Consider the following 56,235-nt stretch of genomic DNA (forward strand, 5'->3'; position numbering starts at 1 on the left):
CGTCCCGGCGCACCCCGCGGCGGTCAGGGCGGCCGTCCCGGTGCTCCGTTCCAGCAGCGTCCGGGCGGCCCTGGTCGTCCCGGCGGCGCAGGCGGCCCCGGTGGTCCCGGCGCACGTCCCGGTGGCGGCGGCTTCGCCGGTCGTCCCGGTGGTGGCGGTCGCGGCCGTGGTCCCGGCGGTGGTACCGCCGGTGCCTTCGGCAAGGGCGGCGGCAAGAGCAAGCAGCGCAAGTCGCGGCGGGCGAAGCGGCAAGAGTTCGAGATGCGGAGTGCTCCTGTCGTCGGTGGCGTCAACGTCACCCGCGGCAACGGAGAGGTCATCCGCATGCGTCGCGGCGCGTCCATCGCGGACTTCGCCGACAAGATCGAGACGCTGACCGGCTACACGGTCCAGCCCGGCACGCTCGTGACGATCCTCTTCAACCTCGGCGAGATGGCCACGGCCACCGAGTCGCTGGACGAGGCGACGTTCGAGGTGCTCGGCGAGGAGCTCGGCTACAAGATCCAGATGGTCTCGCCCGAGGATGAAGACAAGGAGCTCCTCGAGGGCTTCGGTCTCGACCTCGAGGCCGAGCTGGAGGCGGAGAGCGAGGACGACCTCGAGATCCGTCCCCCGGTCGTCACCGTCATGGGTCACGTCGACCACGGTAAGACCCGACTGCTCGACGCTATCCGTCAGACCAACGTCATCGAGGGCGAAGCCGGCGGCATCACCCAGCACATCGGTGCATACCAGGTGTGGACCGAGCACGAGGGCATCGAGCGCGCGATCACCTTCATCGACACCCCGGGTCACGAGGCGTTCACCGCCATGCGTGCCCGTGGTGCGCAGGTCACCGACCTCGCGATCCTCGTGGTCGCCGCCGACGACGGCATCATGCCGCAGACGGTGGAGGCGCTGAACCACGCCCAGGCGGCGAACGTGCCGATCGTGGTCGCGGTGAACAAGGTCGACAAGCCCGAGGCCAACCCGGCCAAGGTGCGCCAGCAGCTCACCGAGTACGGCCTCGTCGCCGAGGAGTACGGCGGCGACGTCATGTTCGTCGACGTCTCGGCTCGCGCGGGCACCGGCATCCAGGAGCTGCTGGACGCCGTGCTGCTCACGGCCGACGCCGGTCTCGACCTGACCGCCAATCCGAACAAGGCCGCTCGCGGTGTCGCCATCGAGGCGAAGCTCGACAAGGGCCGTGGATCGGTTGCCACCGTGCTCATCCAGTCCGGAACGCTCCGCGTCGGTGACGCGATCGTCGCCGGTACCGCGTACGGACGTGTGCGGGCGATGGCCGACGAGAACGGCGAGCAGGTCCTCGAGGCCTACCCGTCGCGTCCGGTGCAGGTGCAGGGTCTGAACTCCGTGCCCCGCGCAGGCGATGTCTTCATCGTCACGGAGGAGGACCGCACGGCCCGCCAGATCGCCGAGAAGCGTGAGGCCGTCGAGCGCAACGCCCAGCTGGCCAAGGCCCGCAAGCGCATCTCGCTCGAGGACTTCACCCGCGCTCTCGAAGAGGGCAAGGTCGAGTCCCTCAACCTCATCATCAAGGGCGACGTGTCCGGTGCCGTCGAGGCGCTCGAGGAGTCGCTCCTCAAGATCGAGGTCGACGACTCCGTGCAGCTGCGGATCATCCACCGCGGCGTCGGCGCCATCACCGAGTCGGATGTGAACCTCGCGACGATCGACAACGCGATCATCGTGGGCTTCAACGTCCGCCCCGACACGAAGGCCCGCGAGCGTGCTCAGCGCGAGGGCGTGGACATCCGCTTCTACTCCGTGATCTACAACGCGATCGATGAGATCGAGAGCTCGCTCAAGGGCATGCTCAAGCCGGAGTACGAAGAGGTCCAGTCGGGCGTCGCCGAGATCCGCGAGGTGTTCCGCTCCTCGAAGTTCGGCAACATCGCCGGTGTCATCGTGCGATCGGGAACGATCACGCGCAACGCCAAGGCTCGCGTCATCCGCGACGGCGTGGTCATCGCCGATGGTCTCGCCATCGAGTCGCTGCGCCGCTTCAAGGACGACGTCACCGAGGTGCGTACGGATTACGAGGCCGGTATCGGCCTCGGCAAGTACAACGACATCCAGATCGGCGACGAGATCGAGACGACCGAGATGGTCGAGAAGCCTCGCGGCTGATCGGGTTCGATATCGTCGGGCGAGGGTGCGTCACGCATCCTCGCCCGACGACTTCCCAGGAGGAGAAGGAACACAATGGCTGGTGAACGACAGGCCCGACTCGCGGATCGCATCCGCGTCATCCTCGCCGAGCGTCTGGAGAAGGGGCTGCGCGACCCACGTCTCGGCTTCGTCACGATCACGGACGTGCGTGTGAGCGGCGACCTGCAGCATGCCTCGGTCTTCTACACGGTGCTGGGCACCGAGGAGGAGCGCGTCGCGAGCGGCGCCGCACTGACCTCGGCGACCGGGATGCTGCGCAGCGAGGTCGGACGACAGCTCAGCACACGCCTCGTCCCGACCCTCGAGTTCATCCCTGACGCTCTCCCGGAGAACGCGGACCACATCTCCGCCCTGCTTCGTGAGGCTCAGGAGCGAGACGCCGAGGTGGCGAAACTCGCCTCGTCGGCATCGCATGCGGGCGACGCTGACCCCTACCTGCGTGAGGACGACGACACGCGTTCGTGATGTACCGGCATCTCGCTTAAGAGCGAGAATCCGGTTGCTACCGTCGCCTTGACGAGTACATGCTCGTCTCGACCGGGGGACGGAAGCGGTGCACGGTGCGCGCGAGAAGTCGGAGGCAGAGGCCTCGGGTATCGTCGCGTTGCTCGGGCAACTCCTCGCCATCGAGATCTCGTGCGCGCCCCACGTGGTCGCGGCGCTCTACCGTCGACTCGATGGCGACGGCTCGGCAGTCCTTCAGGTGGCAGCCGTCCTCGATCCGACGCAACGCCGAGGTCTCAGACCCCTGCCGTCGCCGCTGCCCCTGGTTCCGGCGATCGAGGACGTCTCCGCCGGTCTCGCCCCCACCCCGGCTGTGAGGCGCACCCTCCTGGAGGAGGCGCTCTGTGCGACCTCACCCTGTTCGCCGTCTCACTGCGACTACGGGGAGCTGCATGGTCCGATCGGGGAGCGGATGGCGGCGTGGATCGTGGGCACCAGCACCGTCGATGAGATCGTCGCCGCCCATCGTCGGCTCGGCCGATGGTCGGCTGCTCGCGGCGATGCCACGGCCGCGGCCTGGCATCGCGCGTGCGGCGCCGATGCGCGCAACGGCGACGCGGCAGCCGAACTGCTTCGTGCGGCCGCGCGTTCCCGTCACGGCGAGGAATCGGAACGCTCTCTGCAGTTCGCCGCCGTGGCTGCGAAACACTCCACGGGCCAGCTCCGCGAGCAGGCGGTGCTGACGGCTGGCGTGTCGGCACTGGGGGCCGGGTATGCGGCCGAGGCCGCCGCCTGGCTGTCCGAGCTCGTCCGGAACGGATCCGAGGACGCCGCGCTTCTCGGTGTCGCGGCCCTGCTCGCCGCCGAGACTCATCTGCGCGGCGCCGTGCCCGCCGTCGAACCGGGCGCCCTTCGTCCGAAGTCGGGCGATCCAGGGGACTGGTACGCCTTCGCCAGAGCGGCCGCGTTCGGGGCAGGCCTGTGCGCAGAGCGGGGCGATCGTGCGGGTGCGCGCGCGTGGCTTCATGATCTGCGTCTCGCGAGCTCGAAGGTCGGTGCCGACCGCGAGCTGCGTGATCCGGTGGTCTCCCTCACCTGGCTGTTGCTCGGCGAGGGCGAGCCGGACGACGCCGCCGGATCGGGCCCTCTGACCGGGGCCGTGTATGGGGCCCTGCGCGCCGCCGCGCGGGGCGACGTCGAGGTCGGCCTCCGCATTCTCGCGGCCGGGGACTACCAGGGGGCCGAGCAGAGGGACCCGTGGATCGCGGGTTTCGAGCGGAGCCCGCTCGTCGAGGCCTATCGGACCGTCGCGGAGGCGCTGCTGCTGACCTGGCGGGGAGACGTCCATGCGGCGAGGGAGCGCCTCATCGCGGTAGCTCTCGAGTTACCGATCGCGGTGCCCTTCGCGGGCCTCGGCGTCGTCCTCGCCCGTCGACTCGATCTCGCCGTGCTCGGCAGGCTCAGCCCCTTCGCCCTGTCGGTGACGGCGGCGCTGCCCTCGCCCGCGAGGGTGGATCAGCTCGTCGATCGCGCTCTTCAGGCGCATCTCGCGGGGCGGGCCGACGAGGCTGCGACGTTTCTGCGGCTCTGGGTCGATCGCGGTTCCCCCGAGGGCATGCTGGCCGTCCCCGGTCTCGACGAAGTCCTTCCGATCGGCGTCGACGTCGACGGTGTTCGGCGGCGTGGCCTCGAACCGCCGGACATGGCGCTCGCTCGGCTGCTTCGCGTCCGTGCGTCGACGACTCCGCAGGACGTCTGGGCCCCCGAGATCGAGCACCTGGAGGAGGCGGCGCGCGGCATCCGATCTCCGTTCGAGCGCGCGCGAGTGTCGGCGGCGTTCGGACTGCGTGCGGTCATCCACCACGACGCGCGGGGCGGAAGGCGTCATCTCAGCGCCGCGCTGGCGCTGTTCGAGGAGGCCGGTGCGCTCGCGTGGGCGGGGCAGGTGGCGGAGCGCCTTCGGATCCTCGATCAGGAGGCGGAGCGCGGCGATGAGCTGGGGGATGCCGTCGCGGCAATTCGGCGGCGGTGGGAGCCCATCCTCACGCGTCGCGAGCTGGAGCTGGCGATGGCGGTGGTCGCCGGCGCGTCGAACAGGGAGATCGCGTCGACGTTCACGGTGTCGGTGCGGACGGTCGAGGTGCATCTCGGACGGATCTTCTCGAAGCTCGGCGTGCGCACACGCGTGGAGCTCATGCTGCTCGCCCTGCGCAGCGCCCGTCACGGCTGACCGTCAGTGGGGGAGGGACAGCATCTCGCCGTCTGCCTCGGCGAGACCGTCGGCGATGAGGGAGTCGATCGCGCGGTCGCGTTGCTGCGCATCCGGCCAGTCGATGAGAAGCGCTGCGAGCGGTACGCCGTGCGGTGCGGCGTCGCGCAGCGCGCGCAGGATCCTGCCCCGTGCCTGCCGGTCGGACCCCTCGAAGGCCGCCTGACGGCGCCTCGTGTCGCCGGTGTCGGGGCGTCCGGCGGCGACCCACGCGCAGGAACCCAGCAGGGGGCACCGCTCGCATCGCGGGTTCCGGGCGACGCACACGGTCGCGCCGAGTTCCATGGCTGCGGCGTTGAACACGGCGGCATCCTCGTTCGAATCGGGCAGCAGTGCCGCCATCGCCTCCAGATCGCGCCGGGACGGGGACCCGGGTTGCGCCTGCCCCAGCACCGCCCGGGCGATCACGCGACGGGTGTTGGTGTCGACGACGGGATGGCGGTCGCCGTAGGAGAAGACCGCGACGGCGCGAGCCGTGTAGTCGCCGATGCCGGACAGGCCGAGCAGGGCCTCGACGTCACGGGGGACCACCCCGTCGTGTCGCTCCGTGATCTCGATCGCGGCTCGGTGCAGCCACAGCGCGCGGCGAGGATAACCGAGGTTCGACCACTGCTGCAGCACCTCCGCCGGGGTCGCCGCAGCGAGCGCGCGCGGGGTCGGCCACTTCGTCAGCCAGGCATCCAGGTGGGGGATCACCCTGGTCACGGGCGTCTGCTGGAGCATGAACTCGCTCACGAGCGTCCCCCAGGCGCCGAAATCGTCATGGAAGGCCGCGCGTCGCCAGGGGAGGTCGCGCGCCGACTCTCGATACCATTCGATCAACGGCTGCGCCTCCATGGGGGTGGAGCGCGGAGTCGAGGACACCTCGACAGCCTATGCGACCACGCGCTCCGAGCCGTCCTACGAGGTGTGCGGCTGACGACAGCGCACGTCGTAGGCTGGGGGGATGGTCTCGCCCGGCATCCTTCTCGTCGACAAGCCCTCCGGGCTGACCAGCCACGACGTGGTCGCGCGCGTCCGCCGCGCTTTCGGCACCCGCAAGGTGGGCCACGCCGGGACGCTCGACCCGATGGCGACCGGTCTGCTCGTGATCGGCGTCGAAGGGGCGACCCGGCTGCTCACGTACATCGTCGGGGCCGACAAGACGTATGAGGCGACGATCCGGCTGGGCTCGACGACGACGACGGACGACGCGGAGGGCGAGGTGCTCACGGAGGCGGATGCCGCCACCGTGAGTGCGCTGACGGATCCGCAGCTCGCAGACGGCATCGCCGCTCTGACGGGAACCATCTCGCAGGTGCCGAGCTCGGTGTCGGCCATCAAGGTCGACGGACGGCGTGCGTACGACCGCGTTCGCGCGGGAGAGGACGTGGTGCTGGCAGCCCGCGAGGTGACCGTGTCGCGGTTCGACGAGATCCGCCGTCGCACCGGCGACGGGTTCCTCGACCTGGACGTGGTCGTCGACTGCTCGTCCGGCACCTACATCCGCTCGCTCGCCCGCGACCTCGGCGCGGCGCTGGGCGTCGGCGGCCACCTCACGGCGCTGCGACGAACCAGGGTCGGGGACTTCGACGTGAAGGATGCCGTGGGCATCGACGATCTCGTCGACGCGGTTCCGCTGACCCCGGCTGCCGCGGCCGCACGAGTCCTGACACCGCTCGCCGTCTCGGCGGACGAAGCCCGCGACCTCCGTCACGGCAAGCGCCTCGCCGGGCAGGCGTCGCGCCTGGCCGCCCCCATCGCCGCCGCCATCGATGCGGAGGGCGAACTCGTCGGCATCGTGGGCGCGCGCGGGGCGGACCTCAAGAGCGAGATGAACATGCCCGAGGGGGCGCGATGATCCTGTGGTTGACCCTCGTCCAGGTCGTGGTGGCCGCCGCGGCCGGCGTCTTCTGCGTGGCGCTCGGTCTGGCCGGTCGCCGGCCGAGCGACTACTCGGTCGGCAGCCTCGCCCTGGTCGAGCTGCTGCTCGTCGTGCAGGTGGTCGTCGCGATCGTCGCGCCGTTCGTCGGCAACCCTCCGACCGGCGACCTGCTCGAGTACTGGGTGTACCTGGTCTCCGCGGTGCTGCTCCCGATCGGGGCGGTGCTGTGGGCGCTGATGGAGCGCAGTCGGTGGAGCACCGTGATCCTCGGCGTGGCCGGCCTCGCCGTCGCGATCATGGTGTGGCGCATGTACGCGATCTGGACCATCCAGGTGGCCTGAGCGGCGCCACGCGAGCATCCGGGGCGGCACGTCCGCGCCTAGAATGGAGGGAGCTATGAGCACCCCCTCCCCCTCCACCCGCTTGACCGGCATCGGCCGTGTCCTCGTGATCGTCTACGCCGTCATGGCGCTGGCCGCGACCGGCCGCAGCTTCGTGCAGATCGTCCGGCAGTTCGACGATGCACCGCTGGCCTATGCCCTCTCGGCTCTCGCGGCGGTGGTCTACGTGCTCGCGACCCTGGCGCTGATCTTCGCCCGCCGCCCCGGGTGGTACACGGTCGCGTGGGTGGCCATCGTATTCGAGCTGACCGGAGTGCTGGTCGTCGGTGCGCTGAGCATCTTCCTGCCCGAGCTGTTCCCGCACGACACGGTCTGGTCGATGTTCGGACGCGGGTACGTGTTCATCCCTCTGGTCCTCCCGGTCTTCGGCATCTGGTGGCTCCGCACGCACCGACCCGCAGCCGTCGCGACGGAGCCCGCCTCCACCGGAGCGGTCGCGTGATCGTCTTCCGCGACCCCCGGGACGTGCCGCAGCGGTTCGGCCCCTCGGCCGTCGCGATCGGCAAGTTCGACGGCGTGCACGCGGGGCACCGCGCGGTGATCCGCCGTCTGAAAGAGGCGGCCGCCGCATCCGGCGTGGATGCCGTCGCCGTGACCTTCGATCGCAACCCTCTGGCCGTCCTGCGGCCCGACCGCTGCCCCGAGAACGTCGTCACGGTGGAGCGCAAGCTCGAACTGCTCGCCGAGCTCGACCTCGACGCGACCCTCGTCCTGACCTTCGACGAGGACCTCGCGGCGCTCACGGCGGAGGACTTCGTCGCCGACATCCTCGTCGGAGCGCTCCACGTCTCGACCGTGCTGGTCGGCGAGGACTTCCGCTTCGGACGTGGGGGAGCGGGCACCCCCGCCCTGCTGCGCGAGCTCGCACCGCAGTACGGCTTCACGGTCGAGGTCGTCGACGACGTCTACCTCGACGGCTCGGAGCGCCGGGTGTCGTCGACCTGGATCCGCGAACTGCTGATCGCCGGCGACGTCACGACCGCGGCTCGCGTGCTCGATCGCAACGTCGACGTCCGAGGCGAAGTGGTGCACGGTCTCAAGCGGGGCCGTGAACTCGGTTATCCGACCGCCAACCTGTCGGCGACCGTCGACTCGTTCGTGCCCGCGGACGGCGTCTACGCCGGCTGGCTCGTCGATCACGACACGGGTATCCGCCACCGCGCCGCGATCTCGGTCGGCACCAACCCCACGTTCGACGACGTGCTGAGGCGCCAGGTCGAGGCGCACGTGATCGGCGAGACCGGCCTCGACCTCTACGGCCACGACGTCACCGTGGAGTTCGTCGAGCGACTGCGAGGGATGGTCGCCTTCGAAGGCATCGAGAAGCTCAAGGAGCAGATGGCCGGTGACGTCGTCGAGGCCGAGCGGGTGCTGGGTCAGACCCTGAACTGAACCATCGGCGGTCACCGAGCGGCCGGTTCCGCGTGGCGCGCACTGCGCCGCGACCGTGCGATGGCATAGACTGGTCGCGGTCGTCACCGATCCTCGCGCGTCATTCGCGCATCGGTCTCGACCGGAAACACTGTTCGTACGGTCCTGGCTCACGCCACACGCGGACATCGAGAACGGCTGTCGCATCACGAGGATGCAGCGGCCTTCACGCTCAGGAGGAGCATGCCGACCACGGCAACCGCCGCCCCGCGGCGCAAGAAGACATCCCGACGCGACGATGAGGCACCCCTCATCCCGATCCTCGCGCGCAAGGTGCGCGAGATCGAGGCGAAGTCGCAGCGAGGCAAGCTCGGTCCGACGAACCGCGTGAAGTTCCAGGTCATCGCGTTCCTGGTGCGCGAAGAGCGCGCGCGCGTCAAGGCCGACGGCGAGATCACCGACGCCGCGCGCGCGGAGCTTCTCAAACGTCTCGACGGCGTGGCGACGATCCTCGCGAAGACGGCGGCGCGGGACACCTCTCTCATCCAGCTGCTCGAGGCGGACCAGGCGACCTCACCCGTCGCCAAGCGCATGCGCCGCGACTGGCTGCTCGAATCGGGCGCCGAGCTGGCACCCGAGGAGCTGATCATCGCGGACATCGCGCCGATCCAGGTCCCCGTCGTCCCGGCCGCCATCGCCGAACGCCAGGTGACGCCGCCGTCGGTCGAGGCACGCCAGCTCGCCAACCCCTTCCTCGCTCCCGACCTCACGCCTCGTGCGACCACGACCCCGCGCCGTCGGCTCGACGGCTGGGAGCTGATGGGCCCGCTGTACAAGGCGTTCGAGACGGGCGCCGGCGGATCCGCCGCCAGCATGGAGCTCCCGCCCGCGCCCGAATTCGACCATTTCTCGCCCAAGGGCCTCGAGGTGATGGTGCACCAGTCGCGCTTCCTCGAAGCGGTGCGCGCCGGACACCGCAGCTTCCTGCTCGCCGACGAGCCCGGCCTCGGCAAGACCGCGCAGTCGGTGCTCGCGGCATCCGTCGCCGGCGCCTACCCGCTGCTCGTCGTCGTGCCGAACGTGGTGAAGATGAACTGGGCTCGCGAGGTCGAGAGGTGGACGCCGCAGCGTCGAGCCACGGTGATCCAGGGCGATGGCGACGACATCGATGCCTTCGCCGACGTGTTCATCGTCAACTACGAGATCCTCGACCGGCACATGTCGTGGCTCGCCTCGATCGGCCTGCGCGGCATGGTGGTCGACGAGGCGCACTTCATCAAGAACCTCTCCTCGCAGCGGTCGCAGAACGTGCTGTCGCTCGCATCGCGAGTACGGGAGCGGACCCCCGGCGGCAAGCCGCTGCTCCTCGCGCTGACCGGCACCCCGCTCATCAACGACGTCGAGGACTTCGACGCCATCTGGCGGTTCCTCGGCTGGACCACGGGCGAGAAGCCGGGTCCCGAGCTGATGGAGAAGCTGGACGCGACCGGCCTGACGCCGGCCGACAAGTCGTTCTACCCGGAGGCGCGCGATGCCGTGATCTCGATGGGCATCGTCCGGCGAAAGAAGAAGGACGTCGCCGCCGACCTGCCGGACAAGCTCATCGCCGATCTGCCGGTGCAGCTCGACGACGAGTTCGGGCGCAGCATCCGCCAGGCCGAGCGCGAACTGGGGGAGCGGCTCGCCGCCCGCTATCGGCGCATCATCGAGGCGCGCGGCGACCGCGGTCTCGCACCCGGCGAGATCGACGACGACATCGTGCGTCTCGTCGCGCAGAACGAGCTGGAGGAGTCGAAAGCCGCCGGTACGGGCGGTGACAACGTCTTCACCATGGTGCGGCGCATCGGTCAGGCCAAGGCGCAGCTCGCCGCCGACTACGCCGCTCAGCTGCAGCGGTCGGTCGGCAAGGTCGTCTTCTTCGCCAAGCACATCGACGTCATGGACCAGGCCGAGGCGCACTTCGCCGCAGCCGGGATCCGCTCGGTGTCGATCCGCGGCGACCAGACCACGACCACGCGTCAGCAGGCGATCGATGACTTCAACGGCGACCCCGAGGTGGGTATCGCCGTCTGCTCGCTCACGGCCGCCGGTGTCGGTCTGAACCTGCAGGCGGCCTCGAACGTCGTGCTCGCCGAGCTGTCGTGGACGGCCGCCGAGCAGACGCAGGCCATCGACCGTGTGCACCGCATCGGTCAGGGCGAGCCGGTCACGGCATGGCGCATCATCGCCGCGCACACCGTCGACACGAAGATCGCCGAGCTCATCGACCAGAAGCAGGGGCTCGCGGCTCGCGCGCTCGACGGCGAGGCGACCGACGAGGCCGCAGCGGAGCCCGTGCAGCTCGGGGCCCTCATGCACCTGCTGCGTCAGGCGCTCGGCGGAGCCTGACGGCGGGTCGGAATCGGCGTCAAGAATCACGATTCTTGACGCCGATTTCCCGTCTCCGGAGGGTGATCGGCGAACATCTCGCGAATCGTCTCGATCCGACGGCAAGATCTCCGGTTTTCGGCGGTCGGAATGGCGCGCGGTCGCCCGGTGCCGCTAGTGTCGATCGCAGGCAGCGTCGCCTTTTCCCCTTTCCCGAACCCGTCTGAGGCAAGCATGAAGATCGGCATCCTGACGAGCGGCGGCGACTGCCCCGGACTCAACGCGGTCATCCGCGGCATCGTGCTCAAGGGCACCACCACCTACGACCTCGAGTTCGTCGGCATCCGCGACGGCTGGCGCGGCGTGGTCGACGGGGACTTCTTCCCGCTCACCCGTCACGAGGTGAAGGGTCTCTCGAAGGTCGGCGGCACGATCCTCGGCACCAGCCGGACGAACCCGTACGAGGGCGAGCGCGGCGGTGCCGAGAACATCGCCAAGACGCTCTACGGCCACAAGATCGACGGCATCATCGCGATCGGCGGCGAGGGGACCCTCGCTGCGGCCGACCGTCTCGCGAAGGACGGCATCAACGTCATCGGCGTGCCGAAGACGATCGACAACGACCTGCGAGCCACCGACTACTCGTTCGGCTTCGACACCGCCGTCAACATCGCCACGGATGCGATGGACCGCCTCCGCACGACCGGCGACTCGCATCAGCGCTGCATGGTCGCCGAGGTCATGGGGCGGCACGTCGGGTGGATCGCCCTGCACGCGGGCATGGCGGCGGGCGCGCACGCGATCCTCATCCCCGAGGTGCCGCAGACCCTCGAGGAGATCACCGCCCTCGTCACGAGCGCACACGACCGCGGACGCGCTCCGCTCGTCGTCGTCTCCGAGGGGTTCAAGCTGCAGGGCATGGACGAGGCCTACAGCGACAAAGGCCTCGACGCCTTCAACCGTCCTCGCCTCGGAGGCATCGGCGACCAGCTGGCGCCGGAGATCGAGCGGATCACCGGCATCGAGACCCGTGCGACGATCCTCGGTCACATCCAGCGCGGCGGTTCGCCGTCGGCCTTCGACCGCGTGCTCGCGACGCGCCTCGGCCTGCACGCCGCCGACGCGATCGTCGACGGAGCCTGGGGTCAGATGGTCGCCATGCAGGGCACCGACATCGTCCGCGTGCCTTTCGCCGAAGCGCTCGGCGAGCTCAACACGGTTCCGCGCAGCCGCTACGACGAGGCCGCAGCGCTCTTCGGCTGAGCCGTCGTTCCGAGATCAGGAGAAACGCCTGAGATCAGGACGATGCTGATGAGGCACTCCCGGTCTGGGGCGACCCTCCTGATCTCGGCGCCGGATCCGTGTCAGGCGAGACCGACCGTGTCGAGGATCCACGCGAGCTCGAAGGCGCGCTCTTTCCAGGAGTTGTAGCGTCCGCTCACACCGCCGTGCCCGGCGACCATCTCGCACTTGAGTAGCACATCGCGGGCGCCGGCTGCGCGCAGCGCGGCGACCCACTTGGCGGGCTCGACATACGCCACGCGGGAGTCGTTGAGAGACGTGACGGCCAGGATGCGGGGGTAGACCGAACCGTCGCCGATGTTCTCGTACGGCGTGTACGACTTCATATACGCGTAGACGTCGGCGTCGTGCAGCGGGTCGCCCCACTCGTCCCACTCGATGACGGTGAGGGGGAGCGACGGGTCGAGGATGGTCGTGAGCGCATCGACGAACGGCACGGCCGCGAGCACCCCCGCGAACAGCTCGGGAGCGAGGTTGGCGATCGCGCCCATGAGGAGACCGCCCGCACTGCCGCCCTCCGCGACGAGGAGCTCCGGGGCGGTGACGCCGTCGGCCACGAGATGCTCGGCGCACGCTACGAAATCCGTGAAGGTGTTGCGCTTCTGCAGGAGCTTCCCGTCCTCGTACCACTGTCGGCCCATCTCGCCGCCGCCGCGGACGTGCGCGACGGCGAACACGATGCCGCGGTCGAGCTCCGAGAGTCGCGCGACCGAGAACCCGGGGTCGATCGAGTGCTCGTACGACCCGTATCCGTACAGGTGCACCGGGCGGGGAGCGTCGCCCGGTGCGCCGAACGAGCGTTTCCAGACGAGGGAGATCGGCACTCGGGTGCCGTCGGATGCCGTCGCCCACGAGCGCCGCTGGTCGTAGTCCTGCGGGTCGTACCCGCCCAGCACGGCGACCTGCTTGCGCAGCACCAGCTCGCGTGTCGCCAGGTCCAGCTCGTAGACCGTCCCCGGCGTGACGAACGAGGTGTATCCGAGTCGCAGGAAGGGCGAGTGCCATTCGGGGTTCCCGCTCACGCCCGCCGAGTACAGCGGTTCGTCGAAGGTCACGTCCTCGATCGCGTCGGTGGCGTAGTCGAGCAGCCCGACGCGTTCCAGTCCCTCGCTGCGGTACTCGACCGTGGCGAAGTCGCGGAAGGCGTCCATGCCGAGCAGCCGCCGACCGGGCTCGTGCGGCACGACCACGCGTCGCTCGCCCTGCGGGTCGGCAGCGTCGACGGAGACGAGCTCGAAGTCCAGCGCGCCGTCGTTGTGCAGGATGTACAGTCGGTCCTCGCCGTCGACGACGGCGTGCTCGAGCGAGTACTCGACGCCCTCCTGCCGCGGCCACACCAGCTGCGGGGCCGCCGTGAGATCGCCCGTGAGATCGACGAGGTGCTCCTCGCTGGTGATGCTCGACCCCACGGCGATCACGAGGTAGCGGCGGCTGCGGGTGATGCCCGCACCGAGCCAGAACTTCTCGTCGGGCTCGTGGAAGAGCTGCACGTCGTCTGCGAGCGGAGTGCCGAGGCGGTGCAGCCACAGCGTGTCGGGCCGCCAGGCGTCGTCGCGCGTCGTGTAGACGACACCGCTGCCGTCGGGGGTGAAGAAGGCGCTGCCGGTGTCGGGGATCTCGTCAGGCAGCAGCTCGCCGGTACGGAGGTCGCGCACGTGCACCGTGTACAGCTCGTCGCCCTCGAAGTCGGTCGACCACAGCAGCAGCGTCGCGTCGTCCGAGGTGTCGAAGGCGCCGAGGGAGAAGAACTCGTGCCCGTCGGCCTCGACGTCGCCGTCGAGCAGCACGACTTCGCCGGGCACGGGGACGCCGGGCTGCAGCACCGGGGGAGTCCAGTCGTCGGCGGTCGCGGCGGTGCGGCAGTGGATGCCATACTGCGCGCCCTCCTCGCTGCGGCTGTAGTACCACCAGTCGCCGCGCCGGGTGGGCACGGAGAGGTCGGTCTCCTGCACACGCCCCTTGATCTCCTGGAACAGGGTCTCGCGGAGCGCGGAGAGGTGCGCGAGCTCTTGCTGCGTGTGCTCGTTCTCGCTCTCGAGATGCCGGATCACCTCGGGGGATTCCTTGTCGCGCAGCCACTCGTACGGATCGTCGAACGTGTCGCCGTGATGCGTGCGGAGGGTGGAACGGCGGGCGGCGATCGGAGCATCAGTCACCCTCTCCACGCTAGTCCAGGTCGAGTTGACCGGCACCCGAGTGGGTGGGAGGATCTACCGGGGCCGGTTAACGGAAGTCAAACCCACGGTGAACTCTTCGTTCATCACGTCGATCCCGTCGACACTCCCTCTTCCCGACGACCGAAAGAGAACGGTGGAAACCGCAGTCCTCATCGTCGTGCTGGTGATCGCGCTGGCACTCTTCTTCGACTTCACCAACGGGTTCCACGACACCGCGAACGCGATGGCCACGCCCATCGCCACGGGTGCTCTGAAGCCCAAGACCGCCGTGCTCCTGGCCGCGGTGCTGAACCTCGTCGGCGCGTTCCTGTCGACCGAGGTGTCCAAGACCGTGTCGCACGGGATCATCCGCGAAGACAGCATGCAGGGCGAGCTGTTCCTGCCGATGATCTTCGCCGGGTTGATCGGCGCGATCACCTGGAACATGCTGACGTGGCTGCTCGGGCTTCCCTCGAGCTCGTCTCACGCCCTGTTCGGCGGACTCATCGGCGCCACGCTCGTCGGCGTCGGCGTGGGCGGCATCGACTTCGGGATGGTGCTGTCGAAGATCATCCTCCCCGCCCTGATCGCGCCGCTCACGGCGGGCATCATCGCGTTCGCCGCGACCAAGATCGCCTACTCGATCACGCGCCGTTACGACGGCAAACCCGACGGACGCGACGGGTTCCGCTGGGGTCAGATCTTCACCTCGTCGCTCGTCGCGCTCGCGCACGGCACCAACGACGCGCAGAAGACCATGGGCGTCATCACGCTCGCCCTCATCGCGGTCGGCTGGCAGAACAGCGAGCAGGCCGATCCTCACCTCTGGGTGATCATCGCGTGTGCGGTGACGATCGCGCTCGGCACGTACCTCGGCGGATGGCGCATCATCCGCACCCTCGGCAAGGGCCTCACCGAGGTCAAGCCGGCGCAGGGGTTCTCGGCCGAGAGCTCGACCGCCGCGACCATCCTCGCTTCGAGCGCCTTCGGATTCGCTCTCTCGACCACCCAGGTCGCCTCGGGCTCGGTGATCGGCTCCGGTCTCGGCCGCCGCGGTTCCACCGTCCGCTGGCGGACGGCCGGACGCATCGCCATCGGCTGGCTGCTCACGCTTCCCGCGGCGGGTGCCGTGGGTGCCGTCGCGGCTCTGCTCGTCAACTGGCTCGGCAACTGGGGCATCGCGATCGACGCCGTGCTCGCACTCGCCGTGATCGTCGGTCTCTTCCTCCGCTCGCGTCGTGACGCGGTGACGTCTGCGAATGCGATGAGCGACGTGGCCGAGTCGGGCCTCGCGGTCGAGCTTCCCGACACCCCTCCGCCCACACGCCGCCAGCAGCGCATCGCCCAGGCGAAGGCCGAGGCCAAGGCCCGCGCAGACGCCCGCGAGAAGGCGAAGGCGAAGTCCAAGGCGGACGCCAAGGCGAAGGCGGATGCGAAGGCAGGCGCGAAGAGCAAGCAGCGCGCGGCGGAGGCCCCGGAGAAAGCGCCGGTGGTCACCGACCGAGCGGATGACACGACAGGGGAGGAGCCGCGATGAGCGTCGACATCGACTGGGGTGCGTTCCTGCAGGTCTTCGCAGCGGCACTGCTGGGCGCCTGCGCCGTCGTCACGTTCTATGCGCTCGGCCTGCGCCTGCTGGTGCGCAGCGGCCATGCGCCCGTCGTGAGCCCTGCGGAGTTCACGGACGCGATCACCGTCGTCACCGAGAAGGAGCTCAAGCGCGCGGCGAAGCAGGCGGCGAAGGCGGCGCGCAAGAGTCCGCTCACCGACGGGCAGAAGCGGATCTCGCTGGTCGGCGCCTACGCCTGCTTCGCGCTGTGTGCGGCGGCGGTCGTCGTCGGCATCCTCATCATCGTCGTCGGTCACTGACGCCGCTCCGGCGGCCGACCGCCGCGATCAGCGCAGCAGCCCGGCGACGAGGTCGTCGATGATGTCGTCGGTCGACGTCTCGGGATCGATGGGGGCGGTGAGGCGATCGAGCAGGAGCCCGTCGATCGCGTAGTGGAACAGGGCGATCTCGCGACGACCGCCCGGCAGTCCCGCTGCGCTGTTGAACGCGACATCGCCTTCGAACCCGGCCCGCTGCCACGCGCCGAGGAGCGCGGCCAGCTCCGGGCGTCGGCTGCTCTCGAGCCGCAGCTCGAACAGGGCGAGAGTGACGTCGCGGTCGTCGCTCAGGCGACGGACGATGTCGCGCAGATAGTCGGCGAAGAGCGCGGGACTCGGGCTGCCGTCGGCGCGCCGCGCGAGATCGTCGTCAGTGGGAGCCAGCCGTTCGCCGATGCGCTCGACCAAGCCCTCGATCAGCGACTCGCGACTGCGGAAGTAGTTCGACGTCGTCCCGATCGGGATTCCCGCCTCCTGATCGACCGCTCGGTGCGTGAGCCCGCGCGAGCCCTCTGCCGCGAGGATGCGCAGTCCGGCATCCGCGATCGCCCGACGCCTGGTCTCGTTCTTCGCCATGACAGCACTCTATCGAGATCACTACAGTTGACGTGGTGGGCGCGGTGTTCTCGCGTCGGGGGCTCCGCCTAGGCTGGACGCATGTCAGCGCCCTCCGCGAGCGAGTACGTCTTCGGCAGGCACCGCCCCGCCTCCCACGTGATCGTCCACGTCAGCGACCCGCACTTCCTCGCGGGCGGCCGGCGACTGGGCGGACGATACGACGTCGAAGCCACGTTCGCGCGCACGCTCGACGCGATCAGGGCCGTGCACCCGCATCCCTCAGCGATCGTGGTCACCGGTGATCTCGCCGACCTGGGCGAGCCGGACGCCTACCGCCGACTCCGCGCCGCGGTCGAACCGGTCGCGGCAGAACTCGGGACGGTCGTCGTCTGGGTCGCGGGCAATCACGACGAACGCCCCGCCCTCCGCGAGGGACTGCTCGATCTGCCGCCGACCCAGGAGCCGGTGACCGGTGTCTGGGACCTCGACGGTCTTCGACTCGTGGCCCTCGACTCGACCGTTCCAGGCTGGCACCACGGCGATCTCGACGACGCGCAGCTGGAGTGGCTGGCGGGCGTCCTCCGTGAACCGGCACCGCACGGCACCCTGCTCGCGATGCACCATCCACCGCTTCCCAGCCACCTGCCCCTGTTCGACATCCTGGAGCTGCGCCGCCAGGACGAACTCGCCGAGGTGATCCGCGGAACGGACGTGCGCGGCATCCTCGCCGGCCACCTGCACTATTCGTCGCACGGGATGTTCGCGGGAGTCCCCGTGAGCGTGTCGTCGGCCACCTGCTACACCATGAACGTCGCGAAGCCCGCGCCGGACGTCAACGGGATGGATGCCGCGCAGGCGTTCCAGCTCGTCCACGTCCGTCCCGAGACGATCACCCACACGGTGGTGCCGGTGACGGATGCCGCGACCGGCGACTACTTCTCCGAGGCGTGGCTGGAGGAGATGGCGGCGCTGACCCCGGAGGAGCGTCTCGAGGCGTTCTCGCGCAAGCGCTGACGCGCCGTCGTATCCCTGGCAGCGCATGCGCGCGGGCGTAGACTTGGGGCATCCCCCGCTTCCACACTCGCCACTACCCACAAGGATGTGACATGGCTTCTGCCGCGCCCGCTCTGACCCGCACCGAGACCGATTCTCTGGGAAGCATGGAGATCCCCGTCGACGCGTACTGGGGGATCCACACGGCCCGCGCCGACGCGAACTTCCCGATCACGAAGCGCCCGATCTCGGTGTACCCCGATCTCGTCGTGGCCCTCGCCATGGTGAAGCAGGCGAGCGCGCGGGCGAATCGGGAGATCGGAGTCCTCGACGCCGAGCGCGCCGACCTGATCGATCGGGCGGCGCAGCGGGTGATCGACGGCGAGTTCCACGACCAGTTCACGGTCGGCGTCATCCAGGGCGGCGCCGGCACCTCGACGAACATGAACGCGAACGAGGTCATCACCAACATCGCGCTCGAGATGGCGGGTCGCGAGAAGGGCGACTACTCGTACCTCTCGCCCATCGACCACACCAATCGCAGCCAGTCGACCAACGACGTGTACCCGACCGCCGTGAAGATCGGCCTCTCGCTCACGCTTCGCTCGCTGCTGGAGGAGTTGGACCTGCTGCGGGTGTCCTTCCTGCACAAGTCGCAGGAGTTCCACGACGTGCTCAAGGTCGGCCGCACCCAGCTGCAGGACGCGGTGCCGATGACGCTCGGCCAGGAGTTCCACGGTTTCGCGAGCACTCTCGGCTACGACCACACGCGGCTGACCGAGAACGCCTCGCTCATGTTCGAGATCAACATGGGCGCCACGGCGATCGGCACCGGCATCACGACCCATGTCGACTACGCTCCGGCAGTGCTCAAGCACCTGCGCGAGATCACCGAGCTCGACCTCGTGACGGCCGGCGACCTCGTCGAGGCGACGAGCGACACGGGATCGTTCATGTCGTTCTCGTCGACGCTCAAGCGCAACGCCATGAAGCTGTCGAAGATCTGCAACGACCTCCGTCTGCTGTCCTCCGGCCCGCAGGCGGGGCTCGGTGAGATCAACCTCCCGGCGATGCAGGCGGGTTCCAGCATCATGCCCGGCAAGGTCAACCCGGTGATCCCCGAGGTCGTGAACCAGGTCGCTTTCGCCGTCGCCGGCGCCGACATGACGGTCACGATGGCGGCGGAGGCCGGGCAGCTGCAGCTGAATGCCTTCGAGCCCGTCATCGCGCACTCGATCTTCCAGTCGATCACCTGGATGCGGCAGGCCATGTGGACCCTGCGGGTCAACTGCGTCGACGGCATCACTGCCAACCGCGACCGTCTGGGCGCGATGGTCGGCGCGTCGGTGGGCGTCATCACGGCTCTCACGCCGTTCATCGGCTACGCGGCCGCTGCTGCCCTCGCGAAGACGGCGCTGCTGACCAACCGCAACGTCGCCGACCTCGTGGTCGAAGCAGGCCTCATGTCGCGCGACGAGGTCACGAAGCAGCTGTCGCCGGCCCGCCTCTCCGGGCTCGAGGCCGTGACGGCCGCGATTCCCGTGATCACGCCCGAGGACCTCATCGAGATCTGATCCGCTCACGACGACGGCCCCGGTGTTCGCACCGGGGCCGTCGTCTGTGTCGTCGAGCGGGAGTCAGTCGAGCACCCGGCAGTGCGTCGTGAGCTCGCCGATGCCGTCGATGCCGACCGTGACGGTCGAGCGGTCGCGCAGGAAGATCTGCGGGTCGCGCGAGTAGCCTGCTCCGCCGGGGCTGCCGGTCGAGATGAGGGTGCCAGGCAGCAGGGTCAGAGACTGCGAGAGGTGGGCGATGAGCTTCGCTACCGATCGCACCATCTGATCCGTGCTCGCGTCCTGCACCGTCGCGCCGTCCACGACGGCCCAGATGTGCAGGTCCTGCGGATCGGCGATCTCGTCCGCCGTCACGGCGAAGGGGCCGGTGGGCGTGAAGCCGTCGAACGACTTGCACCGCGACCACTGCGCCTCGGAGAACTGCACGTTGCGGGCGGTGATGTCGTTGACGACGGTGTAGCCCCAGACGTGCGAGAGGGCGTCGGCCTCGGAGACGTCCTTCGCCGGGGTGCCGATGAGCACGCCGAGCTCGGCCTCGTAATCGACGGCTTCGCTGAGGGCTCGCGGCCAGGACGTGGTCTGCTCGTGCCCGGTGAGAGAGTTGGGCCACAGAGTGAAGACGGTGGGGGCGGCGTCGGTCTTGAGCCCCAGCTCGCTCGAGTGGGCCGCATAGTTCAGGCCGACGGCGAGAACGGCAGGGGGAGCGATCACGGCCGAGGCGAACTCCCAGTCGCCGAGCGGATGCCGCGGCGCCGTGCCGTCCGCGAGCGCAGCGGACACCGCGTCGAGGACGGATGCTCCGCCCTCGATCAGCTGCTGCAGGGTCGCCGGCGCATCGGGCAGGAGGTCAGAGACGAGGATGGCGTCCGAGCCGTCCACCACCGCGAGATTCGCGGCAGGGGAGTCGGCGCGACGCAGATGAGCGAACCGCATGCCTCTACGGTATCCGGTGGCGCGGCTCGGATGCTGGAGGAAGTCCCCAGACCGGGCCCGGAATGATTGTTACCAATATGCTGTGGGCATGAGTTCCGGAGGACCGTCCCAGCCATCGCCGTACACGCCGCCGCCCGGCCCGCAGCAGCAGCCTCCGGCTCCGCACGGGTATCCGCAGCAGCAGCCTCCGGCTCCGCAGGGGTACCCGCAGCAGTACGGCGCCCAGCAGTACGCGCAGTCGAACTATGCCCCGCCCGCGTTCGGGCAGCGTCCTGCCTACGCCTCTGTGCTGGCCCAGCCGACGCCCTACTCGCCGCCTGCTCCGGTCGCGCCGTCGCCCGCGCAGGGTCTGCCCGCGCTCCCTGCGCGTCGCCGAGCCGGCGGTGTGGCCCTCGGCATCCTCTTCGGGTTCCTCGGTCTGCTGCTCCTGGGCCTCATCGCATACTTCGGGCTGTTCCTCGGTCCGCTCGCCTCGGTCATCGGACTCGTTCTCGCGCTGGTGCCGCTCGCGGTGGTGTTCTTCGTCGTGCGCATGATCGATCGATGGGAGCCGGAGCCCAAGACGCTCGTCTTCTTCGCCGTCGCCTGGGGAGCTGTCGCGGCCGTCGGCCTCACCCTCCTCGTCGATCTCGGACTCTCCGTCGTGCTCGGTCCACGGGGCGAGGTCGCGAGCGCCGTCATCCAGGCGCCGATCGTCGAGGAGCTGTGGAAGGGCGTCGGCGTCCTCGTCATCTTCCTCATCGCCCGGCGCTCGTTCGACGGTCCTGTCGACGGCGTGGTCTACGGCGCCCTCGTCGGCGCGGGCTTCGCCTTCACCGAGAACATCCAGTACTTCGCGATCAGCCTGATCGAGGGAGGAAGCGGTCAGCTGACCGTGACCTTCATCATGCGTGCGATCATGTCTCCCTTCGCCCACGCGATGTTCACCTCTCTCACCGGCCTGGCGATCGGACTCGCGGCACGGCGGCACGCCTCCGCGGGCGCGGCGGTGGGCTTCGGGCTGCTCGGCATGCTCGGGGCGATGTTCCTCCACGGGCTCTGGAACGGCTCGTCGTTCGCGAACTTCTTCCTGCTCTACTTCGTGCTGCAGGTGCCGCTCTTCGTGGGCTTCATCTTCGGGATCATCGCGCTGCGGCGTGAGGAGGCCCGATTGACGAAGGCGCGGCTCGGCGACTACGCCGCCGCCGGGTGGTTCACCCCGGAGGAGGTCACGATGCTCGCGACCCCCGCCGGCCGCAAGACCGGCCTGCAGTGGGCTGCGCAGCTGCGCGGCGACCGTCGTCCGCTCATGCGCGAGTTCATCAAGGACGCCACGACGCTGGCTGCCGTCCGTCAACGCGCGATCACGGGACGCGATCCGATGGCGACCGTCGACGAGCAGGCGCTGCTCGTGCGCACGCGGGCGGCGCGAGCGGCGCTGCTGGCCTACTGACCCGTCCCCGGACAGACTCAACGCCCGGTGCTGCGGCGATGCCTGCATGTCTCCCGGGCGTTGAGTTGGTCTACAAACAGGGTGCACCCGGCATCCGTGGGTGTCAAGAGCTTCCGCCGAGTCGATTCGTGACGTGTTCGCTGTGAGCAGGTGCGTGCTCGTTGACCCCCGCGCGACGGCTCGGGTTGGATGGAAGCATGACTGACCGCACAAAGCCTGAGTTCGACGCCCCCACCGGACCCGCTCCCTCCGAGCTCGTGATCCGCGACCTCATCGAAGGCGACGGAGCCGAGGCCAAGCCCGGCGACACCGTGACCGTCCACTACGCCGGGGTGGAGTTCGAGTCCGGCGAGGAGTTCGACTCCTCCTGGGGCCGTGGGGAGACCATCCAGTTCCCGCTGCGCGGCCTCATCCAGGGCTGGCAGGACGGGATCCCCGGCATGAAGGTCGGTGGACGACGTGAGCTCGTCATCCCGCCGCACCTCGCCTACGGCCCCGCGGGCGGCGGGCACTTCCTGTCCGGCAAGACCCTGATCTTCATCATCGATCTCGTCGCCGTCGGCTGATCCGACCCCGCGAGTACGGAAGGCGTCGTCCCCACCCGGGGCCGACGCCTTGCGTCGTTCCGGAGAATCTTCGTCATTCGGGGAATACATGCAACTGCATGTAAGTTGTGACACGTGATGCCGCGCGAGCGGTCCACGATCACGGTCGCAGATGCGGCTGACATCTTCAGAGGAGCACCACATGACCATCGACATCCCCGGCTACCGTCCCGGCACCTACGTCCTCGACCCCGCGCACAGCGAGGTCACGTTCAGCGTCCGCCACATGATGATCTCGAAGGTGCGCGGCACCTTCGGTGTGAAGAGCGCCACGCTCGTCGCACCCGAGAACCCGCTCGAGACCACCGTGCAGGCGAGTGTCGACGTCACGTCCGTCGACACCAAGGACGAGGGTCGTGACCAGCACCTCCGCTCGGCCGACTTCTTCGACACCGAGAACTTCCCGACCATGGACTTCGTCTCGACCGGCGCCCGCGCCGAGAACGGCGAGCTGTACGTCGACGGCGACCTCACGATCCGCGGCATCACCAAGCCCGTCACCTTCGAGGTCGACTTCGGCGGCTTCGGCTCCGACCCGTGGGGCAACTACAAGGCTGGCGCGTCGGCCAAGGCCGTCATCAACCGCGAGGACTTCGGCCTGACCTGGAACGCCGCTCTCGAGACCGGCGGCGTGCTCGTCGGCAAGGACGTCACGATCAACCTCGACCTGCAGGGTGCTCTGCAGCAGGACTGATCGCAGCTCCGCGAGAGCCCCGCGCCCCTCAGGGTGCGGGGCTCTCCGCGTCGTAAGCGTGGAATCGCCGGTTGCGTCCGGCGAGGATCGCGACGAGTGCGATGACGAGGAAGCCGCCGAGCAGGGGCGGGAACCAGAGGGTGGTGAGCGAGGCCAGCACCCCCGCGTAGAGGGCGCCGAGGCGCGGGCCGCCGGCGACCACGACGATGAAGACGCCCTGCAGGCGTCCGCGCATGGTGTCGGGGACGGCCGCCTGCATCATCGTGTTGCGGTAGATCGAGCTGACGTTGTCGGAGGCTCCCGAGAGAGCCAAAGCCACGCAGGCGGCCACGATCAGGACGATCGCGGGCGTGCTCTCGGTGGCGCTGCCCGTGAGCGCGCCGATCAGCAGCACGACTCCGAAGAGGAGGATCGCCGCCCCGTACACCTCGACGGCTCTCGTGATGCCGCGACCGTGCCACCGATACTGCACGACCCTGCCCGAGAACAGGCTCGACGCGAAGGTGCCGACCGCGACGGACGCGGTCAGGATACCGGTGGTCACCGCTCCGCCGCCGAGGATGACCGTGCCGAGAGCCGGGAACAGCGCCAGTGGCTGCCCGAACGTCATGGCGATGATGTCGACGATGTACTGCATGCGGATGTTGCTGGCGCGTCGCAGGAAGCGCCATCCGTCGACGAGCGAGGCGAGCCCGGGGCGCACGACCTCGCCCTCGGGTCGCAGTGCGGGAAGGGTCCACAGTCCGAGGAACATCGAGAGCATCAGCACGACGTCGATCGTGTACGTCCAGCCGTAGCTGGTGAGGGCCACGAGCAGTCCGGCGAGGGCGGGACCGGCCATGACCGTCAGACCGAAGGCCACGCCGTTGAGGGCCGATGCCGCGGCCAGCAGCTCACGGGGGATGAGGCGCGGCACGATCGCCGTGCGCGTCGCCATCCCGACCGAGTTCGCGGCCGAGTTGACGATGCTCAGCACGTACAGCCACCAAATGGTCTCCGCGCCGGTCCAGGTGAGGGCCGCCAGGAGGCCCGTGGAGACGAACGTCACGGTGGCCGCGATCAGCGCGACCCTGCGCCGATCGAAGGCGTCGGCGAGCATCCCGCCGTACAGGCCGGCGAGGACCATCGGCACGAGGCCGGCGACGGCGATCATCGACACCGCGAAGGTGCTTCCGGTCAGCTCGAACACATGCAGCATGACCGTGACGATCGTGAGCTGCCCGCCGATGCCCGCGAGCGAGGAGCCGATCCACATACGGGCGAACGCCGGGCTCGCCTTCAGCGGGCTGAGGTCGATCAGATGGCTGCGAGCCCCGCTCACGCCGCGTGCCTGTCATGCATCCTTCGAGCGTATCCGCTCTGCGTCGAGGCGGACGTGGGCATGGTCACCTCGCGGCTCCGCGCCTGGTAGACTCGTCAGGTTGCCGTTCGATCGGCCGCGGATAAAGAGAGCTCGCGCATCAGGCGTCGGGCGCCGCGCAACAAGCAGAGAGGGGATCGAATCTATGGCACTGGAAGCAGACGTCAAGAAGGCGATCATCGAAGAGTACGCGACGCACCCCGGTGACACCGGATCCCCCGAGGTGCAGGCCGCGATGCTGACGCAGCGCATCAAGGACCTCACCGAGCACCTGAAGGAGCACAAGCACGACCACCACTCGCGTCGTGGTCTGTTCCTGCTCGTGGGTCAGCGCCGTCGTCTGCTCGGCTACCTCCAGAGCGTCGACATCGAGCGGTACCGCTCGCTGATCGCACGCCTTGGTCTTCGCCGATAAGGCACCACGGACCCAGCGTTCAATCGCGCAGAACATTCTTGAGAAGGCCGCCCCAGGTGTGGGGCGGCCTTCGTCCTGTCCGGCACGGCCACGCGCGGAGCATTGACCTCGCGCTGACTTTCCTTTAGGAAAGTATGACGAGTCGGAACGGGGGAGCGACGTGGAACAGAAGCCGATGCGCGGTCTCGCGCCCCTCGACCCGCCCTCGCCCGACGTCGCTCGGCAGTATCTGCACGAGGCGGATGCCGTGCGTGCTCGGCGTGATCGTCAGGGCGGATCGCAGGTGCAGGGGTGGGCGATCATCGTCACGGCGATCGTCACGGGGGTGTTCCTCACGGCACACCTCGTCGTGGTGGATTCCGGGAGGCCCGCCGTCGTGCCGGTCTTCGTCTTCGTCATCATGATCTCGGCGCAGATCGTCTCGGGAGCGACGGAGCGCGACGGCGTGCGGGTGCGCGTGCCTCGCAATCGCGCAGCCTTCGTCGCCATCGTTGTGCTGAGCGTGCTCGGCATCCTCGCATCGTTCGCTGTGCAGATCGTGGCGCCGGAGGCACCTCTCGCGGTGATCGCAGCGCCGCTCTGGACGTCCTGTCTGATCTTCGCAGGCCTCGGAGTCGCTCATCTCCGAGCCGCGACCGGCGACGCGCGCATCGTGCCGCAGCCGCCGTTCGAGGGGCCCGCCCGTGTCACGACGCTGGTGGTCGGGTCGCTGCTCGCGGCCGCGATCGCCGTGGTCTCCCTCGACGACCTGCTGTTGAGCAGTGTGCTGGCGATCGTCATCGGTTCGGCGTTCGTGGTGGGTGTGATCGGCGTCCGCACGGATTGGGGCCTCGCCTACCTGGGGCAGGTGTGGCGATGGCCGCAGTACGCCGTCGGTGCTCTCGGTGCGACTGCCCTGTTGGCCGTCACCCTGAACGCATCAGCCGGATCGCCGGTCGACCCGCTGCTCGGTGTCGCCGCCGCCGTCGTGGTCGCTCTGTCGACCGTCGTCGTGGCGATCGCGCCGACTCCGACGGAGCGCCGCGATGTCGAGTGAGGGCATCGCGGAGATCCATCCCAGGATGCGACTCGACGACAACTTCTCGACACCGATCCGGTTCTCGGTGCTGGCCTCCCTCGGAGAGGGAGTGGAACTCGATTTCGGAACGCTCGCACATGTGATCGAGGCGAGCGACTCCACGCTGAGCAAGGCGATCGCCCACCTCGTGGATGCCGGATACGTGCAGACGCGAAAGGGGCAGGTCGGCAGCCGACCCCGCACCTGGATCCGGTCGACGGCGCTCGGTGAGGCGGCCTTCACCGGCCATCTCCGGGCCCTCAGGGAGATCGTCGAGCTCGGCGGGCGTCGCGCCGACGGGACGCGGCCGGTCGCGACCGATTGACCGCCGGCCTCAGGCCTGCGCCTGCACGAGGTCGGGGTGGTGGATCGCCGCCACGTCGGGGTGTGCGCGCAGACGCGACTTCATCGCGTTCTCGCCGTAGGTCGCGTGGATCGGATTGCTCGGGTCCTCGGTGATGCCGGTCGCCTCGGCGGCGAGGTCGGCCGGCAGTTCGAGGAGCGGCAGCTGCTGGTCCAGGGCCGGGTTGAAGAAGAACGGGATCGAGATGCGCTCCTCGGGAGCCCTCGGCGAGATCACGCGGTGGTTGGTGGCCTTGAGGTACCCGCCGGTCGCGTACTCCAGCAGCTCTCCGATGTTCACGACGAACGCTCCGGGCACCGGGGGAGCGGACACCCACTCTCCGTCGCGCTCGACCTGGAGCCCGCCCTTGCCCGGTTCGACCCAGAGCAGCGTGAGCACGCCGGAGTCCTTGTGCGCGCCGACGCCCTGCTGGGGCTCCGGCTCGTTCGTGCCCGGGTACCGGACGATCTTGATGAGGGTGGACGGATCGCGGAACGACTCGTCGAAGTACGTCTCCTCGGCGCCGAGGGTGAGTGCCCACGCGCGCAGCAGCTTGCGGGCGATCTCCGTCAGGGTGTCGTGCCACTTCGTGACGACCTCCTTCAGCTCCGGCTGCGCTGCCGGCCAGAGGTTCGGACCCGTGAGGCGGTTGAACGCAGGGCCGCCCTCGACGGGTTCGCGCTCGGGACCGATGTCGATCTGCTCGCGCCAGTCGACCTTGCCCTGCGTGCGCTCACCGCCGATGCGGGTGTAGCCGCGGAAGTGCGGGCTCTTGACGTTCTCGATCGCGAGCTTGTCCTCCTCGGGGAGCGCGAAGAAATCGAGGGCGGCCTGGTGCAGGCGCCCTTCGAGCTCGGGGGAGATGCCCGTTCCCGTGAGGTAGAAGAACCCGACGTCGTGGGTGGCGGCGCGCAGCTCGTCGCGGAATCGTGCCGCGGCCTCGGGGCCGGCGTCGAGCTGGGAGAGATCGAGGATGGGGAGCGAGAGATCAGCCATTCCCCGAGCGTAAGTCGCTGTGGCGGGGCGTGGACGAGTGTTGCGTCGCGTTACCCGGCGCCCGCCGACGAGCGCCTCGTCGAAACAATCGCCAACGTGGTGCTAAGGTCTCCTTCGGGGTAAGGGATGCCTTACCTTTGTCTCGTCAGAGAGTTCCCGTACCGTGCTCGCCACCTTCCTCATCGGCCTCCGCGAAGGCCTCGAGGCCGCGCTCGTCGTCGGCATCCTCGTCGCCTACCTCCGCAGGCTCGGTCGCACGGACGCCCTGCCCCGGATGTGGGCGGGCATCGGCCTCGCGATCGCTCTGGCTCTGGGGATCGGCGCCATCCTCACCTTCGGCGCGTACTCGCTGACGTTCGAGGCCCAGGAGCTCATCGGCGGTCTCATGTCGCTGCTCGCCGTCGGAATGGTCACCTGGATGATCTTCTGGATGCAGAAGGCCGGGCGCACGATGAAGGCCACCCTCGAAGGCGGTCTCGACCGGGCGCTCACCCAGGGCGGTGTCTGGGCTCTCGTCGCGATCGGCTTCGTCTCCGTCGCCCGGGAGGGTATCGAGACGACGCTGCTGCTCTGGTCGATGGTGCAGTCCTTCGGCGATGCTCCCACCGCTCTGCTCGGTGCCGTGCTCGGGCTCGCAGCCGCCGTGGTGATCGGCTGGCTGCTGGCGCGCGGTGCCGTGCGTCTCGACCTGCGCCGGTTCTTCACCTGGACGAGCGGCTTCCTCGTGATCGTCGCCGCGGGCGTGCTGGCCTACGCGGTCATGGACCTGCAGGAGGCCGGAGCGCTACCGGGTCCCTTCACGGCACTGGCGCCCGTCGACACGGTCACGGGCGCCGTCGCGACCGGCTGGGCGGCGTTCCCGTTCGGATGGGCCTTCGACGCGAGCGCAGCCATCGCGCCCGGCGGAACACTCGCCACGATCCTCCAGGCGACGGTCGGGTTCATGCCGCGCATGACCTGGCTCCAGGTCGCGGCGTGGGTCGTCTACCTCGTCGTCGTCGGTTTCCTCTTCGTCCGCGGGCTGCGCTCCCGCCGGTCCTCCACCCCTCGTTCGACACCGTCGTCCGCCGCCGCGGACGCACCGGTCGAGTCCCCCACCGATCAAGGAGCAGTATGACCACCTCCCGCCGAGTCCTGGCGTCCGTCGCGGCCGCCGGTGCGGCCGTCCTCGTGCTGAGCGGATGCGTCGCGAAGAGCGACGCCGCCGCCGGAGCCGCGTTCGACGTCGCATCGACCGACTCCGAATGCGCCGTGTCCGGCTCGACAGCGAAGAGCGGCACACTCACGTTCGACGTCAAGAACGACAGCGGGCAGACGTCGGAGTTCTACCTGCTCGCCGAGGACGGCCTGCGCATCGTCGGCGAGGTCGAGAACATCGCACCCGCCGCGTCCCGCACCCTGACCGTGGTCGCCCAGCCGGGGAAGTACTACACGCTCTGCAAGCCGGGCATGATCGGCGACGGCGTCGGGAAGGCCGAGTTCACGGTCACGGGAGACCGCGTCGCAGTCGCCGGTGAGGACTCCGAGCAGAAGCAGCAGGCGGTCGACCTGTACGCCGCGTTCGTGAAGGACCAGGTCGGCCAGCTCGTGCCCGCGGTCGAGGAGCTCGTCGCCGCCTACGAGTCGGGCGACGACGAGACGGCCCGCACCGAATTCCCGCAGACGCGCGCCTTCTACGAGCGCATCGAGCCGGTCGCCGAGGCGCTCGGCACGCTCGACCCCCGCATCGACTACCGAGAGGTGGATGCCGTCGCCGAGGGGCTCGACTGGACGGGCTTCCACCGCATCGAGAAGGACCTCTGGGTTCCGGCGCAGGACGCGCTGAACGCCGACGGCGAGACGCCGGCCTGGCAGGACTGGGCGCCGTCGACCCCGGACGAGCGCGCCGGTTACGGTGACCAGCTGCTCGCCGACGTGCAGGAGCTGTACGACTACGTCCACTCCGACGACTTCACGACCGCTCTCGAGGACCAGGGCATCGGCGGCATCTCGAACGGGGCGATCGCGCTGCTCGACGAGGTGGCGACCGGCAAGATCTCCGGCGAGGAGGACTGGTGGTCGGGGACCGACCTCTACGACTTCGCCGCCAACGTCGAGGGGTCGAAGATGGCGTTCTCGCTCGTGCAGGACTTCGCCGCGGCGCAGGGTGACGACGGCGAAGCTCTCGTCGGCGAGATCGAAGACGGCTACGCCGCTCTCGAGGCCTCGCTCGCCGCGCACGGGTCGCTCGCCGACGGCTTCGTCGGATACTCGGAGCTCACCGACGACGACAAGCGCGAGTTCACCGACCTGATCAACGCTCTGGCCGAACCGCTCTCGCAGCTCACCGGCACGGTCCTCGACTGATCGACGGGTACGATCACGCACGTGGACGACAGCACTGACGAGGTCGCCGCAGACGCCGGGAACGCGTCTGCGGCGGCATCCGTCCCCGCGGGGCTGAGCCGCCGGGGGCTCCTCGGACTCGCACTCGGCGGCGGGGCCGCGTCGCTCGCGGTCGGACTCGGCGCCGGCCTCGCAGGCGGCGTGGCGCTCGGGCGCGCCAGGGCAGCGGAGGACGCCGAGCACGCCTACTCCTTCTTCGGCGCGCACCAGGCAGGTATCACCACGCCTGTGCAGGAGCATCTGCACTTCGCGGCGTTCGACATGATGCCGCGCACCGATCGCGACGACCTCGTGACGCTCCTGCAGGACTGGAGCTATGCGGCCTCCCGCCTGACGCAGGGCCTCGAGGTGAGCGCGACGGGAGCGGTCGGCGGCGACGCCGAGGTGCCGCCCGACGACACGGGGGAGGCGCTCGGGCTCCCTGCTGCCGGCCTCACGATCACGATCGGCTTCGGCCCCAGCCTGTTCGAGAACGAGGACGGCGACCGGTACGGCATCGCCGCGCGGCGGCCGGCCTCGCTGGAACGGCTTCCCGCGTTCCTGGGTGACGACCTCGTCCCGCAGCTGTCGAACGGCGATCTCTGCATCCAGGCGTGCGCCGACGACCCGCAGGTCGCGGTGCACGCGATCCGGAACCTCAGCCGCATCGCGTTCGGCCGGGCGAAGCTGCGGTGGTCGCAATTGGGTTTCGGCAAGACGTCGCGTACGACGGCCGACCAGGCGACGCCGCGTAATCTCTTCGGCTTCAAGGACGGCACCGCGAACATCCTCGCCGACGATGATGCGGCTCTGCAGAAGAGCGTCTGGGTCGCGGCGTCCGACGACCCGGCATGGATGTCGGGCGGGTCCTACCTCGTGGCCAGGAAGATCGCGATGCTCATCGAGACCTGGGATCGGGTGCGTCTCTCGGAGCAGGACACGATCATCGGTCGCGACAAGGGGCGCGGCGCGCCCCTGTCCGGCGGGGACGAGTTCACCGCCCCGGACTTCTCCTCAGCGCGCATCGACGCGAACTCGCACGTGCGGCTCGCGCATCCGCAGCAGAACGACGGGATCCGCATCCTCCGCCGCGGCTTCAACTACGTCGACGGCAACAACGATCTCGGCCGCCTCGACGCCGGCCTGTTCTTCCTGTCGTATCAGCGCGACCCCGCGCAGTTCATCGCTCTGCAGCGCTCACTGTCGACAGACCGCATGAACGAGTACATCCGACACGTCGGTTCCGGGATCTGGGCGATCCCGGCGGGTGCGGAGCAGGGATCCTACGTCGGAGCGCCCCTGTTCGCCTGAGGAGCCCCGGACCGATTCAGCGGCGAGGCCGTCGACCGGCGTCCGGAATCAGCCCTCGACGAGGCGCACGGCGGCCGCGGCGAAGGCGTCGGCGCCGGCGCCGAAGTGGTCGTCGGCCGATACCGTGACGACCGCGTCGCCGAGGAGGATCACGAGCTGGCCGTAGGCGCCGTGCAGCCGCCACGCAGCGCCAGGGCCATCCCACGCTCCGAGGCCGTAGCGCTCGTACCCCTCGTTCGTGCCGGCCGGCACCCAGTCCCCGTGCATGGCGTCGACGACGGATGCCGGCACGATGCGCTCCCCGTTCCAGACGCCCCGATCGAGGAGCAGGCGGCCGATGCGCGACATCTCCTCGGTGCGGAGCGCGAGGCCCTCGCCGGCGAGCACGTGCCCGCGAGGGCACCGCCGCCAGTCGACGTCGTCGAGCCCGAGCGGTGCGAGGAGTCGAGGCCGCACGTAGTCCTCGATGTCGCCGACGACGCGCTCGAGCAGGCGCATCGCCGTGTACGTGCTGGCATTGGAGTACTGGAACACCCGGCCGCGCGAGTCGCGGCTCAGGAACTCGGCGGCGAGGTCGGGCCAATCCGTCATCAGGGTCGGGGACCAGGGGAGATCGATGCCGCTCGACATCGAGAGCAGTCGGCGCAGGGTGAGGTGGGCGACGTCGCGTCCGAGCGTCCTGTCGCCGGTCAATCGGGAGATCGGCTCGTCGAGGGACAGCAGGCCCTCGGCATCCGCCATGCCCGCCGCGAGCACGCTGACGCCCTTGGCGACCGAGTGGATCTCCTCGCGCTCGTCGGGGGTCCAGCGGTGCTCGGCCGTGCTCCCGCCGACGCGCACGTGAAGGCCGTGGGCTCCGAATCCAGTCGCCTCGACCTCGCCGACGAGGAGGTCCCTCAGCGACGCCGCGCGGCTCACCGGGGAGCGCCCGAGACCGGACGCGGGCGTCGCGAACCCGTCGGATCGTTGCGATGCCCCTGCCGCCCTGCCAGCTCCGGATCGGTGAACAGCCACTTCGGTCGCGGCTCGACGAGCGGTCGGAACACCCAGCGCACGGGTTTCGTGGCGAGCACGAGGGCGAGCAGCACCGACAGGAGCGTGACGAGGGGGAGCCACAGCCACGTCGGGTCGAGATCGCGGAGCACTCCGGTCTCGCGGAACGGGTAGAGGGCGAACGAGTGGAGCAGGTAGACGTACATCGTGTACTGGCCGAAACGCGTCCACCAGTAGGTGCCGCGGGGGACCAGGACGAAGAAGGCGGCGCTGAGCACGAGAGCCAGGATCATCAGCGCGAGGCGGACGCCGCCGGCCCACCACTGCTCGCCGCCGAGATCGGCATAGGCGTCTTCGTAGAACAGCCACTGACGCAGGTCGATTCTCTCCCAGAGGTCGACCCAGTGCCAGGCCGCGAAGCCGGCGGCCGCCAGCACGGCCACGGCGCCGACCCTGAGCCACCACGGACGGGCGTCGAGGAGGCGCAGTCGGGCGACGACGTCGCGCTCGCGCAGCCACCAGCCCAGCGTGAAGAAGGGCAGCAGGCCGAGCGTCCGCGACAGGGAGAACGTGCTGTCGACGTTGGGCAGGTAGCCGACGCCCACGGAGATGACGACGGTCCACAGCAGGGGCCAGCGCAGCAGGGCGAGGTAGGGGAGCACGAGCCGGAAGATGCCCAGGGCGAGGAGGAACCACAGGGTCCACGACGGCTTGGTGAAGTTCGGCTCGGCCTGGCCCTCGACCAGCCACTTCGTGAGGGTCCAGAGGAACTCGAAGATCACGTACGGCACGAGGATGTCGGTGATCACCCGAGCCATCTGGACCCTGGTGGGGGAGCCCGACTTCGAGAAGTAGCCCGAGATGATCGCGAACGCGGGCATATGGAAGGCGTACAGCGCCAGATAGGCGGCCAGCGCGATGTCGGAGTCGTACGTGAGCCGCTGCACGGCATGCCCGAGGACGACCAGCACGATGCAGGCATAGCGCGCGTTGTCCCAGAACGGGACGCGGCGGCGGGGCTTCGGTGCGGTCGAGGTGACGGGGTTCGGGCCGGCTCCGACACTGTTCATCCTCTGAGGCTACCGCCGGGAATAAAGTTGGTCCGATCGCGTTGTCTCAGATACATTCAAATGAATAGAACCGGATGCAGGGCACCCGATTCGGAGAAGACGGAGCAATCATGAGCGAGCAGACAGGCACGCAGATGCAGTTCGGCATCATGTCGGTCAGCGACATCACCCGCGACCCGACGACCGGCATCACGCCCAGCGAGCAGGAGCGGATCAAGGCGACCCTCGCGATCGCCAAGCACAGCGAAGAGGTCGGACTCGACGTCTTCGCGATCGGCGAGCACCACAACCCGCCGTTCTGGTCGTCCAGCCCGACGACCTTCCTCGCCGCCCTCGCGGCGCAGACCGAGCGACTGGTCGTGTCGACCTCGACGACCCTGATCACCACCAACGACCCGGTGCGCATCGCCGAGGAGTACGCGATGCTGCAGCACGTCTCCGACGGACGCATGGACCTCATGCTCGGTCGCGGCAACACCGGCCCGGTGTACCCCTGGTTCGGCAAGGACATCCGCCAGGGGCTGCCCCTCGCGATCGAGAACTACGCGCTGCTGCACAAGCTGTGGCGCGAGGACGTCGTGGACTGGGAGGGCAAGTTCCGCACGCCGCTGCAGGGCTTCACCTCGACGCCGCGCCCCCTCGACGGCATCGCCCCGTTCGTGTGGCACGGATCGATCCGCACGCCCGAGATCGCGGAGCAGGCCGCGTACTACGGCGACGGCTTCTTCGCGAACAACATCTTCTGGCCGAAGGAGCACTACCAGCGCCTCATCGAGCTCTACCGTCAGCGCTACGCCCACTACGGGCACGGCACTCCCGAGCAGGCGATCGTCGGACTCGGCGGGCAGGTGTTCATGGCCGCGAAGTCGCAGGATGCGGTGTCGCAGTTCCGCCCCTACTTCGACAACGCCCCGGTGTACGGACACGGCCCGAGCATGGAGGACTTCACCGAGATGACCCCGCTGACGGTGGGCTCGCCGCAGCAGGTGATCGACCGCTACGCCGGCATGCGCGAGCACTTCGGCGACTACCAGCGCCAACTGTTCCTCATCGACCACGCCGGTCTCCCGCTCAAGACGGTGCTCGAGCAGCTCGACATCCTCGGCTCCGAGGTCGTGCCGGTGCTGCGCAAGGAGCTGGCGAAGGACCGCCCGGAGACGGTTCCGGACGCCCCGACCCACGCCGCACGCGTGAAGGCCGTGTACGGCGACGGTCCGACCCGGCAGGCGCGACCCGGCGCGAACCGCGGCGACAACCTGACCGGCGACTCGCCCTACGAGGACACGCCGGCGCCCGCCGGCTCCGCGTTCGGCCTGACCCGAAAGGGGGCGTGAGATGACCACTCGCCGGATCGCCGTCGTGTCGGCTGGCCTGTCGAACCCGTCATCGACCCGCATGCTCGCCGACCGTCTGGCCGCCGAGACGGTCAAGGCGCTCGCCGCCCGCGACATCGCCGCCACGGTCGACGTGATCGAGTTGCGCGACTACGCGCACGACATCACGAACAACCTGCTGACGGGCTTCGCGCCGCCCGCGCTCGAGACCGCGATCAACACCGTCGTCTCGGCCGACGCGCTCATCGCGGTCACACCGATCTTCTCGACGAGCTACTCGGGACTGTTCAAGTCGTTCATCGACGTGCTCGACCCCGATTCGCTCACCGGCACGCCGGTGCTGATCGGAGCCAACGCGGGGACGGCACGGCACTCGCTCGCGATCGACTATGCGATCCGGCCGCTCTTCGCCTACCTGCACGCGGATGCGGTGTCGACGGGCGTCTTCGCGGCGTCGAGCGATTGGGGAGGCGCCGGCGACGACGTCGCCCCGCTCGCGAGGCGCGTGGAGAAGGGGGCGAAGGAGCTCGCGGATGCGGTCGCACAGCGCGACGCGGCCACGGTCGCCGACCCGTTCGACCCGGCGACCTACCTCGGCGAGGGACGTTCGTTCGGGCACATGCTCGGCGGCCTCGCGGGGGAGTGAACCGACGTCGAGTCGATCTGTGTCAGCGGCCCCGTCGCTGCCAGGAGTACTCGGTCTCGGGCCTGCCGCGCGCGCCGTACCGCGCCGCCTTGGCCACGGCTCCCTCCGCGGCCAGGTGTTCGAGGTAGCGGCGCACCGATACGCGCGACATGCCCAATCGATCGGCCGCCTCGCTGGCGGAGAGCGGTCCTGACGTGCGCACCTCGTGCGTGACGGCCTCCAGGGTCGCGGCCGAGAGCCCCTTGGGCAGGGCGATCGTTCCGGTCGCTCGGCCGAGCAGCGCGTCGATCTCGGCCTGGGTCGTCTCCCCGTCGGTCTCGGCCGCTCGAGTGCGATGCTCGCGATAGGCCGTGAGGCGTTCGCGGAAGACCGCGAACGGGAACGGCTTGACGAGGTACTGGTACACGCCGAGGGCGGCCATCTGCCGTACGGTCCCGGCATCGCGCACACCCGTGATCGCGATGACGTCGATGGCTGCGGCCCGGGCGCGCAGCGTGCGGAGCACGTCGATGCCCGATCCGTCCGGCATGGTCACATCGAGCAGCACGAGGTCGAAGCGCTCGGATCCCTCGGCCCCGAGGACGGCGGTGAGCGCTGCACGTGCCCCCGTGCATTCCGCGCCCACGACGAAGCCGTCGAGGCGCTCGAGATAGGTGCGGTGCAGCTCGAGCGTCAGGGCGTCGTCGTCGACGATCAGGGTGCGGATCACCGGGCCCTCCGTCTCTTCGGCGGCAGGGTGACGCGGAACGTGGTCGGGTCGGGTCGCAGCTCGACGGTGCCGCCGGCGTCGACGACCACGGCTCGCACCAGCGCGAGACCGACGCCGCGTCCCTCGGCGCCGGCCGGCTTGGTCGAGAACCCCTGGTCGAAGACACGGTCGCGGAGGTCGTCGGGGATCCCGGGGCCGCTGTCCGACACCTCCAGCACGATCCCGCCGTCCTCGGAGGGCCGCAGCACCACCTCGACCCAGCGCTCGGCGGCGTCGGCCACGGCATCCATCGCGTTGTCGACGAGGTTGCCGAGCACGGCGACGCTGTCGACGGCCGAGAGCGGCGACGCCGGAGTGTCCGGTTCGATGCGGATCCGCCAGTCGATTCCCCGTTCCTTTGCCTGCGACGCCTTCCCCAGCAGCAGGGCGCCGACGGCGGGGTCGCCGGCGCGGCGTGCGGTGACCTGGTCGACGAGCGACTGGCTCTGGCGGGAGGTCTCTGTGAGGATCTCGATCGCTTCCTCGCTGCGCCCGAGTTCGAGCAGCGCGACCGCGGTGTGCATGCGGTTCCCGTGCTCGTGGGTCTGGGCGCGGAGCGCGTCTCCGAGCGTCCGCAGCGACTCGTACGACGAGACCGCGTCACGCAGCTGCCCCGGGGGCAGGTCGCCGGCGATGCGTCGTGTCGTCCTCCGAGCGATCCAGGCGCCCAGCGCCCCCAGCGCGACGAGTCCGATCGTGATGACGAGGGAGAGCGGGAGCCGCCGAAGGAGGGTGTCGGAGATCGACTCGATCGTCACGCCGGCCGATACCCAGCCGATGAGCTCGTGGTCGGCGGTGAGGACGGGCACGATCGTGCGGACCGACGGACCGAGCGTGCCCGTGAACACCTCTGTCAGCTGCGAGGGGGCGGTGGGGATGGTGCCGAGGTAGCGTTCGCCGAGCTGGTCGACGTCGGGATGGGTCACCCGTACGCCGTCCGGGGTCATGATCGTCACGAAATCGAGGTCAGCCGCGGCGATCACGTCGAGGGCGTACGGCTCGAGAGCACGCGTCGCGGCATCCGCATCACCCGTCGCGAGTGCTTCGGCGACGACGGGAGACGTCGCGAGCGTCACCGCGGTCGCCGCCGTCACCCGCTCGGCCTCGGCATGCGTGGCGCGCTGCGCCTCGACCACGAGGAACACCGCGACGAGAGCCCCGATCACGACGGCCGCTGCGAGGACGACGAGGAACACCGCCGAGGCGGTGCTGCGGGTGCCGCGGGCGTGTCGCATCTGGTCCTTCCGATCGTCGGTGATCGCGATGACGGGATCTCGGTAGTGACCAATACGACCACAAATGTCCGTGGCACGGGAAGTCGGGGAGGGTGAACACACCGCGGGCGACGACGCCGGCGCAGACGGACGACGACGTTCATGATCAAGGAGGATGCCATGGCCATCACGACGGGGTTCACCCTTCCCGGATTCCATTGGCGGCGAGGCAAGCAGTCATGGGACAGGCACACGTGGCTGTACGTGTCGGTGATCATCGCCGTCGTGCTCGGAGCCGCGGTCGGACTCATCTGGCCTGAGGTCGGTCAGAGCCTGGAACCCATCGGCAAGGGCTTCGTGTCGCTCATCAAGATGATGATCGCGCCGATCATCTTCTGCACGATCGTGGTCGGCGTCGGATCCATCGCGAAGGCGGCGACCGTCGGCAAGATCGGCGGCCTCGCGCTGCTGTACTTCATGGTCATGTCGACCTTCGCCCTCGCGATCGGCCTGGTCGTCGGCAACATCATCCACCCGGGCGCCGGCCTCGACATGGCATCGGCGACCTACGACGCGACCGAGACCGAGGCGAAGACGACCACGGAGTTCGTGCTCGGCATCATCCCGACGACGTTCTTCTCGGCGTTCACCGGGGAGAGCGTGCTGCAGGTGCTCTTCATCGCGCTGCTCGTCGGCTTCGCGCTGCAGGGGCTGGGCGAGAAGGGCGCGCCCATCATGGATGCCGTCAAGAACCTGCAGAAGCTCGTCTTCCGCATCCTCGGCATGATCCTGTGGCTGGCGCCGCTCGGGGCGTTCGGCGCGATCGCCGCGGTCGTCGGCAAGACCGGCATCGCGGCCATCTGGAGCCTCGGTGTGCTGATGATCGCCTTCTACATCACGTGCATCGTCTTCATCGTCGTGGTGCTGGGTGTGCTGCTGTTCGCGGTCACGCGGGTCAACATCTTCAGCCTCATCAAGTACCTGGCCCGCGAGTACCTGCTGATCGTCGGCACCTCGTCGTCGGAGTCGGCGCTGCCTCGACTGATCGCGAAGATGGAGCACGTCGGCGTCTCGAAGCCGGTCGTGGGCATCACGGTTCCGACCGGATACTCGTTCAACCTCGACGGCACCGCGATCTACCTGACCATGGCCTCGCTTTTCATCGCCACGGGAATGGGACAGCCGATGTCGATCGGAGAGCAGATCGGCCTGCTCGTGTTCATGATCATCGCGAGCAAGGGGGCGGCCGGGGTCACCGGCGCAGGGCTCGCGACGCTCGCCGGCGGTCTCCAGGCCTACCGCCCCGACCTCGTCGACGGCGTCGGTGTCATCGTCGGCATCGACCGCTTCATGTCGGAGGGACGCGCGCTGACTAACTTCACCGGTAACGCGGTGGCGACGCTGCTCATCGGCACCTGGACCCGCCAGATCGACCGGGAGCGCGTGCGCCGGGTCCTCAGCGGCGAGGTGCCGTTCGACGAGTCGGTGCTCGACGGGGTCGACGACCACGGCATGGCCGACGAGCGCAAGGCCGTCGACGTGCAGGGGCTCAAGGACTCCGCACTCGACGAGATGTCGGCGAAGCAGGAGCGCGCACGCGCCAGGGCGGCGCAGAACTGACCGAGCGGACGAAGGGGATACGGGAGCCGACGAGTGTCGGCTCCCGCATCCGTGCGATCAGCCGCTCTTGCGTCGGAACTCGCGCCGGGTCTGCGGAGCGTGCGTGCCGTGGACGGCGGAGTCGCCGTCCAGATGCGCCTGGCCCTCGCGGTGGTGCGCGTTCTTCTTCTCGAGCGCTTCCTTGAACTTGCGCTTCATGTCCTCGGTCGAGGACGCGCCTTCTTCGGTGCTCATGCCCGCCAGCCTAGGGCACGGCTCGTCCGCCCGGTTCGTCACCTGCGAACCCGCGTCGTGACGACGTCGATCACGGCACCCAACGCCAGGGCCACCGCGACCGAGACGATCACCGCCACGACGGGACCGCCGGGTACGAGGAGTGCGACGACCGCCCCCACCGACGCCTGGTAGGCGGCCCAGCCCAGCGCCGCGATCGACGCCAGGCACAGATACCGTCCGGGGTGCAGGCGCGACGCCCCGGCCACCAGGTTGACGGCGAGCCGCGCGAAGGGGATGAACCGTGCGGTGAACAGCACGCTCGCCGTCCCGGTGTCGAGTCGGCGTCGGGCCCAGGCGAGCGCCTGCTGCGCGCGGGGACCCCGCATCCATCGCCACCGCTGCGCTCCCGCCGTGCGTCCGATGAGATAGCACGCCGCATCGCCGAGGAACGCCGCCGCGCCCGCGCAGACGATCACGGACCACAGCGCCGGCGACGCGGACGTCGACGCGATCGCTCCGAGCGCGGTGACGGCGATCTCGCCGGGGACGACCACGAAGAAGGAGTCGCCGAGCACCAGAAGGCTCATGATCGCGAGAGCCCAGGGCCCGGTGAGCAGATCGGTCGGCACGGGTCCACCCTGCGCGGCGGAGGTGAACGGGAACCAACGCGCGGATAGCCGGTGACCAGCGATCCAGCATCCGGTGAACTTCTGGTGCCCACCGTCGGATCGGCGTCCGCCCGGGGTCGTGCGGCGGCATCCTGAGGGGGTGAGAGTCGCGATCGTGACAGAGTCCTTCCTTCCGCACATGAACGGTGTCACCGGATCCGTGCTGCAGATCCTGAAGCACCTCGAGCGCACGGGGCACGAGGCCCACGTCCTCGCGCCGGATGCCGTCGGCATCCCCACCGAGATCTCCGGAGCCCCCGTGCAGGCCATCCCGAGCCTCCCGCTCCCCGGCTACCGCAACGTGCGGGTGGGCACCTCGTCGGCGCACCGTGTCGCGGCCGCGCTGCGCCGCTTCCAGCCCGACGTCGTGCACCTCGCCTCGCCGTTCGCGCTCGGATGGCGGGGAGCGCTCGCCGCAGAGCGCCTCGACATCGCAGCGGTCGCCGCGTATCAGACCGACGTGGCCGCCTACACCGAGCGCTACGGCATCCCCGCGACGACGGGGATCGCGCAGACGCACATCGCCCGACTGCACCGGAGGGCGACGCTCACCCTCGCCCCGTCGGCGGAGTCCGCGCACCAGCTGGCCGCCCTCGGCGTCGACAGGGTGCGCCGGTGGGGCCGAGGCGTCGACGCCGAGCGCTTCCACCCGTCCCGGCGTTCGGAGGAGCTTCGCGCCTCCTGGGGAGCAGAGGTCGTGATCGGCTACGTCGGCCGACTCGCGCCCGAGAAGCAGGTCGAGGATCTGGCCGTGCTCGACGGCCTCCCCGGCACCAGGGTCGTCATCGTCGGCGACGGCCCGAGCCGCGCGAAGCTCGCAGCGCTGATGCCGCGGGCTCTCTTCCTCGGCCACCTGAGCGGCGACGCGCTCGCCGCAGCGATGGCCTCGTTCGACGTCTTCGTCCACCCGGGTGAGAGCGAGACCTTCGGACAGACGCTCCAGGAGGCGCACGCAAGCGGAGTACCCGTCGTCGCCACCGGACGCGGGGGCCCGCTCGACCTCGTGCGGATGGGCATCGACGGGTGGCTCTACCGCCCGGGAGACCTCGACGACCTCACCATGCGCGTGCGGGATCTCGTCGGTGATCAGCGCAAGCGCCGCGCGCTCGGTGAGGCCGGATGGCAGGCGGTGCAGGGGCGCAGCTGGGGGAGCGTCTGCGACCAGCTGCTGGGCCACTTCGACGACGCGATCGGTCTGCGGACGGTGGATTCGGCGCTGCGCGCTCGCCGGGTGACGCGGCCTGAGGCGCCCGCCGTGGTGCCCGGCAGGCGCTGGAGCCGCTACGTGGCGCTGGGAGATTCTCTGACCGAGGGGCTGTGCGATCCCGCCCCCGACGGGTCGCTCCGCGGCTGGGCCGACAGGCTCGCACTCCTGCTGGCGGCGCGGGGAGGACTCCATTACGCCAACCTCGCCATCCGGTCGAAGCGCGTGCGCGACGTGTGCGGTATCCAGCTCGAGCGCGCTCTCGCGCTGCGCCCCGACCTCGTGTCGATCCTCATCGGCGCGAACGACCTCGTCGGTCGTGCCGTCGACGTGCGACTGATCGCCGACCAGCTCGAGCAGGCGGTGGTGCGCCTGAGGGACAGCGGAGCAGACGTGCTCCTCGTCACCCCGTTCCTGCCGCGGCGGCGCGCGGCTCGGATCTACGCGAGGCGGTTCTCGGCCTTCGCCACCGCCGTGGAGGGGGTGGCCGCGCGCACCGGAGCGATCCTCATCGACACCGACATGCACCCGACGCTGCCCGATCGGCCCAACTGGGGCGAGGATCTCGTGCACCTCAGCAGTCGAGGGCACCGCTTCCTCGCGTATCGCGCGGGCGAGGTGCTGGGAGTCCCGCATGCCGATGCGCTCGGCGCGCTCGATGCGGTGCTCCACGAGAACGAGCCGATCGGTGCGGGGCTCTGGTGGCGCAGGCACGCGCTGCCCTGGGTCTGGCGTCGTCTGCACGGCAGGGCCGCGGGCGACGGGCGGGTCGCGAAGCACGACGACTACGTGTATCTGGGCCGTTCCTCCGCACAGCGCGACGTGCCGGTCGCCTGACCGCTGCCCTTCCTCCCCGACGCCGACACCCCGCTCGGAGCTTCCGCACACGGACGCTCTCGGCGAGGGAGGAAGCTCAGCGGCGGCCCATGCCGTGGTACGCCCAGCCGGCTGCGCGCCAGGCCGCGGCATCGAGACAGTTGCGTCCGTCGACGATCACGCGACCCGCGACGAGCGAGCCCGCGTGCTCCGGCGAGAGCTCGCGACGGTAGAGGTCCCATTCCGTGACGACGACGACCGCGTCGGCATCGCGGAGCGCGTCGTCGCGCTCGGCCGCGTAGCCGAGCTGCGGATGCGCCGCCGCGGCGTTGTCGAGTGCGGCGGGGTCGGTCACCACCACGTCGGCACCGAGTCCGCGCAGCCGCACGGCGACGTCGAGCGCGGGGGAGTCGCGGATGTCGTCGCTGAACGGCTTGAAGGCCGCGCCGAGCACGGCGATGCGGCGTCCGAAGACGAGCCCGCCCAGGGCGTCGACCACCATTCGCACGGCGCGATCCCTCCGCCGCATGTTGATGCCGTCGACCTCCCGGAGGAACCCGACGGCTTCGCCGCGGCCGAGCTCTTCCGCCCTGGCGGCGAAGGCGCGGATGTCCTTCGGCAGGCACCCGCCGCCGAAGCCGATGCCGGAGCCGAGGTATCGACGGCCTATGCGCGAGTCGTGGCCGAGGGCGTCGGCGAGCAGCGTGACATCGGCTCCGGCGGCCTCGGCGATCTCGGCCATCGCGTTGATGAACGAGATCTTCGTCGCGAGGAACGCGTTCGCGGCGCCCTTCACGAGCTCGGCGGTGGCGAGGTCGGTGACGAGGAGCGGTGCGCCCGCCTCGATTGCGGGTGCGTACGCCTCGCGCAGCAGCTCGGCCGCACGCGTGCCCGCTTCACCGGTCGGGATGCCGACGACCAGGCGATCCGGCGTGATCGTGTCGTGCACGGCCCATCCCTCCCGCAGGAACTCGGGGTTCCAGACCAGCGTCGCCCCGCGGGCGTCGATCGAACCCGACAGACGTGCAGCCGTTCCGACGGGCACGGTCGACTTGCCTGCCACGACGTCGCCGGGCCGGAGGTGGGGGACGAGCGATGACACGGCCGCGTCCACGAAACGCAGATCCGCGGCGTGGCCGTCTGCCACCTGCGGCGTGCCGACGGCGACGAAGTGCACGGCCGCGCCCTCGGCATCCGCGATGTCCGTGCTGAAGCGGAGGCGGCCCGATGCGGTTCCTTCCCTCAGCAGCTCGTCGAGCTGCGGCTCGAAGAACGGCGCCGATCCGCGGCGCAGGGCGTCCACCTTCGCCTCGTCGACGTCGATGCCGACGACGTCGTGTCCGATCGAGGCCATGGCTGCGGCGTGCACGGCACCGAGGTACCCGCAGCCGATCACTGACATGCGCATCCACACACCACATCCCACGCGCCCCACGGCCCGGCGTCCGGTGCGTGAACGGGCGGTGACCGGCGGGTGGCCGGTCGACGGCGGGCGCACGGTGAGTCGTGGTTCGCGGGCGATCACGGGGTGCGCTGATAGTCTGTCAGCGGTCGACGTCTGTCGCCGGCACAATTTCATATCGACTCATGGAGCGATCGGCGGAGAAGCTGGTCCCCTGTGGTGGGTTCCTCGGCGGGTGTCGTCGGGTGGCTTTCTACTGGTGGCCAGCGCAGGCGATGTTCGCGGGAGTGCCCGCGCGCCCGAACCCCGACGATTCCGCTCCTTCATGAACACGCTCGCGCATCACACGGAGGCGCGAGTCTAAACAAAGAAGGAGAGACCTCTTGGAAGGTCCTGAAATCACCGCCACCGAGGCCGTTCTCGACAACGGCCGCTTCGGCACCCGCACCGTCCGCTTCGAGACCGGCCGCCTCGCGCAGCAGGCTCAGGGCGCTGTCGCCGCCTACCTCGACGGCGAGACCATGCTTCTCTCGGCCACCAGCGCCGGCAAGCACCCGCGTGAAGGCTTCGACTTCTTCCCGCTGACCGTCGACGTCGAGGAGCGCTCCTACGCCGCAGGCAAGATCCCCGGCTCGTTCTTCCGCCGTGAGGGTCGTCCCTCCACCGAGGCGATCCTCGTCTGCCGTCTGATCGACCGTCCGCTGCGTCCGTCGTTCGTCGACGGCCTGCGCAACGAGGTCCAGATCGTCATCACCGTGCTCTCGATCGCACCGGGCGAGTTCTACGACGCCCTCGCGATCAACGCGGCCTCCGCGTCGACCCAGATCTCCGGCCTGCCGTTCTCCGGACCGGTCGCCGGTGTGCGCCTCGCGTTCATCCCCGGTCACGGCGAGCACGCCGACCAGTGGGTCGCGTTCCCGACCGCCGCGCAGGTCGACGAGGCCGTGTTCGACCTCGTCGTCGCGGGTCGCGTCGTCACGAAGGCCGACGGCACGGAAGACGTCGCGATCATGATGGTCGAGGCCGAGGCCACCGAGAACAGCTGGAACCTCATCAAGGCCGGCGCCACCAAGCCGAGCGAGGACGTCGTCGCCGAGGGCCTCGAGGCCGCGAAGCCGTTCATCGCGCAGCTCGTCAAGGCTCAGGCCGAGCTCGCCGCCACGGCGTCGAAGGAGCCGGGCGTCTACCCGGTCTTCCCGGCATACAGCCAGGAGGTCTACGACTTCGTCGCCGGCCGTTCGTACGACGAGCTGGTCGGTGTGTACCAGATCGCCGACAAGACCGAGCGCCAGACCGCCGACGACGCGATCAAGGATCGCGTCAAGGCCGAGCTCATCGAGGCCACCGAGGCCGGCGACCTGCCTGCCGCAGCGCCGCTCGAGTTCTCCGCCGCGTACAAGTCCGTGACGAAGAAGATCGTCCGCGGGCGCATCCTCACCGAGGGCTCGCGCATCGACGGTCGCGGCCTCGCCGACATCCGTCCGCTCGACGCCGAGGTGCAGGTCATTCCGCGCGTCCACGGTTCGGCGATCTTCCAGCGCGGCGAGACCCAGATCCTGGGCATCACCACGCTGAACATGCTCAAGATGGAGCAGCAGATCGACTCGCTGTCGCCCACGACGAGCAAGCGCTACATGCACCACTACAACTTCCCGCCCTACTCGACGGGTGAGACCGGCCGCGTCGGTTCGCCGAAGCGTCGCGAGATCGGGCACGGCTTCCTGGCCGAGCGCGCGCTCGTGCCGGTGCTGCCGAGCCGCGAGGAGTTCCCGTACGCGATCCGTCAGGTGTCCGAGGCGCTGAGCTCGAACGGCTCGACGTCGATGGGCTCTGTCTGCGCGTCGACCCTGTCGCTGCTGAACGCGGGTGTGCCGCTGCGCGCCCCCGTCGCCGGTATCGCGATGGGTCTCGTGTCCGACGAGGTCGACGGTGAGACCCGCTACGCGGCGCTCACCGACATCCTGGGTGCGGAGGACGCGCTCGGCGACATGGACTTCAAGGTCGCCGGTACCAGCGAGTTCGTCACGGCCATCCAGCTCGACACGAAGCTCGACGGCATCCCGTCGTCGGTGCTCGCCGGTGCGCTGACCCAGGCCCGCGACGCACGTCTCACGATCCTCAACGTCCTGAACGCCGCGATCGACGCGCCCGACGAGATGGCGCCGACCGCGCCTCGCGTCATCAGCGTGCAGATCCCGGTCGACAAGATCGGCGAGCTGATCGGCCCGAAGGGCAAGACGATCAACGCGATCCAGGACGAGACGGGCGCGCAGATCTCCATCGAGGAGGACGGCACCGTCTACATCGGCGCGACCGACGGCCCCTCGGCCGAGGCAGCCCGTGCCCAGGTCAACGCGATCGCCAACCCGACCAACCCGGAGGTCGGCGAGCAGTTCCTCGGAACCGTCGTGAAGATCGCCACGTTCGGCGCCTTCATCTCGCTGCTTCCCGGCAAGGACGGCCTGCTGCACGTCACCGAGGTGCGCAAGCTCGCCGGTGGCAAGCGCGTCGAGAACGTCGAGGACGTCCTCTCCGTCGGCCAGAAGATCCTCGTGAAGATCACGAAGATCGACGACCGCGGCAAGCTGTCGCTCGAGCCCGTGCTCGACGACGCTCCTGCCGAGGGTGCGGCTCCCGCCGAGGAGGCCGCGGCCGAGTAAGCAACGCCGTTGCGACATCGAACCCGGGTCCGTCTCCTCGACGGGCCCGGGTTCCGTCATTCAGAGGCGTGACCAAACCGTTATGGGAAGTTTCCCCGGCGTTCCCCGTAATGGCCGGTGGGTTCGCGGTCATCGCATACCCTCGAAGTACGCACCGGGGGGTGCAGACCAGGCAGTGACGGAGATCGGAAGGTTCGATCGACGCGGGGGTGAGGAAGATGCGGTTGTTCAGCGTAGGCGCAGGCGCCTCCGCAGAGCGTGCCCCGCACGACGCGGAACACCCCTCCGCTCCCATTCCGATCGTCGGCCCCGGCATCGGCGAGTCGATCAGGGTGCCGCTCGGCGAGACCGGTTTCGACACCTTCCCGCTCATGCTGGGCGCGGCGGAGTTCGGCTGGAACGTCGACCTCGAGACCAGCCACGGCATCCTGGACCGCTACGTGGAGTTCGGCGGCAACGCCATCCACACCGCCGACGGGTTCTCCGGGGGACGCAGCGAGCACATCATCGGACAGTGGCTGCGTTCGCGCGGCCGCCGCGACCGCACTCTGCTCAGCGTGCGGATCGGTGCGCATGCCGACAACCCGGGGCTCGGGTCGGTCAACCTCGTCCGTGCCGTCGAGGGGTCGCTCACACGACTGGGCGTCGAGCGCATCGACGTGCTCTACCTCGATGCGACGCTCGACCGCACGACCAACCTCGAAGACACGCTCGCCACGGTGGAGTGGTTGACCGAGGCGGGCAAGATCGGTGCGCTCGGTGCCTTCGGACTCGCACCGGAGCGTCTCGTCGAGGCGCGCATCCTCGCCTCAGCGGGCTACCCCCGCATCCAGGTCATCGACTCGCCGTACAACCTCGTGCGTCGCCAGCCGTTCGAGGGCGACCTGCGGCTCGTGGCCGGCGCCCAGAACCTGGCCGTCACGCCCTCGCACGCGCTCGAGCACGGTTTCCTCTCCGGCCGCCACCGCAGCAAGGCGCTGACCTCGCGGGGCGTGCGCGGTGAGCAGCTGCGCGGGCACTTGAACCGCCGCGGCACCAAGATCCTCAAGGCACTCGACCAGGTCGCCGCTGAGCTCGACGTCCCGGTCGCCGCCGTGTCGATCGCGTGGCTCCTCGCACAGCGCACGGTCGCCGCTCCCATCGTCAACACGTTCGCGACCGAGCACGTCGACGAGCTCATGCAGGGTGCCGGTGTGAGCCTGTCGCGCGTGCAGGTCGCCGACCTCACTCGCGCGGGCAACTGAGCGTCCTCCCGCCTCTCTCACAGACCTGACATAGGCTGGGAGAGATCCCGACGGATGCTGTCGATGAAGCGAGCGAGTTTGTGACGCACTACATATACCTGGTCAGGCACGGCGAACATCAGGATGCCGAGCACGGTCTCGCCGACGGTCCGCTCTCTCCCCGGGGAGCGCGTCAGGCCGAGCTCATCGCCGACCGGCTCTCGGGGCTCCCTCTCGATGCCGTGTGGCACTCTCCGCTGCTTCGGGCCAACGAGACGGCGCGGGCGATCGCTGCCCGTCTTCCGTCGGTCGACCCTGAGCCGACCGCCCTGCTTTTCGACTGCGTGCCGACCGGGATGACCGAGGAGACTCCGGCCGTCTTCGAGCCCTTCTTCGGTTCGATCACGGATGCCGAGATCGAGGCCGGCCGCGCACAGATGGCGGATGCCGTCAACGAGTTCCTCGTGCGCAAACCCGGTGACGTGCACGAGGTGCTCATCACGCACAACTTCGTCATCTCCTGGTTCGTCAGGGAGGTGCTCGGGGCTCCCGAGTGGCGGTGGATGACCCTGAATCAGGCGCACTGCGGCCTGACCGTGATCGCGCAGAAGCAGGGACGCCCCTGGACGCTGCTCACCCACAACGACACGGGGCACCTTCCGGTCGAGCTCCGCACCGGCATCCCCGACACGATGCCGGTCTGATACCGCGTCGCACGGCCAGCCGCCGGGCAGCCGTCCGCCCGCGAAATAGACTCGACTCATGACCACGCAGGTAGCTCTCGTCGGCGGCACCGGAAAGCTCGGCTCGATCATCCACACGGTGATCGACGGGCTGGAGGGATTCGAGGTGAGTCGCGTGCTCACGTCGTCGAGCGACCTCGCCGAGATCGACGGCGCGGACCTCGTCGTCGACGCGACGACCCCGCAGGTGAGCATCGACGTCGTGCGGGCGGCGGTCGAGCGCGGCATCAACGTGCTGGTCGCGACGTCGGGGTGGTCGGCCGAGCGGATCGCGCTGGTGCGTCCGCTCGTGGACGACGCCGGGAACGGCGTCGTGTTCATCCCGAACTTCTCGCTCGGATCGGTGCTCGGCTCGGCTCTCGCCGCGGCAGCGGCTCCGTTCTTCCCCTCGGCCGAGATCGTCGAGGCGCATCACGAGCGCAAGGTCGATTCGCCCAGCGGTACCGCCGTGCGCACGGCCGAGCTCATCGCGGCGGCGCGGGCCGACAGAGGACCCGTCAGCGCCCCGCACGCCGACCAGCGAGCGCGGGGCCAGCAGGTCGCGACGGTCCCCGTCCATTCGCTGCGTCGCCCCGGCGTCATCGCCAAGCAGGAGGTCATCCTGTCAGGGCCGGGGGAGTCGCTCTCGTTCGTGCACGACACCGTCGAGCCCGCTCTGGCCTATGCGCCGGGCATTCGCCTCGCTGTGCCGTACGCGGCGCAGGCCTCAGGCGTGGTGATCGGACTCGAGAGCATGATCGACATCGGCATCCGCTCGTGATGTCGCGCATCGGGGTCGGCCTCATGGCCGCATCGCTGCTGGTCTACCTCGCCGTGTCCGTGTGGCTCGCGGTCATGTTCTTCGCCGTCGGCACGGGCGTGTCGATCGGCATGGGGATCGCGCTCCTCGTGCTCGCACCGCTCGGCGCCTGGGCTCTCGTCCGCGAGATGCAGTTCGGCTTCGCGGCGGACCGCCTCGGGCGCACACTGAACGCCGAGGGAGGGATGCCGGAGGCGGAGACGGAGCTGACCCCGAGCGGCCGACTCCGCGCCGAGGATGCCGCTCCGCTCATCGCCCGCTACGAGGCGGAGGCGGACGCCGCGCCCGACGACTGGCGAGCGCGCTACCGACTCGGCGTCGTGCAGGATGCCTCCGGGCGCCGCAAGGATGCGCGGGCGAGCATCCGAGCGGCGATCAGGCTCGCCCGTCGCTGAGGCGCCGTGATCAGGCCAGTGTCGCCTCGAGGGTGATGTCGATGCCGGCCAGAGCCTGCGACACGGGGCATCCGGTCTTCGCGCCCTCCGCGATCTCCTGGAACGCCTCGGGCGTCAGACCCGGCACCACCGCGTTGACGTTGAGGTGGCTGCCGGTGATGCCGACTCCGGGCTTGAAGGTGACAGAAGCGCTGGTGTTGACGCGCTCCGGCGGAGTGCCGTTCTCCGACAGGGCGTGCGAGAGGGCCATGCTGAAGCACGAGGCGTGCGCCGCGGCGATGAGCTCCTCGGGCGTGGTGGTCGTGTCGCTGCCCTCGCTGCGAGCCTTCCAGTCGATCGGGAAGGTGCCGAGGTTCGACGACGAGAAGGCGACGGTGCCCGAGCCCTCCGCGAGGGATCCGGTCCAGGTGGTGGTGGCTTCGCTGGTGACGGGCATGATTCCTCCGGTTCTCGCGGTGCTCGGTCTGCGCGTCGCGTGTCCGGTCAGCCTATCGAGCGGGTCATCGCAACGGAACCGTCGCACCTTGAGGATCGCCGGGATCAGATCGTCGACGTCGGCCGCCCGAGGACGCCGGCGCGCTGGAGCAGCAGGTAGAGCTGGCAGCCGAGGCAGAGCGAGAACACGGCGTTGAGGAACGCGGCGATGAAGGCCGCCGCCGTCGCGATGGGCAGGGCCCACGGCAGCCCGAGCAGGTGGAGCACGAGACCCACCGAGACGACGAACAGGCCGACGCCCTGGGCGAACCGTGGAGGCCGAGGGTCCTCGAGCTCCGACGGCGGGGTCAGTCGCGGCCTCACGAATCGGCGGAAGATCACACCCCACGGTGCGGTCGCGGGCGAGACGACGCTCCACAGGAACAGTGCGGCGATGACGACAGCCAGCAGGAAGGCGGGGTCGAGGGCGCGCTGCCCCAGCGTCGACGCAGCGGCGTCGGGCGAGGTGCCGACGAGGCCGAGGAAGGTGGCCACGAGCAGCAGCGCGGTGGTGATCGTGGCGGCGAAGCGCGGTCCGCGAGGGTCGATGCCGGCGGGAGTGCTCATCTCTGCTCCTGTCTGCCGCGTCAGAGGGCGGCGAGTGCCTCGGTCAGGTCCGCGGGGCGCGGCACGCCGTGGAATCGGGCGCGCACGGCGCCCGACCGGTCGACGACGAAGGTCGTGGGGGTCTGCAGCACCCGGTAGCGGGACGACAGGTCGGGGCGATGCGTGAGGTCGACCTCGACGTGGGCGACGGAGTCGTCCTGATCGGCGTAGGAGGTCAGCAGACGCCGCACCTGCGGGCAGCGCGTGCAGAACTCGGTGCTGAACTGCACGAGCGTGGCGCGCTCCGCGAGCGGCGCGCCTCCGTCTGAGGGATCGAAACGGAGCCCGGAGGCTGCGCTGCGGCGGCCGTCTCGCGCACGGACCACCAGCCCTGCGACGATCGCGAGGACGACGAGTGCTCCCGCGATGGCGAGCGCGAGTCCGGGTGACATGCGTCGAGCGTAAACCTGCTGCGGGCGGGGTGGACGTGATGTTTCCGACCGTGACGGACCGCTCCGATGTCGCCGGCGGCGGGTAGTCTGGCTGACATGAGCGCAGCCGTCCCGACGCCGTATGAAGACCTGCTCCGCGACGTGCTGGAGCACGGCACGCACAAGTCCGATCGCACGGGGACGGGCACCACGAGCGTGTTCGGTCGACAGATCCGCTTCGACCTCTCGCAGGGCTTCCCGCTGATCACCACGAAGCGCGTGCATTTCAAGTCCATCGCGTACGAGCTGCTGTGGTTCCTCCGCGGCGATTCCAACGTGCGCTGGCTGCAGGATCACGGCGTGACCATCTGGGACGAGTGGGCGGATGCCGAGGGCGACCTCGGGCCCGTGTACGGCGTGCAGTGGCGCTCCTGGCCGACTCCCGACGGCGAGAGCATCGATCAGCTGTCCCAGGTGATCGAGCAGATCCGTCAGACGCCGGACTCCCGCCGTCTGATCGTGTCGGCCTGGAATCCGGCCGACATCCCCGACATGGCGCTGGCCCCGTGCCATGCGCTGTTCCAGTTCTACGTGGCGGACGGACGCCTGTCCTGCCAGCTGTACCAGCGCAGCGCGGATCTGTTCCTCGGGGTGCCGTTCAACATCGCCTCGTACGCGCTGCTGACGATGATGATCGCGCAGCAGGTCGGTCTCGAGCCGGGGGACTTCGTCTGGACCGGCGGCGACTGCCACATCTACGACAACCACCGGGAGCAGGTGCGCGAGCAGCTGACCCGCGAGCCCTTCCCGTACCCGACTCTGCGGTTCGCGCGCACTCCCGACTCGGTGTTCGACTACGAGTACGACGACTTCGTCGTCGAGGACTACCAGCACCACGCTCCGATCCGCGCGGCGGTGGCGGTATGACCTGGGTCGGGCTGGTCTGGGCGCAGGCGGCGGGCGGTGTCATCGGAGCCGAGGGCGGGATGCCGTGGAACGTGCCCGAAGATCTCGCGCACTTCAAGGAGGTGACGATGGGTGCCCCCGTGATCATGGGGCGCAAGACGTGGGATTCGCTCCCGGAGCGCTTCCGACCGCTGCTCGGCCGCGAGAACGTGGTCATCACCCGCCAGCAGGATTGGTCGGCAGAGGGTGCGCATCGTGCGGCGACGGTGACGGACGCCGTCCGCGGTCACGACCGCGTCTGGATCATCGGCGGCGCCGAGATCTTCCGCCAGGTGATCGGCGACGCCGACCGTCTCGAGGTGACAGAGCTCGATCTCGAGGTCGACGGAGATGCTTTCGCCCCGTCGACCGCGGGGTGGCGCGTCGTCGACGAGGGGGAGTGGCAGACCTCCCGCACCGGCATCCGCTACCGCTTCCTGGGTTACGAGCGCTGATGCCCACCGCGCTGATCACCGGTGCGAGTGCCGGCCTGGGCGAGGAGTTCGCCCGTCAGCTCGCGCGTCGCCGCGCCGACCTCGTGCTCGTGGCGCGCTCGGCCGGAGCGCTCGAAGACCTCGCAGCCGATCTGCGCAGCGAGCACGGCGTCGCGGTCGAGGTGCTGGTCGCCGATCTGGCCGACGAGGCAGGTGTCGGCAGCGTCGCGGCGCGACTGCGCGATGTCGACGACCCGGTCGACCTGCTGGTGAACAACGCCGGATTCGGCTTGCCTCTGCAGTTCGCCGACAACGACATCGACGACGAGGTGCGGCACCTGCGCGTGCACGTCGAGGCGTCGATGCGCCTCATGCACGCTGCGCTGCAGACGATGCGCGGCCGCGGCGGACGCATCGTCAATGTGGCTTCGGTCGCCGGCTTCATCTCCCGCTCGACGTACTCCGCGTGCAAGGGCTGGCTGATCGGTTTCAGCCGCTGGGCGAACACCGAGTACGCCGCCGACGGCGTGAGTGTGACCGCGGTGTGCCCCGGGTTCACGCACACCTCCTTCCACGAGCGTATGGGGCTGCCACCGGGGCAGGAGGGCGTGCCGGCGTTCATGTGGCTCGATGCACGAACCGTCGTGCGCGAGGGTCTGCGTGACGCGGCACTGGGCAGGCCGGTGTCGATCCCGTCCTTCCGCTACAAGGCCCTCGTGCTGTTGACGCGCGTGCTGCCGACGTCTCTGACGGCACGTATCGCCCGCCGAGGCCGCGTCTGACGCGGATCGTCAGAGGAACCGACCGAGTCGGATCCCGGCCATGGCGATCGCGGCGACGGTCTCGCCGTCCGTGATGCGCCCGCCGGCGATCATGGCCAGCACCTCCGCGAACGGGACCCAGGCGACCACGTCGATGCCCTCTTCGTCCTGTGCGTGTCCGTCCGCATGAGTGATCGGGCGGAGCTCGCGGGCGAGGAAGACGTGCTCGGGTGCCGCGGCGATGCCGTTGAGGGCGTTCATCGTGCCGACCGGAGTCCAGTCGGCCGCCTCGAACCCGGTCTCCTCCGCCAATTCGCGCTGTGCGGCGACGAGCGGGTCCTCGCCGTCGCTGCCGCCGGCCGGCACTTCGATCGAGATGCCGGTGGTGTAGCGCTCGAGCGTGACGAGGCACACGCGGTCCTGCTCGTCGACCGCGACGACGAACACCGCCGGATTGCGCATCGTCACCACTCCGTAGATCCCGTCGCCGCCGGGGCCGGTCACCCGATCCTCTCGTACCGAGATCCAGGGGTTCTCGTAGACCGTCGAGGACTCGTGCGTGACCCATCTCATGCGTCAGAGCCTAGGCGTCTCCGTAGGATCGGAGTCGTGGGACGGCTGTTCGGCAGGAGCGCGAGACGCAGGACGCGAACGAGAAGCTGCGGCGCCGCAACGAGGCGGAGGCTGCGCGTCGCGCAGCGATGACGGCCGACGGAGCCGCCGTGCGCCCCGCCGGCGACCTCTCGACGGCGGTGAGCGCGACGGAGTTCGTGGCGGAGGATGTGTCCACCATCACGGGGCGGCGGGGCGACGTCATCCGTCCCGTAGCGTCCGCACAGACCCCGGCCGACCGATACGCTTGGGAGCATGACGCACTCGGGCAACCCTTTCGGACAGGTTCTCGTCGCGCTGGTCACCCCCATGACCGCCGACGGCGAAGTCGACTGGCCCGCCGTCGAGAAGCACATCGATGACGTGATCACCGCTGGCGCGGACGGCATCGTCGTGACGGGAACGACCGGCGAGACCTCGACCCTGACGGACCCCGAGAAGCTCAAGCTCGTCGAGGTCGGCAAGTCCGTCTCGGCCGGTCGCGCGAAGATCATCACGGGTGGCGGCTCGAACGAGACCGCCCACGCGATCGAGCTCTACAAGGCGAGCGAGAAGGCCGGCGCCGACGGCATCATGATCGTCACGCCGTACTACAACAAGCCGACGCAGGCCGGCATCCTCACGCACTTCCGGCTCGTCGCGGACGCGACCGATCTCCCGGTGATCCTGTACGACATCCCCGGCCGCACGGGTGTGCCCATCAAGTACGAGACGATCCTTCGTCTCGCGAAGCACCCGAACATCCTCGCGGTGAAGGACGCCAAGGGCGACTTCTCGGAGGTGAGCCGCGTGCTCAACCAGACCGACCTCATGTACTTCTCCGGAGACGACGCGAACGTCCTTCCGCACCTCGCGATCGGCGCGACGGGAATGATCGGCGTCACGGCCAACATCGCCGCGACGCCCTACCGGACCATCGTCGACGCCGTGAACCGCGGAGACCTCGCCGCCGCCACCGCCGAGCACAAGCGCCTCGAGCCGCTCGTCCGCGCGGTCATGACCCACGTGCCTGGCACGGTCGCGGCGAAGTACATCCTGCACGGGCTCGGCCGCATCTCGAGCCCGCGCGTGCGTCTGCCCCTCGTCGGACCGGAGGAGTGGGAAGCCGCCCTGATCGAGGACGAGCTCGACCTCGTCAAGGACGTCCCCGGTGCCGACTTCTCGAACTTCCGCCCCGACCGCAACGCCGCTGCGGGCGGCGCCCTGCCGAAGGTGCACGGCACGACACGCTGACACCGGTCGCGGTGCGCCGCGACACCATGAACGAACGGACGCGGGTAGCGTCCGACTGAGGAGAGCGCATGTCCATCCCGATCGCAGATCCCACCGACCTCGAACGGGGGACGCTGCGCGTCACCCCGCTCGGCGGACTCGGCGAGGTCGGACGCAACATGACCATCTTCGAGTTCGACGGCAAGATCCTGATCGTCGACTGCGGAGTGCTGTTCCCCGAGGAGCACCAGCCGGGCGTCGACCTGATCCTGCCCGATTTCGAGCCGATCAAGGACCGGCTCGACGACATCGTCGGCGTGGTGCTCACGCACGGTCACGAAGACCACATCGGCGCCGTGCCGTACCTGCTGCGCCTCAAGAGCGACATTCCGCTGATCGGCTCGGGTCTGACCCTCGCGCTGGTCGAGGCGAAGCTCAAGGAGCACCGCATCAAGGCCTTCACGCTCACGGTCAAGGAGGGTCAGCGTGAGCAGGTCGGCCCGTTCGACCTCGAGTTCGTGGCCGTGAACCACTCGATCCCGGATGCCCTCGCCGTCGCGATCCGCACGCCGGCCGGCATGGTCCTCGCGACCGGCGACTTCAAGATGGACCAGTTGCCGCTCGACGGTCGGATCACGGATCTCCGCGCCTTCTCCCGCCTGGGGGAGGAGGGTGTCGACCTGTTCCTCGTCGATTCCACCAACGCGGACGTCCCCGGTTTCACCCCCACCGAGCGGTCTATCGGTCCGGTGCTCGACCAGGTGATCGCGAAGGCCCCTCGCCGCGTGATCGTCGCGAGCTTCTCCAGCCACGTGCACCGCGTGCAGCAGGTCATCGACGCGGCTCACGCCCACGGGCGCCGTGTCGCCTTCCTCGGCCGAAGCATGGTGCGGAACATGACGATCGCCGAGCAGCTCGGGTACCTCAAGGTGCCGGACGGCGTGCTCATCGACTTCAAGAAGGCTCGCGACCTGCCCGACGACCGCATCGTCTACATGTCGACGGGGTCGCAGGGCGAGCCGATGGCCGTGCTCAGCCGCATGGCGAATCTCGACCACGCGATCGAGATCAGCGAGGGCGACACGGTCATCCTCGCCTCGAGCCTCATCCCCGGCAACGAGAACGCCGTGTACCGCGTGATCGACGGACTCACGAAGCTCGGCGCGAACGTCGTGCACAAGGCGAACGCCCGCGTGCACGTGTCCGGCCATGCCGCTGCCGGCGAGCTGTTGTACTGCTACAACATCCTCAAGCCGAAGAACGTCCTCCCCGTGCACGGCGAGTACCGCCACCTCATGGCGAATGCGAAGCTCGCACAGGACACCGGGATCCCCGCCGAGCGCACGATCATCGCCTCGAACGGCACGGTGATCGATCTGAAGGACGGCGATGCACGGGTCGCCGGTCAGCTCGACCTCGGCTTCGTGTACGTCGACGGCTCGACGGTCGGCGAGATCACGGATGCAGACCTCAAGGACCGTCGGATCCTCGGTGAGGAGGGCTTCGTCTCGGTCATCGTCGTCGTGGATGCCGCGACGGGGCGCATCATCTCGGGGCCGGAGATCCACGCCCGCGGCATCGCCGAGGACGATTCGGTCTTCGACGACGTCTCGCCGAAGATCGTCGCCGCCCTCAAGGAGGCGTCGGGCAACGGCGTCCGCGACACGCATGCGCTGTCGCAGGTGGTGCGTCGCACGATCGGCCGGTGGGTCAACCAGAAGCTGCGCCGTCGTCCGATGATCGTGCCGCTCGTCATCGAGGCCTGAGTCCGTCGGTCGCCTGCACTCACGGCCACACGACACCCAGATGTAACACCGGGCGCCTATGCTCGCGACATGGACAGGGGCCTCGCCCTCCGCAGGGCGGCACAGACGGATGCGGGCTTCCTCGGTGACATGCTCGTCGAGGCGGCGAACTGGCGAGCAGGGGGCGCCCGACCGCGCCACGAGGTGCTGACGTTCTCCGAGCATCGACGCTACCTTGCCGGGTGGAAGCGAGCCGCTGATGACGGTCTGATCGCGCTCGACGACGACGTACCCGTCGGAGCCGCGTGGTACCGGCTGCTGCCTCACGACGACCCGGGGTTTGGTTTCATCGGTGTCGCGGTGCCGGAACTCATCGTGGGAGTGAATCCCCTGTGGCGTGCGCGCGGCGTCGGGCGCTCGCTGCTGCGGGGCATCGTTCGACTCGCCGGCGCGCAG

54 protein-coding genes (1 of these 54 only partly in view) are annotated in these 56,235 nt (G+C 69.4%); 37 read left to right on the top strand and 17 right to left on the bottom strand.

The annotated features are described in order from the left end of the window. The 3 genes from infB to RAC69_RS00015 all read left to right on the top strand — a co-directional run. Positions 1–2,130, top strand: a 2,130-nt coding sequence (infB, locus tag RAC69_RS00005) for a translation initiation factor IF-2 (RefSeq protein WP_375084327.1), incomplete at its 5' end; no start/stop codon positions are given. Positions 2,131–2,205: 75 nt separating this feature from the next. Then, complete coding sequence (rbfA, locus tag RAC69_RS00010) at positions 2,206–2,637, top strand: 30S ribosome-binding factor RbfA (protein ID WP_375084329.1); 432 nt, start codon at positions 2,206–2,208, stop codon at positions 2,635–2,637. A 466-nt stretch (positions 2,638–3,103) separates the two neighbouring features. After that, entirely contained in the window at positions 3,104–4,846 is a 1,743-nt protein-coding gene (locus RAC69_RS00015) for a LuxR C-terminal-related transcriptional regulator (protein WP_375084330.1), read from the top strand. A gap of 3 nt (positions 4,847–4,849) precedes the next feature. Here RAC69_RS00015 and RAC69_RS00020 read toward each other — a convergent pair whose 3' ends face one another. Continuing rightward, the gene (locus RAC69_RS00020; protein WP_375085276.1) at positions 4,850–5,722 is read right to left on the bottom strand and encodes an A/G-specific adenine glycosylase; all 873 of its coding nucleotides are present in this window, start codon (positions 5,720–5,722) and stop codon (positions 4,850–4,852) included. A gap of 109 nt (positions 5,723–5,831) precedes the next feature. Between RAC69_RS00020 and truB the strand changes: the two genes are divergently transcribed. From truB to RAC69_RS00050, 6 genes are all read left to right on the top strand, one after another. Then, a complete protein-coding gene (truB, locus tag RAC69_RS00025; RefSeq protein ID WP_375084331.1) occupies positions 5,832–6,725 on the top strand; it encodes a tRNA pseudouridine(55) synthase TruB in 894 nt (297 codons plus the stop codon). After that, positions 6,722–7,090, top strand: a complete 369-nt coding sequence (locus RAC69_RS00030) for a hypothetical protein (RefSeq protein ID WP_341934790.1) — start codon at positions 6,722–6,724, stop codon at positions 7,088–7,090. The genes truB and RAC69_RS00030 overlap by 4 nt, the downstream gene beginning before the upstream one ends. A 55-nt stretch (positions 7,091–7,145) precedes the next feature. Next, a complete protein-coding gene (locus tag RAC69_RS00035) occupies positions 7,146–7,592 on the top strand; it encodes a hypothetical protein (RefSeq protein WP_375084332.1) in 447 nt (148 codons plus the stop codon). After that, entirely contained in the window at positions 7,589–8,542 is a 954-nt protein-coding gene (locus RAC69_RS00040; protein ID WP_375084333.1) for a bifunctional riboflavin kinase/FAD synthetase, read from the top strand. The genes RAC69_RS00035 and RAC69_RS00040 overlap by 4 nt, the downstream gene beginning before the upstream one ends. A 222-nt stretch (positions 8,543–8,764) precedes the next feature. Then, complete coding sequence (locus RAC69_RS00045; RefSeq protein WP_375084334.1) at positions 8,765–10,909, top strand: DEAD/DEAH box helicase; 2,145 nt, start codon at positions 8,765–8,767, stop codon at positions 10,907–10,909. 213 nt (positions 10,910–11,122) lie between these two features. Continuing rightward, positions 11,123–12,151, top strand: coding sequence for an ATP-dependent 6-phosphofructokinase (locus RAC69_RS00050; RefSeq protein ID WP_096714963.1), 1,029 nt, complete (start codon positions 11,123–11,125; stop codon positions 12,149–12,151). A 101-nt stretch (positions 12,152–12,252) separates the two neighbouring features. On the opposite strand, the gene RAC69_RS00055 is transcribed toward RAC69_RS00050, so the two are convergent. After that, positions 12,253–14,346: a S9 family peptidase gene (locus tag RAC69_RS00055; RefSeq protein WP_375084335.1), complete on the bottom strand. Its 2,094-nt coding sequence runs from the start codon at positions 14,344–14,346 to the stop codon at positions 12,253–12,255. Positions 14,347–14,500: 154 nt separating this feature from the next. Here RAC69_RS00055 and RAC69_RS00060 point away from each other — a divergent pair, with 154 nt between their 5' ends. Both RAC69_RS00060 and RAC69_RS00065 read left to right on the top strand, forming a co-directional pair. Further along, positions 14,501–15,883 (top strand): inorganic phosphate transporter, encoded by a 1,383-nt coding sequence (locus tag RAC69_RS00060; protein ID WP_341934785.1) that lies wholly within the window; start codon positions 14,501–14,503, stop codon positions 15,881–15,883. Continuing rightward, positions 15,880–16,215, top strand: coding sequence for a peptidase (locus RAC69_RS00065; protein ID WP_341934784.1), 336 nt, complete (start codon positions 15,880–15,882; stop codon positions 16,213–16,215). Before RAC69_RS00060 ends, RAC69_RS00065 begins: the two co-directional genes overlap by 4 nt. 27 nt (positions 16,216–16,242) lie before the next feature. On the opposite strand, the gene RAC69_RS00070 is transcribed toward RAC69_RS00065, so the two are convergent. Then, positions 16,243–16,809: a TetR/AcrR family transcriptional regulator gene (locus tag RAC69_RS00070; RefSeq protein ID WP_375084336.1), complete on the bottom strand. Its 567-nt coding sequence runs from the start codon at positions 16,807–16,809 to the stop codon at positions 16,243–16,245. A gap of 81 nt (positions 16,810–16,890) precedes the next feature. Between RAC69_RS00070 and RAC69_RS00075 the strand changes: the two genes are divergently transcribed. Then, entirely contained in the window at positions 16,891–17,805 is a 915-nt protein-coding gene (locus RAC69_RS00075) for a phosphodiesterase (RefSeq protein ID WP_375084337.1), read from the top strand. A gap of 92 nt (positions 17,806–17,897) precedes the next feature. Then, positions 17,898–19,358 carry an aspartate ammonia-lyase gene (locus RAC69_RS00080; RefSeq protein WP_341934781.1) on the top strand — a complete coding sequence of 487 codons (1,461 nt, stop codon included), beginning with the start codon at positions 17,898–17,900 and terminating at the stop codon, positions 19,356–19,358. Positions 19,359–19,421: 63 nt separating this feature from the next. On the opposite strand, the gene RAC69_RS00085 is transcribed toward RAC69_RS00080, so the two are convergent. After that, positions 19,422–20,291: a fumarylacetoacetate hydrolase family protein gene (locus RAC69_RS00085; protein WP_341934780.1), complete on the bottom strand. Its 870-nt coding sequence runs from the start codon at positions 20,289–20,291 to the stop codon at positions 19,422–19,424. Positions 20,292–20,379: 88 nt separating this feature from the next. Between RAC69_RS00085 and RAC69_RS00090 the strand changes: the two genes are divergently transcribed. The 3 genes from RAC69_RS00090 to RAC69_RS00100 all read left to right on the top strand — a co-directional run bounded on the left by RAC69_RS00090 (position 20,380) and on the right by RAC69_RS00100 (position 23,022). Further along, the gene (locus tag RAC69_RS00090) at positions 20,380–21,723 is read left to right on the top strand and encodes a PrsW family intramembrane metalloprotease (protein WP_375084338.1); all 1,344 of its coding nucleotides are present in this window, start codon (positions 20,380–20,382) and stop codon (positions 21,721–21,723) included. A gap of 197 nt (positions 21,724–21,920) precedes the next feature. Then, on the top strand, positions 21,921–22,289 hold the full coding sequence (locus RAC69_RS00095) for an FKBP-type peptidyl-prolyl cis-trans isomerase (protein ID WP_096715817.1): 369 nt from the start codon (positions 21,921–21,923) through the stop codon (positions 22,287–22,289). Positions 22,290–22,470: 181 nt separating this feature from the next. Then, entirely contained in the window at positions 22,471–23,022 is a 552-nt protein-coding gene (locus tag RAC69_RS00100) for a YceI family protein (RefSeq protein WP_341934778.1), read from the top strand. A gap of 28 nt (positions 23,023–23,050) precedes the next feature. Here the strand turns inward: RAC69_RS00100 and RAC69_RS00105 are convergent, their stop codons facing one another. Then, positions 23,051–24,343 carry an MFS transporter gene (locus tag RAC69_RS00105; protein ID WP_375084339.1) on the bottom strand — a complete coding sequence of 431 codons (1,293 nt, stop codon included), beginning with the start codon at positions 24,341–24,343 and terminating at the stop codon, positions 23,051–23,053. A gap of 184 nt (positions 24,344–24,527) precedes the next feature. On the opposite strand from RAC69_RS00105, the gene rpsO reads away from it, so the two are divergent. The 3 genes from rpsO (at position 24,528) to RAC69_RS00120 (ending at position 26,179) form a co-directional block, all read left to right on the top strand. Next, positions 24,528–24,797 (top strand): 30S ribosomal protein S15, encoded by a 270-nt coding sequence (gene rpsO / locus RAC69_RS00110; RefSeq protein WP_017203073.1) that lies wholly within the window; start codon positions 24,528–24,530, stop codon positions 24,795–24,797. Between the two features lie 160 nt (positions 24,798–24,957). Next, positions 24,958–25,833 carry a hypothetical protein gene (locus RAC69_RS00115; protein WP_375084340.1) on the top strand — a complete coding sequence of 292 codons (876 nt, stop codon included), beginning with the start codon at positions 24,958–24,960 and terminating at the stop codon, positions 25,831–25,833. Further along, positions 25,823–26,179: a transcriptional regulator gene (locus RAC69_RS00120; RefSeq protein ID WP_375084341.1), complete on the top strand. Its 357-nt coding sequence runs from the start codon at positions 25,823–25,825 to the stop codon at positions 26,177–26,179. The genes RAC69_RS00115 and RAC69_RS00120 overlap by 11 nt, the downstream gene beginning before the upstream one ends. Positions 26,180–26,188: 9 nt before the next feature. Here the strand turns inward: RAC69_RS00120 and RAC69_RS00125 are convergent, their stop codons facing one another. Next, on the bottom strand, positions 26,189–27,193 hold the full coding sequence (locus tag RAC69_RS00125; RefSeq protein WP_375084342.1) for an isopenicillin N synthase family dioxygenase: 1,005 nt from the start codon (positions 27,191–27,193) through the stop codon (positions 26,189–26,191). 163 nt (positions 27,194–27,356) lie between these two features. On the opposite strand from RAC69_RS00125, the gene efeU reads away from it, so the two are divergent. Genes efeU through efeB form a run of 3 tightly spaced genes read left to right on the top strand, consistent with a single transcriptional unit; the run spans position 27,357 to position 30,868 of the window. Then, positions 27,357–28,310: an iron uptake transporter permease EfeU gene (gene efeU, locus RAC69_RS00130; protein WP_375084343.1), complete on the top strand. Its 954-nt coding sequence runs from the start codon at positions 27,357–27,359 to the stop codon at positions 28,308–28,310. Then, positions 28,307–29,539 carry an iron uptake system protein EfeO gene (gene efeO, locus RAC69_RS00135; RefSeq protein WP_375084344.1) on the top strand — a complete coding sequence of 411 codons (1,233 nt, stop codon included), beginning with the start codon at positions 28,307–28,309 and terminating at the stop codon, positions 29,537–29,539. The genes efeU and efeO overlap by 4 nt, the downstream gene beginning before the upstream one ends. A 21-nt stretch (positions 29,540–29,560) precedes the next feature. After that, positions 29,561–30,868 (top strand): iron uptake transporter deferrochelatase/peroxidase subunit, encoded by a 1,308-nt coding sequence (gene efeB / locus RAC69_RS00140; protein ID WP_375084345.1) that lies wholly within the window; start codon positions 29,561–29,563, stop codon positions 30,866–30,868. A gap of 48 nt (positions 30,869–30,916) precedes the next feature. On the opposite strand, the gene RAC69_RS00145 is transcribed toward efeB, so the two are convergent. Both RAC69_RS00145 and RAC69_RS00150 read right to left on the bottom strand, forming a co-directional pair. Next, positions 30,917–31,786 (bottom strand): serine hydrolase domain-containing protein, encoded by an 870-nt coding sequence (locus RAC69_RS00145; RefSeq protein ID WP_375084346.1) that lies wholly within the window; start codon positions 31,784–31,786, stop codon positions 30,917–30,919. Continuing rightward, positions 31,783–32,931: an acyltransferase family protein gene (locus RAC69_RS00150; protein ID WP_375084347.1), complete on the bottom strand. Its 1,149-nt coding sequence runs from the start codon at positions 32,929–32,931 to the stop codon at positions 31,783–31,785. Before RAC69_RS00150 ends, RAC69_RS00145 begins: the two co-directional genes overlap by 4 nt. Before the next feature lie 110 nt (positions 32,932–33,041). Here RAC69_RS00150 and RAC69_RS00155 point away from each other — a divergent pair, with 110 nt between their 5' ends. Both RAC69_RS00155 and RAC69_RS00160 read left to right on the top strand, forming a co-directional pair. Next, positions 33,042–34,265, top strand: coding sequence for an LLM class flavin-dependent oxidoreductase (locus tag RAC69_RS00155; protein ID WP_375084348.1), 1,224 nt, complete (start codon positions 33,042–33,044; stop codon positions 34,263–34,265). Between the two features lies 1 nt (position 34,266). Continuing rightward, entirely contained in the window at positions 34,267–34,911 is a 645-nt protein-coding gene (locus tag RAC69_RS00160) for an FMN reductase (protein ID WP_375084349.1), read from the top strand. Between the two features lie 22 nt (positions 34,912–34,933). Here the strand turns inward: RAC69_RS00160 and RAC69_RS00165 are convergent, their stop codons facing one another. Both RAC69_RS00165 and RAC69_RS00170 read right to left on the bottom strand, forming a co-directional pair. Further along, complete coding sequence (locus RAC69_RS00165) at positions 34,934–35,620, bottom strand: response regulator (protein WP_375084350.1); 687 nt, start codon at positions 35,618–35,620, stop codon at positions 34,934–34,936. Beyond that, entirely contained in the window at positions 35,617–36,894 is a 1,278-nt protein-coding gene (locus RAC69_RS00170) for an ATP-binding protein (protein WP_375084351.1), read from the bottom strand. The genes RAC69_RS00165 and RAC69_RS00170 overlap by 4 nt, the downstream gene beginning before the upstream one ends. Positions 36,895–37,053: 159 nt before the next feature. Here RAC69_RS00170 and RAC69_RS00175 point away from each other — a divergent pair, with 159 nt between their 5' ends. Beyond that, positions 37,054–38,493 carry a cation:dicarboxylate symporter family transporter gene (locus RAC69_RS00175; protein WP_341934765.1) on the top strand — a complete coding sequence of 480 codons (1,440 nt, stop codon included), beginning with the start codon at positions 37,054–37,056 and terminating at the stop codon, positions 38,491–38,493. 57 nt (positions 38,494–38,550) lie between these two features. Here RAC69_RS00175 and RAC69_RS00180 read toward each other — a convergent pair whose 3' ends face one another. Both RAC69_RS00180 and RAC69_RS00185 read right to left on the bottom strand, forming a co-directional pair. Next, positions 38,551–38,727 carry a DUF5302 domain-containing protein gene (locus RAC69_RS00180; RefSeq protein WP_341934764.1) on the bottom strand — a complete coding sequence of 59 codons (177 nt, stop codon included), beginning with the start codon at positions 38,725–38,727 and terminating at the stop codon, positions 38,551–38,553. 38 nt (positions 38,728–38,765) lie between these two features. Then, entirely contained in the window at positions 38,766–39,338 is a 573-nt protein-coding gene (locus RAC69_RS00185) for a DedA family protein (RefSeq protein WP_375084352.1), read from the bottom strand. A 154-nt stretch (positions 39,339–39,492) separates the two neighbouring features. Here RAC69_RS00185 and RAC69_RS00190 point away from each other — a divergent pair, with 154 nt between their 5' ends. Further along, positions 39,493–41,418 (top strand): GDSL-type esterase/lipase family protein, encoded by a 1,926-nt coding sequence (locus RAC69_RS00190; RefSeq protein ID WP_375084353.1) that lies wholly within the window; start codon positions 39,493–39,495, stop codon positions 41,416–41,418. 76 nt (positions 41,419–41,494) lie between these two features. Here RAC69_RS00190 and RAC69_RS00195 read toward each other — a convergent pair whose 3' ends face one another. Continuing rightward, on the bottom strand, positions 41,495–42,805 hold the full coding sequence (locus RAC69_RS00195) for a UDP-glucose dehydrogenase family protein (protein ID WP_375084354.1): 1,311 nt from the start codon (positions 42,803–42,805) through the stop codon (positions 41,495–41,497). 377 nt (positions 42,806–43,182) lie between these two features. Between RAC69_RS00195 and RAC69_RS00200 the strand changes: the two genes are divergently transcribed. The 5 genes from RAC69_RS00200 (at position 43,183) to RAC69_RS00220 (ending at position 48,619) form a co-directional block, all read left to right on the top strand. Further along, positions 43,183–45,459: a polyribonucleotide nucleotidyltransferase gene (locus RAC69_RS00200; protein WP_375084355.1), complete on the top strand. Its 2,277-nt coding sequence runs from the start codon at positions 43,183–43,185 to the stop codon at positions 45,457–45,459. A gap of 218 nt (positions 45,460–45,677) precedes the next feature. Continuing rightward, entirely contained in the window at positions 45,678–46,703 is a 1,026-nt protein-coding gene (locus tag RAC69_RS00205) for an aldo/keto reductase (RefSeq protein ID WP_341934759.1), read from the top strand. An 80-nt stretch (positions 46,704–46,783) separates the two neighbouring features. Beyond that, on the top strand, positions 46,784–47,386 hold the full coding sequence (locus RAC69_RS00210; RefSeq protein ID WP_096715837.1) for a histidine phosphatase family protein: 603 nt from the start codon (positions 46,784–46,786) through the stop codon (positions 47,384–47,386). 58 nt (positions 47,387–47,444) lie between these two features. Continuing rightward, positions 47,445–48,185, top strand: coding sequence for a 4-hydroxy-tetrahydrodipicolinate reductase (dapB, locus tag RAC69_RS00215; RefSeq protein ID WP_341934758.1), 741 nt, complete (start codon positions 47,445–47,447; stop codon positions 48,183–48,185). Beyond that, positions 48,185–48,619, top strand: coding sequence for a hypothetical protein (locus RAC69_RS00220; RefSeq protein ID WP_375085278.1), 435 nt, complete (start codon positions 48,185–48,187; stop codon positions 48,617–48,619). The genes dapB and RAC69_RS00220 overlap by 1 nt, the downstream gene beginning before the upstream one ends. Positions 48,620–48,629: 10 nt before the next feature. On the opposite strand, the gene RAC69_RS00225 is transcribed toward RAC69_RS00220, so the two are convergent. From RAC69_RS00225 to RAC69_RS00235, 3 genes are all read right to left on the bottom strand, one after another. Then, positions 48,630–49,055, bottom strand: a complete 426-nt coding sequence (locus RAC69_RS00225; protein ID WP_341934756.1) for an OsmC family peroxiredoxin — start codon at positions 49,053–49,055, stop codon at positions 48,630–48,632. Positions 49,056–49,159: 104 nt separating this feature from the next. After that, positions 49,160–49,660 carry a DUF4395 domain-containing protein gene (locus RAC69_RS00230; RefSeq protein ID WP_375084356.1) on the bottom strand — a complete coding sequence of 167 codons (501 nt, stop codon included), beginning with the start codon at positions 49,658–49,660 and terminating at the stop codon, positions 49,160–49,162. 20 nt (positions 49,661–49,680) lie between these two features. Continuing rightward, positions 49,681–50,091 carry a thioredoxin family protein gene (locus RAC69_RS00235; RefSeq protein ID WP_375084357.1) on the bottom strand — a complete coding sequence of 137 codons (411 nt, stop codon included), beginning with the start codon at positions 50,089–50,091 and terminating at the stop codon, positions 49,681–49,683. Positions 50,092–50,187: 96 nt separating this feature from the next. Between RAC69_RS00235 and RAC69_RS00240 the strand changes: the two genes are divergently transcribed. From RAC69_RS00240 to RAC69_RS00250, 3 genes are read left to right on the top strand one after another with little or no spacing between them, the layout of a single operon-like run. Continuing rightward, on the top strand, positions 50,188–50,997 hold the full coding sequence (locus tag RAC69_RS00240; protein ID WP_341934753.1) for a thymidylate synthase: 810 nt from the start codon (positions 50,188–50,190) through the stop codon (positions 50,995–50,997). Next, complete coding sequence (locus tag RAC69_RS00245; protein ID WP_375084358.1) at positions 50,994–51,470, top strand: dihydrofolate reductase; 477 nt, start codon at positions 50,994–50,996, stop codon at positions 51,468–51,470. The genes RAC69_RS00240 and RAC69_RS00245 overlap by 4 nt, the downstream gene beginning before the upstream one ends. Then, complete coding sequence (locus RAC69_RS00250; protein WP_375084359.1) at positions 51,470–52,231, top strand: SDR family NAD(P)-dependent oxidoreductase; 762 nt, start codon at positions 51,470–51,472, stop codon at positions 52,229–52,231. Before RAC69_RS00245 ends, RAC69_RS00250 begins: the two co-directional genes overlap by 1 nt. Before the next feature lie 9 nt (positions 52,232–52,240). Here the strand turns inward: RAC69_RS00250 and RAC69_RS00255 are convergent, their stop codons facing one another. Next, the gene (locus RAC69_RS00255; RefSeq protein ID WP_375084360.1) at positions 52,241–52,783 is read right to left on the bottom strand and encodes an NUDIX domain-containing protein; all 543 of its coding nucleotides are present in this window, start codon (positions 52,781–52,783) and stop codon (positions 52,241–52,243) included. Positions 52,784–53,077: 294 nt separating this feature from the next. Between RAC69_RS00255 and dapA the strand changes: the two genes are divergently transcribed. From dapA to RAC69_RS00270, 3 genes are all read left to right on the top strand, one after another. Beyond that, positions 53,078–54,055 (top strand): 4-hydroxy-tetrahydrodipicolinate synthase, encoded by a 978-nt coding sequence (dapA, locus tag RAC69_RS00260; protein ID WP_251585518.1) that lies wholly within the window; start codon positions 53,078–53,080, stop codon positions 54,053–54,055. 68 nt (positions 54,056–54,123) lie between these two features. Further along, positions 54,124–55,800 (top strand): ribonuclease J, encoded by a 1,677-nt coding sequence (locus tag RAC69_RS00265; RefSeq protein ID WP_341934747.1) that lies wholly within the window; start codon positions 54,124–54,126, stop codon positions 55,798–55,800. Positions 55,801–55,869: 69 nt separating this feature from the next. Next, positions 55,870–56,235, top strand: the 5' portion of a protein-coding gene (locus RAC69_RS00270) for a GNAT family N-acetyltransferase (RefSeq protein ID WP_375084361.1). The gene runs 126 nt beyond the window's last position; only the first 366 of its 492 coding nucleotides appear in the window; its start codon is at positions 55,870–55,872; its stop codon lies off the right edge, out of view.

The organism is Microbacterium sp. LS_15 (assembly GCF_041954735.1).
In the GTDB taxonomy this organism is placed as follows: Bacteria; Actinomycetota; Actinomycetes; order Actinomycetales; family Microbacteriaceae; genus Microbacterium.

What these genes read in the sequence shown, in the direction of transcription:
- rbfA (WP_375084329.1), top strand. Translation starts at nt 2,206, where the DNA reads ATGGCTGGTGAACGACAGGCCCGACTCGCGGATCGCATCCGCGTCATC.
- RAC69_RS00035 (WP_375084332.1), top strand. Translation starts at nt 7,146, where the DNA reads ATGAGCACCCCCTCCCCCTCCACCCGCTTGACCGGCATCGGCCGTGTC.
- RAC69_RS00245 (WP_375084358.1), top strand. Translation starts at nt 50,994, where the DNA reads ATGACCTGGGTCGGGCTGGTCTGGGCGCAGGCGGCGGGCGGTGTCATC.
- RAC69_RS00080 (WP_341934781.1), top strand. Translation starts at nt 17,898, where the DNA reads ATGGCTTCTGCCGCGCCCGCTCTGACCCGCACCGAGACCGATTCTCTG.
- RAC69_RS00180 (WP_341934764.1), bottom strand. Translation starts at nt 38,727, where the DNA reads ATGAGCACCGAAGAAGGCGCGTCCTCGACCGAGGACATGAAGCGCAAG.
- RAC69_RS00265 (WP_341934747.1), top strand. Translation starts at nt 54,124, where the DNA reads ATGTCCATCCCGATCGCAGATCCCACCGACCTCGAACGGGGGACGCTG.
- RAC69_RS00240 (WP_341934753.1), top strand. Translation starts at nt 50,188, where the DNA reads ATGAGCGCAGCCGTCCCGACGCCGTATGAAGACCTGCTCCGCGACGTG.
- RAC69_RS00125 (WP_375084342.1), bottom strand. Translation starts at nt 27,193, where the DNA reads ATGGCTGATCTCTCGCTCCCCATCCTCGATCTCTCCCAGCTCGACGCC.
- RAC69_RS00120 (WP_375084341.1), top strand. Translation starts at nt 25,823, where the DNA reads ATGTCGAGTGAGGGCATCGCGGAGATCCATCCCAGGATGCGACTCGAC.
- RAC69_RS00255 (WP_375084360.1), bottom strand. Translation starts at nt 52,783, where the DNA reads ATGAGATGGGTCACGCACGAGTCCTCGACGGTCTACGAGAACCCCTGG.
- RAC69_RS00225 (WP_341934756.1), bottom strand. Translation starts at nt 49,055, where the DNA reads ATGCCCGTCACCAGCGAAGCCACCACCACCTGGACCGGATCCCTCGCG.
- RAC69_RS00155 (WP_375084348.1), top strand. Translation starts at nt 33,042, where the DNA reads ATGAGCGAGCAGACAGGCACGCAGATGCAGTTCGGCATCATGTCGGTC.
- RAC69_RS00205 (WP_341934759.1), top strand. Translation starts at nt 45,678, where the DNA reads ATGCGGTTGTTCAGCGTAGGCGCAGGCGCCTCCGCAGAGCGTGCCCCG.
- truB (WP_375084331.1), top strand. Translation starts at nt 5,832, where the DNA reads ATGGTCTCGCCCGGCATCCTTCTCGTCGACAAGCCCTCCGGGCTGACC.
- RAC69_RS00235 (WP_375084357.1), bottom strand. Translation starts at nt 50,091, where the DNA reads ATGTCACCCGGACTCGCGCTCGCCATCGCGGGAGCACTCGTCGTCCTC.
- efeO (WP_375084344.1), top strand. Translation starts at nt 28,307, where the DNA reads ATGACCACCTCCCGCCGAGTCCTGGCGTCCGTCGCGGCCGCCGGTGCG.
- RAC69_RS00095 (WP_096715817.1), top strand. Translation starts at nt 21,921, where the DNA reads ATGACTGACCGCACAAAGCCTGAGTTCGACGCCCCCACCGGACCCGCT.
- dapA (WP_251585518.1), top strand. Translation starts at nt 53,078, where the DNA reads ATGACGCACTCGGGCAACCCTTTCGGACAGGTTCTCGTCGCGCTGGTC.
- RAC69_RS00070 (WP_375084336.1), bottom strand. Translation starts at nt 16,809, where the DNA reads ATGGCGAAGAACGAGACCAGGCGTCGGGCGATCGCGGATGCCGGACTG.
- RAC69_RS00170 (WP_375084351.1), bottom strand. Translation starts at nt 36,894, where the DNA reads ATGCGACACGCCCGCGGCACCCGCAGCACCGCCTCGGCGGTGTTCCTC.
- RAC69_RS00220 (WP_375085278.1), top strand. Translation starts at nt 48,185, where the DNA reads ATGTCGCGCATCGGGGTCGGCCTCATGGCCGCATCGCTGCTGGTCTAC.
- RAC69_RS00030 (WP_341934790.1), top strand. Translation starts at nt 6,722, where the DNA reads ATGATCCTGTGGTTGACCCTCGTCCAGGTCGTGGTGGCCGCCGCGGCC.
- RAC69_RS00150 (WP_375084347.1), bottom strand. Translation starts at nt 32,931, where the DNA reads ATGAACAGTGTCGGAGCCGGCCCGAACCCCGTCACCTCGACCGCACCG.
- RAC69_RS00020 (WP_375085276.1), bottom strand. Translation starts at nt 5,722, where the DNA reads ATGGAGGCGCAGCCGTTGATCGAATGGTATCGAGAGTCGGCGCGCGAC.
- RAC69_RS00085 (WP_341934780.1), bottom strand. Translation starts at nt 20,291, where the DNA reads ATGCGGTTCGCTCATCTGCGTCGCGCCGACTCCCCTGCCGCGAATCTC.
- RAC69_RS00050 (WP_096714963.1), top strand. Translation starts at nt 11,123, where the DNA reads ATGAAGATCGGCATCCTGACGAGCGGCGGCGACTGCCCCGGACTCAAC.
- RAC69_RS00230 (WP_375084356.1), bottom strand. Translation starts at nt 49,660, where the DNA reads ATGAGCACTCCCGCCGGCATCGACCCTCGCGGACCGCGCTTCGCCGCC.
- RAC69_RS00195 (WP_375084354.1), bottom strand. Translation starts at nt 42,805, where the DNA reads ATGCGCATGTCAGTGATCGGCTGCGGGTACCTCGGTGCCGTGCACGCC.
- RAC69_RS00100 (WP_341934778.1), top strand. Translation starts at nt 22,471, where the DNA reads ATGACCATCGACATCCCCGGCTACCGTCCCGGCACCTACGTCCTCGAC.
- dapB (WP_341934758.1), top strand. Translation starts at nt 47,445, where the DNA reads ATGACCACGCAGGTAGCTCTCGTCGGCGGCACCGGAAAGCTCGGCTCG.
- RAC69_RS00045 (WP_375084334.1), top strand. Translation starts at nt 8,765, where the DNA reads ATGCCGACCACGGCAACCGCCGCCCCGCGGCGCAAGAAGACATCCCGA.
- RAC69_RS00250 (WP_375084359.1), top strand. Translation starts at nt 51,470, where the DNA reads ATGCCCACCGCGCTGATCACCGGTGCGAGTGCCGGCCTGGGCGAGGAG.
- RAC69_RS00175 (WP_341934765.1), top strand. Translation starts at nt 37,054, where the DNA reads ATGGCCATCACGACGGGGTTCACCCTTCCCGGATTCCATTGGCGGCGA.
- RAC69_RS00075 (WP_375084337.1), top strand. Translation starts at nt 16,891, where the DNA reads ATGTCAGCGCCCTCCGCGAGCGAGTACGTCTTCGGCAGGCACCGCCCC.
- RAC69_RS00160 (WP_375084349.1), top strand. Translation starts at nt 34,267, where the DNA reads ATGACCACTCGCCGGATCGCCGTCGTGTCGGCTGGCCTGTCGAACCCG.
- RAC69_RS00090 (WP_375084338.1), top strand. Translation starts at nt 20,380, where the DNA reads ATGAGTTCCGGAGGACCGTCCCAGCCATCGCCGTACACGCCGCCGCCC.
- rpsO (WP_017203073.1), top strand. Translation starts at nt 24,528, where the DNA reads ATGGCACTGGAAGCAGACGTCAAGAAGGCGATCATCGAAGAGTACGCG.
- RAC69_RS00065 (WP_341934784.1), top strand. Translation starts at nt 15,880, where the DNA reads ATGAGCGTCGACATCGACTGGGGTGCGTTCCTGCAGGTCTTCGCAGCG.